Raw genomic sequence first — 50,779 nt, 5'->3', positions numbered from 1 at the left:
GAACCAATTCGCTGTGGTCTACGAGGAGCGATTCACACTGCCGGCGCACGGCAGTCGATAAGCGAGTCGGCCAATAGCCAATTCAGCTCAACCGCCTCGCACACAGAAATCCTGACAGCCCCGTACGTGACGACATGGCGAAGCGTCCCAATCGCACAAAGCCGAAGCCAACGGACAACGGACTGTGGTTCCATCGTTGGCAAACCACTTGGCTCTCTTGCCAGACTGTTCGTTGGAAACCTCTGCGGCAGCGCCATCAAGTCTCTCTAGTTCACCGAGTGCTTCGACAGCCTCTCGGACGCACTGCTGGTCTCTCGGTCTCTGGTACGCTCTCACGTTCTCCCACCCGGCCCGAATTGGACGACGGAAGCTGTATACCTCGCCACCACAGCGCCTGGCATCAGCCTCACGATGACGACCAATCCGACCCTTTTTCCTTCGTCAATCAAGCAGTGGCCGACAACGCTGCTGCTCTTGATTTTGTTGGTGCTGGTGCTTGCGTCACCCACGGCCCAGGCGCGTCGCACCGGTGTCTATGATTCGAATTTCGAGACCGTGCGCTCGATGCTCCAGCAGCCGGAAGCTCAGATGGACTTCGCGGTCATCAAGCTGACCGTCGACAAGATCCTCGACCCATCGATCGACAAGGCCGCCGTCCTCAAACAACTGGGCGACATGGCCGGGGAGGTCCGCGCTGCCTTCCCGCTCGGCGCCAGCAATCTCGCCAAGTTCAAGGTGTTGCGGGACTACCTCTATCAGCCACCACTTCTGAGCGCCAGGCTGCCGTACGTGTACAACCTGGAAGACGATCGCAATCCGAGCGCGAAGCTGCTCTCCGTCTACCTGCGCACCCACAAAGGCAACTGCGTCTCGATGCCCATTTTGTTCGTCATCCTCGGACAGAAGCTGGGGATCCCGGTCACCCTCGTGAAGGCTCCCGCCCACATCTACGTGAAATTCAAGGGCGACAATGGGCAGTGGTATGGCGTCGAGACCACCAGCGGAGGTGGTTGGGCGGATGATGAGTGGCAGAAGAAGCAGTTCCCCAGCCTGACGGCAGATGCGCTCGCGAGCGGCATCTATCTTCAGCCGCTGACGAAGAAGGAAACCGTGGCCGTCATCGCCGAGCCGCTGCTGGACAAATACGAAAGCGACAGGTCCGCCGACGGCGAGGAGGCGCGCGTCAAGCTTGCTCTGCTGCTGGTGGACCACTACCCGAAAGACGTGGTCGCCATGGTCCATGCCTACTTCGGGTATCTCGGGCTCCGGCAACACTTGTTTGTGGAGAAGTACCCGCAGCCGTCCGACATCCCCGTGAACATGCGGCCACGATACGAGCAGATCGAAAGCGGGTGGGCCTATTGGGGCACCAAGGCCAAAGCCCTCGGCTACAGGCCGCCAACACCCGCCATGGAAGCTGCATACCGCGAGAGAATTCGGCTGGCCAGAACGGCCAAGCAATAAATAATCATTCAGGAGGATTGACCCGTGAACAAGTGGCCCAGGAAGCTGTACTTTGGAGCATCGCTCTTTGTCGCTTTGCAAGGCGGCGCTCATGCGACCTATGTAAATGGCAACCCACTCTCCTACATCGATCCCAACGGATTGGATGTGCTCTTGACCAATGCGGACGAAGCTGCCGGACTGCCGTATGGGCGCCCCGGCAATGGCTATGACCCAGTGGTCACGGTGCGGCGGCCGGGTATTTGCGACACGTCTCCTGATTCACTGTGCGCTGAGTCGATGGCAGCGGCCGGCATTCCACCTCCCTACTATGGGAGCGTGAAGCGGTACGACACAATGTGCATACTTGGCATAGGTGTTGTGGGCAAGGGCGGGGGTGCCGTAGCGGGGAATGTTGTCGCAAATCAGGTGCCCGAGATTGCAACGCGACTTGGCGCTGGAACCCGCCTCATGAGCCTAATTGGGAGAGGTGTTTCTGTGTTCACCAACCCTGCAACAGCAGCAGGATCCTTGGGGTATGCAGTGGGCCCGTTGTTGAGTCACTGCGAAATCAAGCCACCGATGTGCGAGGTCAGATGAAAAGCGGAATGAACGCCGCTGGAATTGCGTTGGTAGTTCTGGCCTGTGTACTGTTGATCGGTCAGAGATTGCTATCTGCCTACACACCGCTCTGGGCCGACGCATTGGCAATTTGTGGCGCAGCGCTATGTTTGCTCCTCGCCTTCGTGGCAAGCAACAAGTCTGAATGACGACGGCAATCCTGGGCCGTTAGTTGCGCCGTCAGCATGCCCGAAAGCAGTCTATCGCTAATACCCGCAACTGGCCGGCCTCCGACACTCGAGCACATGGCCCGGGGCGGCAGAAACTGACCCGGGTGGTAGGCAGCACCAACGCTTGCATACGTGGCTGACGAAAGCATCAGATCCCACTTCGGAGGTGCTTTTCCAGGAACGGTAGGACCGTGTTTTGATACGCTTTTGGGCCATGCCTATAAAGGTCTACATGAGCAGCCCCTTCGACTGCCCAGAATTGTTTTGGCTCACGTGCCGCCTCGAATATGCGCTTGCTCTCCGCGAGGGTTGTGTGCTCGTCCGCTGTGCCTGAGGCGATGAGGACGGGCGCATTCAGCGACGGGATGTCCATGATTGGCTGAATCTGTTCAGGATGCAGTCCGAGACGCAGCGGGAGTTGCCACAGCAAGGGCGGGGCCAGATATCGCCCGGCCGGCCCCAACTGCCTTACCAGCCGGTCGGAGACCGCTTCTGCAATGGTGGGGAACATGGACTCCAGAACAACCGCGTCCGGTGACGGCACCGCTTTCGCAAGCACCGCAGATGCCGCACCGAGTGACACTCCGACGATTCCGATTCTTTCGCTTGGGAGTCTGTTCCGGAGATAGTCCAATGCGGCGCTGACGCCTTCGGCTTCACGAACTCCGAACGTGATTCGGTCACCAGTGCTCTCGCCGTGAGCGGGAAGGTCGATCAGGAATGCCGTATACCCCAAACCGCTAAGCAGCCTGGCACGTTCGACCATCTGTCGTCGATCACTCCGTACGCCATGCAGTAGAAGGACCGCACCCGAGCGAGGCCGGCCAAGAACAAGCCAACCAGAAACGGCTCCCCCGGAAGCTGTGCGAACGACGACCGAGGTGGCGTGCAGATCCAGCGGCGCCGGGCCGACAGATCCCGTTGCAGGCCGACTCAGAGCTTCGCCGGCCCCACCAAAGGCCACCGCAACGAGAAGGACGCTGATGAAGAGACTGACGATGAGGCGGCGTATGTTCATTTTGGTCGGCAAGAACGCGTGCGCCAGTTGAACGGATATGACTCAAGAAACCATTGCGCTTCAGCCTACCTCAAAGCGGTCGCCTGCGACCGGCCGGTATTGGCCGACAGTGTATGTTCGTGCATTCGCCTGCAGGCAGTCGGTCGTTGCTTGGTCGGCCGGCACGTGCGACCGCTTTCGGGGCGACGTGCGAAGGCGCACAGTCTGGCACAACGACGGCTAGCGGGTACAGTGGTCTTCGGAGACCTTGAACGCCGTGCTTCACATTGCAATCCTCCTCGCCTGCTTGAGCACACTGGTCGTTCCGGTGACTTCAACCGCATGCGTGCGGTTTCAACGTCAACCCAATGAGCCGGCTCAGCTCGATGGTCCAGGTTCGTTCGGCGCACTTCAAGACACGGTAACTCTCGATTGCTTGAGGTTTGTCGGTTCGGTCACCCAGCGTGGCCGGGAAGTCGTGCTGATTCAGGACGAGCGGGGAACAGTGCATCACCTCAGTCTCGGCGACTATATGGGCGAGAACACCGGGAAGATCGTGAAGATCGACAAGCGGGTCATTGTCCTGAGACAAGTGGTTGAACGAAATGGTGAATGGGTCGAGCAGTTCGTGGAGTTCCCAAGGAACTGAGAACGCCGTTGGTCTGAAGGCGGGAGCCTCTGTGTCCGTCGTGAGGGTGCCGTCCGGTACGCTGGCCAGTGCCGCTCATGTCAAACGTTGAATGACAGCTTTGGAGCGCTCGACCTCGCGCGCTCGGCCAAGTCACTCAGGGTCGCTCAGGACCTGGCGGCTGCAGCGCTCGAAAGGCTGTAGCCGGGCAGAGGCTGCCCTTCAGAAACGACCGCTCTTCCGGTAAGCGATGAGCGGCTACGATGTTGCCGTTAGTCACGCCGGGGCGAGCAGGCGACGCGCGGCAGCTTGGTCCTAACGGGGAGAACGAGATTCAGTGGGCATTCCATGCGCCGATCAACACTAGTCGCTGCCGTTGTTGCCTTCGGAGCGTTGGCATGCTCGATACTCGGTCCCTTGTCCAGCATCGACCACCGTGGATACCGACTTCAGGTGAGCTTAGTAGACATCGCGAATCTTTATCAGGCCGTTGACATCTATCGAGGAGATCACGGCGACCTTCCAACCGAGTCACAGGGGCTTGATGTCCTGGTCCATGGCACGCCACGCTTGCTCGAGCGACTACCGCGCGACGCTTGGGGGAATCTGTACATCTATCGGCGAACACCATCAAAGCTCGGGTTCGAGATTCACTCCGCGGGACGCAATGGTCGTGACGAGGATGGCGCGGGTGACGATGTCACTTCGTCTGAAAAGGCATACCTGTGCGAGGACTATCAAGTCAACTGCGGTATGACTTCGCAGTCGCTGTGGCTTTTGCTTTTCGCCGCGGCATTCTTCATCAGCGTGGGCACGCTGGTGTTCAACACGGCTGTGTTCTTGGTCAAACGTATGCGGGTTTGGACAAGGAGATAGGCGCGGTGGGTTCACCTTCCGACGACCGGCAACAGCCGGCCACGTGCTGTCAGTCGCCAGCGACTGCCTGCAGAGACAATGGCGAGCGAGGCCTGCCAAATCGGAAAGAGCGACGGCTAGATGACGCATCTTCAGGTTCTCATCATCGCAACGCTCACTTGGATCGTCTGGATGCCGGCGTCCTCACTTCAGCGACTGGCCTCTGAGGGACGGAGCAGTATCTCGATCCTGCCAATCTTCGCGGGCGCGCCTCTTGCTGTCTGGGGACTGGCCTACGTACTCCCGCCTCCGGGCGCGACAGTCATCGGCGCCATTCACTTGGGTCTGCTGATCTGGATGATGATCAGCATCGCGAGATCGCGACCTTGAAGTCCAAGGGAATTTGGCCGCCGGGGTCGACAGATACCTCGTGACTGGGCTCCATCGCTGTGCCCCGGGTGACTGCTTTGCGGCGCTGTGATCGAGAATCAGAAGGAGCGCAACGGGGCGACATCGGCAGTTCGCCGCTCGTAAGTGCGGGCGTTCAACAGAACATAGCTGACGGAAGATGCCGCGCTCTGCCAGACAGCGCGGCTCCGCTCGATGTATCTCTGAGCTACAGGCCGCGCTGCCCGTCAAGCTACGCACCTCGATGGGCTTGTGGCGCGAGAGCTGTCTTGCGGCGGCCCGTGAACGGCGGCGGCAGGAGGTTGGACACCGGGCGTTCTTCACACCAAGCCGTCACCTCGCGTACCAGCCACGCGACACGCCTGCCGGAGAGAAGTCGAGGCTTCGGAAAAGCGTCCTCGCGGACGAGCTTTTCCACCGTCGACTCAGACAGCGAGGTGAAGGCGGCAACGTCAGGAAGGTCGAGGTAGATCGGATCGAGTTTGGTCATTTGCTCTTTGTCGGGCTGTTGATATCGGGTCACGTTGTGGGTTGCGTCGGCAGCGTAGGAGTCGAGAGGTAGTGCTCGGCCGCGGCCAGGAGGTAGGAGGGCTGCTCCACAGCATCGCCTTCCCCGACCATCACATTCGTCGCGAGTGCGCAGTCGAGGAGGAAGAGCGCGATCTCGGAGGGCTGCAGCGTATCGATGCGCGCCGCCAGGTTTCCAACGCCGCAGTCGTACAGACCTTCGAGGGTCGCGCGGTGGCGCCATGCGATGGATTCGCAGACGAACTTGGCGACCAGTCGCAGGTCGAATGCGCTGCGTTCGGTGGCAAGGGCGCGCTCGCGAACGCGCTTGAGCAGGTCGAGTCGGTTGCGGCAGGCGAGGGTGGACGGAGTGGCGTCTTCGTCGATCGCCTTTCGCCTTTGCACGCGGACGGGCTTTGCCGGTGGCACCGCAGCCGGTTCCGTCTGATCTGCTTCCATGTCGCTGGGCGCCGAAGCCACATTCGCTGCCGCCGCCTCGTGCGCATCGCGGTCTGATGCGTCGCCGGTTGGGGCGGCTGGCTCGGCATGCTGAGCGGCCGGTTCGTGTTTGATGGGCTGCGGGGTGGCCGCTGCAGCGCCTTCGGCCGCACGCGGCACGACCCGCAGGAGGTGGACTTTCTTCTTCTCCGCGAAGCAGTCCGGATCAGTGCAGACGTCTGCACTGCCCCGCGCCGAATCCGATTTTCGGCTGTCGCCCGTGCTGACGGCTTCAGTCATTTCCGCGAAGTCCGGCGCATTGCCCGAGCGCTTCCAGCAGGCGGTGCAACTGCCGGCGTCAGGCAGCAGGTCCGCATCGGCGATGTCGAAGATGGACGATCAGGCGGCGCTCAGCATCATGGATGTGCGCCGCAAGATCCAGCAGGTGAAGCGTCGGCGCAAGCAGCTCAGCCTCGTGATCATCGACTACCTCCAGCTGATGGAGGGCGACGGTGACAACCGGAATCAGGAGCTGGGGAAGATCGCCAACGGCTTGAAGCGCGCGGCCAAGGAGTTCGGCGTCTGGATCATCCTGTTGTCGCAGTTGAACCGCGACTCGGAGAAGCGTCCGACCGGCATACCGCAGATGAGCGACCTGCGCGACAGCGGTGACATCGAGGGCGCGGCCGACCTGATCGGGCTACGGCAACATGGGGCGAGGGCAGATCGTGCAGATCCTGAGTCAGCTGCAGGCCTTCAACCTCGCGGGCTCGGACGCCAACGCCACGAACAGCAAGCGCTCGAAGGCCAAGCGCAGCAAGGTCGAGTACTTCGTTGCGCACGGCGGCGAGTCGAGGCAAGGCCGCGGATCGTGGAAGCACGGCGACAAGATGCAGCACCTGCGGCGCGGCGTGTGGGCGCGGTATCGCTTCAGTGCGGGCAGTGCGGTGAAACCCGTGCTGCTGTTCGTCAACGGAACGCGGTATGGCAAGCGCTTCGACTTCGTGGGCACGGCACAGCGCGTGATCGATACGCGATTCAAGTCGCACTACGAGCAGCGCATGCACAAGCAGCTCGCGACGCTTGGATTGTCGGCCGGAGGGCAGGGCGCATGACGTTCGCACCTCGGTCGGCGAAGGCCTCGACCCCACCCCCCACCCCCCTCATCGGGTCCTCCCGGGAGAGGTCGGTCAAGGGTAATTCGAACCCCGTTTGCACCGCAGTTGCGGGGCGTTCCTAAGGGGGTTGTACCCATGGAAGCACTCCAACATCCGATGACGCAGGAGCAGTTCGGCGACCTGGTCGGCATCAGCCAGCAGGCGGTGAGCGAACTGCTCGGCCGCGCGATCCTGCAGGCCGGCCAGCCGGCGGCGACCTGGCTGCGCGCGTACACGAAGCACCTGCGTGAGCAGGCCGCGGGCCGCGGCGCCGACGGCGAGCTGGCGCGCGAGCGTGCACGCCTGGCGCGTGAGCAGGCCGACCGCGTTGCGATGGACAACGCGGTGACCCTAGACGCAGGCACTCAGGACTGACACTGCTACCGCCGCATGGCCATCGTCCGGCCGTTGCTGTTGGTTCATGCTAGTTGCGCGGCCGCTCAGATTTGGAAGCCGAACGATAGCTCGGACCGAAACGAGACCTTTGCTGCGCAACTTGTTGGTTCCCGCTGATGTTGCGAGCAGCGGAGCGCGGGTATCGGCTCAGAACTGCCTTTGGTGAGCGAGATCTGGCCTCCCACGGAAGTTCCCGGTCGGGCCCCCCACATTCGCTCGAAGGAGGCCTCACAGCGGAAGGCACACATTGGCCGGGATCAGGGGCAGACCTAGCTGATGACCCAGACCCTGCCGGCGAGAATGCGCGCACCCAGCATTCACTGCGGGCATCACCACACGGCTGCCCTGACGACTTGAAGTCATCAAACTTAATGTTGACTGCGCTTGATTCCCCGCTATAAATCCCCTACTTCAGGGAGATGTACCGATGCGCAACTACAGATTGCTTGCTCTGCTGCTTGTGCTATTGACGATGGCGGGCTGTCTTCCGTCGAGTAAGACTACCAGTCAAGCACTTTCATCTAAAGACAGCGAATATCAGTGCCTTCCCGTACCGAGTAAGTGGAAGGAGGTCGGTAGTGTATTTTCGTTGGACTCCAATGGCATAACTCTCCGACTTGGAAGAGTTGACAAAATTCAAGCGCTTCCCCCAACTGATGCGGGATTTCCGGAGTACACCTCGAAAGTCTCTATAGGGTCAAAAATCTTGCTTAGCAGCCTTTCTGACTTCACGGCATCTACAGGTATAAGCGCCGTGCTAGATACCGGGGCATCTAGTACGCTGACAGTGTCGTCGAAATACAGCAACACGATGCTCCAGATTTCCGAAGGACAGCCAGAATCGAAGGCAATTTTGTGGTTTAGGGAGAGTGGATTTACGGCGACAGACGGAGTTCGATATTTTCTGGTTCGCGAAGCAATACAGAGCCCGGAAGTCGACTATGAGATTCAAAAGGCGGATCTTGTCAAGCTTGGAGTTGAGGCAAAAGTTAAAGAGGTGGCAAAGGCTAATCTGACTGCAGGTGACTTTTCGGATGCCAACACTGTTCGCTTGAAGAAGAAGTTCCCGCAGCCAGTAAATGTCTGTATTAAGCCTGTGGAATTGGCTTTGGTTACCACCGGAGCTACTGGACAGACTCTCGAAGCTCGACCGGTAAAGTCCGCTTTGGTTGTTATGGGCGTTCAATTTTAATGCATGCCGAACTCGTTCCGATGATGCACGCGCCGCCTCGCTTTATAGCCCTAGTAGCCGCAGCGTTGATTGGATGCGGATCGAACGCTCCTGGTGTAAGCGACAGTTCCGGGAGTGAATCTCCTACGACTGCTTCTAGTCTTGCCGCCAATCAAGCGTTGTTGGAGCGACGTGGACCCGATGGAGCGCTCAACGCAATACTATTTCGACGCCTTGCGATCGTTTACTTGACTGGCAATGAAAGTACGGTTTCAGATGAGGAGTTGCCGTCGAAGTGGTTCGACTTGCTCGTCAATCGGAAAGCCAGTCCTGAAAGCCACCTCTTTCATCAGTTCTTGGAGAGGGCTGAATCTTCCAAATGGAGCGGTCCAGATGACAATGAGATCGTATATGAGTATTGGAGCGGCAGAACGATGCCGATTTTACTTGGCTCCTGCGACGGCCAAAGTCCGCCGCCCAGTTCTGCGTTAACGCCGATATGGGAATCGTCGGATACTAGAAGCCAAGTCAAGACCCTAGATGCGAAGTTCCGCCTTGTTGTCGTTCGATGTCGGGATGCCAATTCGAACTACACCGCACTCCGCAGTCGACTGGATGAAGTTGCTGATTTCTATGCGGTTTCCAGTAAATCGACTAACGCATTGACGCTTGCACAAGCTCAACTCTTTATCAAGACGCCTGATAGGGGTATCCCAGTCCCAGAATATCTGAGGCAACGTGCTGAGATCTCATTGAGGCGTGTGTGGGATATAATTTTGCTTAGTCTTCCGAGTGGCGCGAAAAGTACTTCTGTTAATTTGCCTTACCCGGCTTTGACGTTTGATCGTGAAAGGATGGGGCTGCCTGCGATCGGAGTTGATTATGCGCGCGGCATGTTTAATGCATTCGGTAAAGTGCGACCTCTGCAAACACAGTATGAGAGAATGGTCTACATCTCGCCGGCCTTTGTTCGTGCTGCTTTTATCAGATGCATTGCATCGACTCACTACGACGCGTCGTTAACTCCGCGACTAAAAATAGTGCTTAAGGAATATCTGGCCGGGCGAAGATCTGAAGCAGATTTGAGCGATGCTACGTTTGCGGCAAGGGGTGATGTGGCAAAAATGAATCAGTGTATGTCTGAGGGTATAGATTTTACCCTGGGGCACGAGTTGGGGCATTTTGTCGGTGGAATTGAGTCGGAGGAGTCTGCGGACTGCGTCGGCCATTTCATATCTCAAGAGATGCATGGAAATGAGCCTGGGCTTTTTCGGCGATTGATCTTTGATTTGGCTAAGTCCCGGGAATATAAGTTGCTCGCAATTGATGACCTCAGTCGGCGGCAACTCATTTGTAGGAGTGAGTTGCTGTCTCTATTTCCCGGGGATGACGATCGGAAGGTCGAGGCAAAGCTGCCGTTGTGCGCCGCAGTGGCTCCCGAATGCACCAACCCGCGCTTCTTCAAGAAGTGAACACACGGCTGACGCCGAGTCGCGGCCCCGTGACCGAGGCATACGATCATCGGACTCGCGTGGGCCAAGATCCCGTCCGGTCTGATGGACGCGACGTTCTCCCCCTGCTGGTCGCGTCAGCGCCGCTAGCCGGGAAATCAAGCGGCAGCGTGCCGGTGTATTGCGCGCCGATCCCGAATAGTTGTATCGTGCAACCATATGGTCGATGTCATGAATACGGAGCGTTCGCTCGTCGAGGAGATCCGTGCCGCCTCGCGCTCGATGGCGCGCGACTGGGGCTTCATGGGCAGCCGGTTCGCGGGCGTGGAGCTGCCTCCGTCCGCCGTCCATGGGCTGATCGAGATCGATGCCGGCGCCGTCAGTGCCGGCGACCTTGGCACGCGTCTGCGGCTTGAAAAGTCCAGCGTCAGCCGGATGTTGCGCAAGCTGGTGGAAGCGGGCGATGTCGTCGAGGCCGTTGCCGGGCACGACAGCCGGATCAAGCTGCTCTCGCTGACCGCGGCGGGGCGGCGGCGCGTGGCGGCGATCCACGCCCACGCGCGCGCCCAGGTGACGGACGCGCTGGGCCGCCTGCCGCGCGACCGGCACCGCACCGTGCTCGACGGGCTTCGGCTGTACAGCGTGGCGCTCGCGGGCGGGCAAGGGTCGCGTCCCGATCCATACGCGGTCGAGGTGGTGCCAGGCTACCAGCTCGGGCTTCTGGCCAGGATCACCCAATTGCATGCGCTGCACTACGGACGCGAAGCCGGCTTCGGGCAGCGCTTCGAGTCGGCGGTCGCCGCGGGCCTGGCGGACTTCTGCGACCGGCTCGACCGGCCGGGGAACGGCCTCTGGTCGGCCAGGCAAGGCGGCGGGATCCTCGGCTCGGCTGCCATCGATGGCGACGGTGCGGGCGACGGTGTCGCGCACCTGCGCTGGTTCGTCGTGGATGGCGCCGTCGACGGTGGCAGCGTGGCGCATGCGCTGCTCGCCGCTGCGCTGGACTTCGCCGACAGCCGCGGCTTCGCCGAGACAGACCTATGGGCCGTCGACGGCGCGACGGGAGCCTGGCATCCCTGCGAGTTGCATGGCTTCACGCGCATGGAAACGCGGCCCGATGCGCAGTGGGGCAGGGAGGTTCTGCTCCAGCGGTTCACAAGGAGGCGACCATGAATTCGACGCCGACGATCGAGGAACTGGCCGGCGCGGCACCTTGCCTTCCAACGTCGGGCCGGCTGACGGGTCGCGTGTGCTGGGTCAACGGCGGGACCAGCGGGATTGGACGGGCCACCGCGCTGCGCATGGCCGCGGAAGGCGCGGCCGCCGTGGTCGTGACGGGCCGTCGCGAGGCGCTCGGGCAGGCGCTCGCGGACGAGATCCACGAACGCGGTGCCGAGGCCCTGTTTGTTGCAGCCGATGCGACGCGAGAGGATGACGTCGCCGCGGCCCTTCAGCAGGCGCTGGCCCGCTTCGGCAGGCTGGACGCCGTGTTCAACAATGCCGGCTGCCAGGAACGGCGCAGGCCGCTGGCGGAGCAAGGCGACGAGGTGTACGCGCAGGTGTTCGACACCAATGTGCGAGCGCTCTTCCATGCGATGCGGCATGCCATTGCGGCGATGCTGACGAGCGGCGGCGGCACGATCGTCAACAACACCAGCGTCAGCGGCATCCGCAACCCCAATCCAGGGCTGTCGCTCTACAGCGCTTCGAAGGCGGCCGCCAACTCGCTGACGCGCTCTGCGGCGATGGAATATGCGCCGGCGGGGATCCGGATCAACGCGATCGCGCCGGGACGCGTGCTGACCGACATGATGCTGTCGTCCGGCATTGCCGACATGCGCAGCGTCGCGGCCGGCCTGCCGCTGCGCCGGATGGGACACCCCGAGGAAGTGGCCGCCGCAGTCATCTGGCTGATGTCCGATGAGGCGAGCTATGTCGTGGGCCATGTGTTGGCGGCCGACGGCGGATTTCTGGCGGGATAGGTGCAGCGGCAGAGTTCAGCGGAGTCGTCGCGATCTCGTCGATCGTCTTCAAGGACTTGATCAAGTTCGACTGATCGAGTCAGGCGGCCGCGCCCGCAGCGCCTCGCGCCGGGCCTTGGCGCTCCGCCCGGCGGACCGCCGCAACGAACTGCGGCTGGAAGCTTCGCTGCGCACCGTTCGGAAATTCGATCGTGACGCTCAGCGCATCGGCCGCCTTCACCGTGCCGACCCCATGGCGGCGCGTGCGAACCGGCTGCCCGAGCGCGAACGCGGAGCGCTCCACCCGCGGTGGCCGCGCGTCGTCCTGCGCCTCGGCCTGCACCGCTTCATGGCGGGCCAGGCGCACGCAGTTGTCGCAGGTTCCGCAACGCGGATGCCCGGCCGACGGCTCGAAGTGCGCGAGCAGCAATTGCCATCGACAGCGCCCACTCTGCGCGTAGGCGACCATCGCCTCCAGCGCGGCGCTGTCGCTCTCGGCCCTGCCGCCGTAGCGTTCGGCGATCTCGACCAGCGCGGCGGTGTCGACCGTTGCTGCAGCGTCGACCAGGTCGTGCTGGCGCAGCATGTTCAACGCGACGTCGAGCTTGCGGCGCGGGCGCTCGATGGCATCAAGCGCGGCGTCGAGCTCGGCCTCGTCCCACGGCCGCTCGCGGGAACGCAGCAGCCGCAGCACGGCCTCGAAATCCTGCAGCTGCGGGTAGCGGCCCGACAGGAAGAACTGCTGCACCGAGCGGTCGCTGTCGGAGAAGAGCAGCGTGCATTCGGCCGGCAGCCCGTCGCGCCCGGCACGGCCCGACTCCTGGTAGTAGGCGTCCAGGCCGGGCGGGATCTGGTAGTGCAGCACGAAGCGGATGTCGGGCTTGTCGACGCCGAGCCCGAACGCATTGGTGGCGACCATCACGCGCACGCGGCCGGCCATGAACGCATCCTGTTGCTCATGGCGTCGGCCGGCGGCGAGACGGCCGTGGTAGAGGCCGACCGATTCGCCGGTGGCCTGCAGCGCGTCGAACACCTGTTGCGCGGCCTTGACGGTGGCAACGTAGACCAGCCCCGAGCCCTCGGACGAGCGCACCAGCGCGAGCAGGCGCGAGAGCTTGTCTTCGGCGCGGCCGATGGCCTCGGCGCGGTAGTGCAGGTTCGGGCGGTAGACGCCGGTGCCGATGACGCCGGCGCGCGGGATGTCGAAGAGCTCGGCGATGTCGTCGATGACGCCCTGCGTCGCCGTCGCGGTGAGCGCGAGGACGGGCGGGCCGCCCAGCGAGCCGCGCAGGCTGCCGAGCTGCAGGAAGGCGGGACGGAAGTCATGCCCCCATTGCGAGATGCAATGGGCTTCGTCGATCGCGAGCAGCGCGACGCCGCGGGCGACGAGGCGGGCACGGAAGTCGGCGTCCGCCAGGCGCTCGGGCGTCGTGAAGAGGATCAGCGGGTCGTCGGCGACCAGGGCCTGCTCGGCAGCGGCAACTTCGGCGGCGCTGCAGCCGCTGTGGAATTGCACCGCGCTGATGCCCAGCTCGGCCAGGCCGTCGCACTGATCCTTCATCAACGCGATCAGCGGCGAGACCACGACGGTGAGGCCGCCGTTGACGACGGCAGGGAGCTGGTAGCACAGCGACTTGCCGGCGCCGGTAGGCAGCACGGCCAGCGTCGGCAGGCCGCGCATCACGCGATCGATGACGTCCTGCTGGCCATCGCGCAGTCGCTTCAGGTGGAATTTCTGGCGCAGCGCGCGCTGGATGGATGCAATGCCGGGCTTGCTGCGGGGACGGGGCATGGAGGCTCGTGTCGCGAAGATGTCGAGGGCCTCACGGTAGGGTGCGCGCCAGGCTGGGTCTGTAGGTCGGGCGCACCGGCGGCAGGTAGGAAAAACGCTCGCGCGCATGCTGCGAACCTGAGCCCGGTCCATGCGCTTCTCCTGCCTTCCGCGCGCGCGACTCAGCAGCGCTTCAGCATCCCGCTAAGGCAAAGCGTCGCGCGTCGCGAAGATGCCCGCCATCTCCGCCGCGTTCTGGGTTCCCCAGGTGCACAGCGGGACGATCGCCTCGGCCAGGCTGCGACCGAGCGGGGTCAGCGTGTAGTCCACGCGCGGCGGCACCTCCTTGTAGTCGTTGCGCGCCAGCACCCGGTCGGCCTCCAGGTCCTTCAACTGCTGGATCAGCACCTTGTCGCTGACACCCTGGGTCAGGCGCTTGAGTTCGCCGTAGCGCTTCGGGCCGTCGCGCAAAAAAAACAGGATCAGCGGCTTCCACTTGCCCGAGATGACGCGCAGCGTGGCGTTGAGCCCGCAGCCGGTGTCGCAGATGTCTTCAGAGGGCGTCGTCATTCTTTGGTACTTACCAAAAAGTGCATACTTGTCCTTAGGTTATCAGAACTCCATAGTTGTCCTCAGGCAAGCATTTCTCTCGCTTTCCTGCCATCGCAACTACGGATTCATGACATGACCAGACTGAATGGAAAGACCGCCGTGATCACCGGCGGCGCCACCGGCATCGGCCGCGCCGCGGCCCAGCGCTTCATCGACGAAGGCGCCTTTGTCTTCATCTTCGGCCGCCGGCACGAAGCGCTGGCCGCCGCCGTGGCCGACCTGGGGCCCAACGCCCGCGCGGTGACGGGCTCGGTCTCCGACGAGGCCGACCTCGACCGGCTCTATGCGGCGGTGAAGGCCGAGCGCGGAACCCTCGACATCGTCTTCGCCAATGCCGGGACGGGGAGCCCGCTTCCGCTCGGCAAGATCACCGGCGAGCACATCGACGACACCTTCGACACCAACGTGAAAGGCTCGATCTTCACGGTGCAGAAGGCGCTGCCGCTGATGGGCCCGGGCGGCTCGATCATCCTGACCGGATCGAGCGCCGGCACCACCGGCGCGCCGGCTTTCAGCGCCTACAGCGCGAGCAAGGCGGCGGTGCGCAACCTCGCGCGCACCTGGGCAGAGGACCTGAAGGGCACCGGCATCCGGGTCAACGTGCTGTCGCCCGGCGCGACGGCGACCGAACTCGCGAAGCAGGCGCTGGGCGAGGAGGGGCAGAAGGCCTACGGCGCGATGACGCCGCTCCAGCGCATGGCCGATCCAGCGGAGATCGCAGCGGCGGCGGCCTTTCTTGCGTCGCCGGACAGCAGCTTCATGACGGCCAGCGAGCTCGCCGTCGACGGCGGCCTGGCGCAACTCTGACGCGCAGCGCCCGGCGCCCGGCGGGCGGCGATCGAAAAGCAATGGTCAACGTTGCGGATGCTTCCGAAAAACAAGGCAGAGAAACTCTCACCTGGCCTGCAGTGCAACCAGGGGCTTCCTTGTCGAAGGGGCGCGACTTGAAAAGTGCAAGCATGGAGCCGCTGTTGACGGGTGCGAGATTCGATCGCGCCTTGCGAGGGACCGACAAGGTCCGGGCTGCGTTGGCCGGCAAGCGGGTCTGGCCCGCGGCGCAGGGGGCGACCCCGGACCAGGCGCGCGAAGCGCTGTTCGCCGCCATCGCCGAAGGCCGCCCCATCCTGTCGACGACCACCCGGGTCCCTGTCGCCCGGGAGTCCGAGCTCGGGGTGAAGTCGGCCCTGCTGCATGGCCTGTCCCGCGCCTTCAAACCGCGCGAGACCGCCAGTGCCCAGGTCGGGCGACAGGGCAAGCGCGGCAACCTGGCCGTTCGCGAACTCCTGCGCCGCTGGGCGAGCGGGCGGCATGTCGTCAGCATCACCGACTTGCATGCCCGCGGCACGAGTCTCGAGCGCGACATCGACACCACCGAACTGTCGCGATTCAACCTGTTGCCGCTCGGCACGGAAGGCATGCGGCGCCAGGAGATGATGACGCTGGTGGTCAGCTCGCGCGGCAATGTCACCGACTCGCATTCCGATGACCCCGACGGAAGCAATCATTGCTTTGTCGGCCGCAAGCTCTGGCTGGCCTGGGAGACCTTCGAAGGCCGAAGGGCGGGCCTGCAGGATTGCTCGCGCGACGAGATCGACCAGAACGCCCGCTTCGATCTGGCCGCATTCGCCTCGTTGAAGAGCGCCAGGTGGTGGACGGTGTCGCCCGGAGAGACGCTGTTCCTGCCCGGTCGGCTCTCGCATCGGGTCGTGACGCTGGAGTCCTACCTCGGCATCGGCAGCTTCTATTGCACACCGGCGTCGGGTCTTGAAAACCTGAGTCGCTGGTACCACCACGGGGCCTTGTGGTCGCTGGACGACCCTGCGGGCGAGAACCGCGACCTGGTCGACGACATCGCGATCGCAATGACGCGCAAATTGCGGGCATTGCGCCGGCAGACCCGGCAGAGCCAGGAGCGTTGGGGCCTGGACTGCTCCGCTCTCGGGCTGACGCAGTGGCAGCGACGGTGGTCGCCGGCCCGGCGCAGGAAGCTGCTGGCAAGCCATCCTCATTTCGCGGCACTGGTCGAGGAGATTCAATCCGTCGCCGAAGCCCGTGAAATGCCGGCCCGCCTTCAGTCCAGTGGCAACGCGATGCCTCGCAGCGCAAAGACTTCCTTCGCAGCCGCCAGCCCGTTGAGTGCCGCCGGAAAGCCGGCATAGACCGACATCTGCATCAGCACTTCCACCAGCTCCTGCGGCGTGCAGCCCACATGCAGCGCGGCGTGCAGATGCACGCGCAGCTGCGGACCGGCGGTGCCCATCGCGCAGAGCGCCGCCACCGTGGCGATCTCACGTTCGCGCAGGCCGAGGCCGGGGCGCGAGTAGATGTCGCCGAACGGAAACTCCAGCACGTACGTCGCGAAGTCCGGAAACGATTGGGCGAGCCCGTCGACCACCGCCATTCCCGCTTCGCCGTCGACGGCGCCGAGTTGCACCACCCCGCGCTTGTATCGATCCGATGTCGCCTGCATGCCGTTTCCCCGGTTGATGTGAAGGCCTCACTGTAGGAACGCAGCGGCTCGTCGTGAAAGACTTGTTTGGTGATACCTTTTCGATATGAAGAGACGTCTTGATTCGCGCTCGATCGAGCAATTCGTTGCCGTGGCGACCTCGCTCAGCTTCCGGCAGGCTGCCGAGTCGCTGCACATCTCCCAGCCGCCGCTGAGCCGCGCCATCCGCGAGATGGAAGAGCGGCTGGGCGCGCGCCTGTTCCTTCGCGACACGCGCGGCGTCGCACTGACGGAAGCCGGCCAGCGCCTGCTGCCGCTTGCCAGCCGCGTGCTTCGGCTGATGGACGAGGCCGAGGCGGCCGTGGCCCACGCCGATGAACCCTCGCAGCTTCGTGTCGGATTCACGTCGGCCGTCGAGCCCGGCTGGTTCACCGCGCTGGCGTCGCGCCTGGGCACGGCCCGGCCGGGGCTCTCGGTGGTGAGTGTTTCCGACAGTTCGCCCCGGCTGGTGCGCTCGCTTCGCAACCACCGGCTGGATGCCGCCTTCATCGCCTTGCCCACCGAAGCGCAGGGTCTGCACGTGACCCCGCTGGAGCGCCAGCGAATGGTGCTCGGCATCGCCGCATCGCATCCGCTGGCCCGCAGGCGGACGATCGGCCTGGTGGAACTCGGTCGCGAGCCGGTCTTCCTGTTCGAGCGTGCGCGGCAACCGGCGTTCTTCGATCACTGCCAGCGCGTGTTCGCGCGCCACGGCTACACGCCGAACGTCGTGAAAGAACCCACCGACCACCACGTGCTGTTGTCGGGCGTCGCGAGCGGCCGTGCGATGGCGCTGCTGCCCGAATCGTTCATGTCGCTGAAGAGGGCCGGCGTGCGCTACCGGGCATTGAAGGAGGGGGACGAACTGGGCGTGGGCATCGGGCTCGCGGTGCCCGCCGCATCGTCGGTGTTCCATGCGCTGCTGCTGGCGTGTGCCAAGGCGGCGAGGGACGACTGACGGCTCTTGAGCCCCGGCATCAGTCGGCGTCGAAATCCGTGGCCCGGCTGACGGCCTCCCAGTCCTTCATGTCTTTCAGCAATGCCTCGGCATGCGCGCGCACGGCCTCGACAGCGTCGCCGCCGAGTTGCAGCCGCAACGGCGTTCGCTCGGCGGCCAGCGCTTGCTCGATCGCCGCGGCCGCCTTGCGCGGGTCGCCGGCCTGCGTGTTGTGCATGGTGCGGGCGAATTCGCGCGTGGCGCCGACCACCGACTGGTACGCCTGCATCGCCGGCAGGTGGCGCATGCCGGTGCCCGCGAGCTGCGTGCGGAATTGCCCGGGTTCGACGATGAGCACCTTCACGCCGAACGGGGCCATCTCCTGCGCCAGCGCTTCGCTCGCGCCTTCGAGCGCGAACTTCGATGCCGAATAGGCGCTGAAACCGGCGAACGACAACTGGCCGCCGAGGCTCGAGATGTTGACGATCGCACCCGACCCTTGCCGGCGCAGGACCGGCAGGGCGGCGCGCATGACCGCCATCGCACCGAAGAAGTTGGTGTCCATCAGCGCGCGAAGTTCGGCGTCCGACGTTTCCTCGAGTGCGCCGACGGCGCCGTAGCCCGCGTTGTTGACCAACACGTCGATGCGCTCGAACCGTTTCACCGCGGCCTGGATCGCGGCCTCGGCGGCACCGGGCACGTCGACGTCGAGCGCGACCGCCAGGACGCGGTCGGGCGCCATGGCGACGAGGTCGGCGAGACGGTCGGTCCGGCGCGCGGTGGCCACGACCTGATGACCTCTTGCCAGCGCGTGCTCGGCAAACGCGCGGCCGAAGCCGGAGGAGGTGCCGGTGATGAACCAGGTCTGGGGGTGGTGCGTCATGTCGATGCCTTTCGATGCGGGGGTTGATGCGGCCCTGTGGCGCATGCAGCAACTGTCGTCGCACGGCATTGAACGATCAAGGCGAACAGATCGAATGCGTTGTTCGATATGCTGCATGAATGGATCGAACGCTTCTCGCCCATCTGCCCATCGTCCTGGCGGTCCACCGCCGAGGCGGATTCGCCGCGGCGGCCAACGAACTGGGCATGAGCACGTCGGCCGTCAGCCACGCGGTGAAGAGCGTCGAAGAGCGGCTCGGGCAGCCGTTGTTCGCACGCACGACGCGCAGCGTGCGCCTCACCGAAGCCGGGGCCGCCCTGGTCGACGTGCTCGGGCCTGCGCTCGGTGAAATTTCGACGGCCGTCGACGACATCGGTGCGGCGCGTGGCAAGGTCGGCGGGACCTTGCGGATCAATGCGCCGCGCACCGCGCTGCCGATCGCCGTCACGCCGCTGCTGCAGGAGATGGGCCGCCGCCATCCCGGACTGACGGTCGAGATCACGTGCGACGAAGGCCTTGCCGACATCGTCGCCGAGGGATACGACGCCGGCATCCGGCTCGGCCACACCGTGGCGCAGGACATGGTCGCGGTCCGCCTGACACCGCCCTTCGAGGCCATCATGGTGGCGTCGCCCGGCTATCTTTCGGCGCGCGGCGAGCCCGGCGCGCTGGAAGACCTGGCCGACCACAACTGCATCGGCTATCGCTTCGTGACCTCGGGCGCCGTCTACGACTGGGACCTGCGCGGTCGTGGCGGCGACGTGGCCGTCTCGGTGAATGGCACGGTGCGCGTCACCGACGCGCTCTGCGCGAAGGAACTGGCGCTGGCGGATGTCGGGATCGCGTACCTCTTCGAGCCGCTGGTCCGTGCCGAACTGCAGGCGGGGTCGCTGCGGCAGCTTCTGCCACGAACGGCCATCGAAGAGCCCGGCCTGTTCCTGTACTTCCCGCGCCGCGCGGCGCAGGCCCCCAAGCTGCGCGCCTTCATCGATCTGGCGCGCGAGCTGCTGGCATCGCGTCGATAGGCCTCCCGACGGCGGCCTCCCAGGGTTTTCACGATGGACCACGCGCACATCGGCCGGGCCTCCCGGATGTGCCTTTCCGCCATTGAGTCCCCGGGCAGGCCCGCCAAGACTGGAGCGACAAGAAACAGGAGACACCCATGAGACAGCCCCGGTCCGGCCATCGGCTTCTGCCACTGTTCGTCCTGTCCCTGCTGCTGGCGGGATGCGGCGGCGGAGACAGCGGCGGCGGTGGAGACGCGCCCCCGCCTCCGTCGTCCACGCCGCTCAGTTGCGCGCAGCTCGAAGGCACCGCCATCCCCGCCGGCGCGATCGGCCTGCCGACCGCCGGCGCCAGCGTCGTTTCGGCCACCGTCGTCGCCCCCAGCGGCACCGCGCCGAAGGCGATTCCCGAGCACTGCCTCGTCGTCGCGAAGATCTCGCCGGTCGATCCTGCCGCACCCGACATCCGCTTCAACCTCGCGCTGCCCACCACCTGGAACCACAAGGCGGTGATGTTCGGCGGCGGCGGTTTCGACGGCAGCATCCCCCCGGTCACCGGCAACGTGCCGGTCGGCCCCACCGACCAGCCCAACCCGCTGGGCCGCGGGTATGCCACCTTCGCCAGCGACTCCGGCCACCAGGCCAACGCGTTCGGCTCGCAGGACGGCTCGTTCGCGCTCAACGACGAAGCGGCAGCCAACTTCGGCGGCGACGCGATCAAGAAGACCCGCGACGCGGCCACGTTCCTGATCAAGGCGCGCTATGCGGTCGCGTCGATCGGCAAGGCCTACTTCGCCGGCGGCTCCACCGGCGGGCGCGAGGCGCTTGCCGCCATCACCCGCTGGCCCGCCGACTGGGACGGCGCGATCTCGCTGTACCCGGCCTGGAACGACGCCGCCGCGCTGCTGCACGGCCAGCGCGTCAGCCGCGCCCTCTCGAAGCCGGGCGCCTACCCGAGCCCCGCGAAGCGCGCGCTGGTCTACGCCGCGGCGATGCAGGCCTGCGACGGCCTTGACGGCGTGGTCGACGGCCTCATCAGCAACCAGCAGCGCTGCAACGCGGTGTTCGACCCGGCGACCGCCAGCGCGAACGGCAACCCGCTGCGCTGCCCCGATGGCGCGGAGGCCGGCGACAGCTGCCTGTCCGATGCGCAGATCACCGCGCTGAAGGTGATGAACACCGACTCGCACTTCAACTTCGCGGTGGCCAGCGGCGAGACGCACTACCCCGGCTCCAACGTCTGGGGCGCCGACCTCGGCATCACCACCAACCCGTCGCCGCTGCAGCCGACGGTCACCTTCCTGGCGCTGGGCACCGCGGCGCCGGCGATGCCGATGCCGCGCAATTCGCCGTACATCGGCACCTTGCTCGACCAGTGGATCAAGTACTCGGTGACGCGCGATGCCGGCTACGACTCGCTGTCCTTCGACCCGGAAAACCCCGGCCCGTGGGCCGGCCGCGTCAGCCAGCTGAGCACGCTGCTCGACACCCGCGTCGACCTCGACGCGTTCGCGGCCAGGGGCGGCAAGCTGCTGCTGGCGCATGGCGTGGCCGACATCCTGGTCAGCACCCGCGCCACCGAGGAGTACTACCAGCGCCTGCAGGCCCGCATGGGCCCGTCGGAAGTCGACACCTTCGTGCGCTACTACGAGATCCCCGGGCTCGGCCATGCGGTCAGCACGGCCTTCAATGCCGCGTGGGATTCGTTGACCGCGCTCGAGCACTGGGCCGAGGACGGCACGGCCCCGAGCGCCCCGGTGGTGGCCGACACCGCCGGCGTGCCCGGCCGCACCCGGCCGCTGTGCGACTACCCTGCCTGGCCGCGCTACAACGGCACCGGAGACGTCAACATGGCTGCCTCGTTCACCTGTGCCAACCGCGAGGCCGCCTCGCCGACGCAGCGCAGCACATCGCTCGGCGACGTGATCGGCACCGACCACTCCGCCAGCAGCGGCACCTACGCCTGGAAGGGCATCCCGTATGCGAAGGCGCCGGTCGGCGAGCTGCGCTGGAAGGCGCCGGCCGAGCCCGACGCCTGGACGTCGCCGAAAGCCACGCAGCAGTTCGGCAATGCCTGTGCATCGTTCGGCCGCCTGTACGGCCCCGGCTCGAACAACAGGTACGACGCCACCATCGGCACCACCATCGGCCAGCCGGTCGGATCCGAAGACTGCCTCTACCTGAACATCTGGCGCCCGACCACCGGCGCGACGAACCTGCCGGTGATCGTGTTCGTGCACGGCGGCAGCAACGTCACCGGCTACACCGCCGACCCGGTCTACGACGGCGCGGCGCTGGCCCGCACCGCCAACGCGGTGGTCGTCACGGTGAACTACCGGCTCGGCCTGCTCGGCTTCATCAACCTGGCGCAGCTGAAGACCGGCGACGCGCTCGACGATTCCGGCAACTTCGCGCTGCTCGACATCGTGCAGGCGCTGAAGTTCGTCAACCGCAACGTCGCGGCCTTCGGCGGCAACCCGGGCAACGTCACGCTGATGGGCCAGTCGGCGGGCGCGGTCAACGTCTATGCGCTGATGACCTCGCCGCTCGTCGTGCAGGCGAATCCGGCGCTGGTGCATCGCGTGCTGCCGATCAGCGGCGGCATCTCGCGGGCCAGCGAGCTGCCGGCCGGCAGCGTCGCGACGCTGGCGTCGCCGACGGACTTCCGCAACCAGGCCGATTTCCTGGTCGCGAACCTGGTGCTCGCCGACGGGCTGGCCGCCGACCTGACCGCGGCCTACGGCTACGTCGCGTCGCGCACGCCGGAGCAGGTCGCGAGCTACCTTCGCGGCAAGAGCGCCGCAGCCATCATCAACACGGTGACCGGCAAGCTCGCACCGGTGGGCGCCTCCGGCTCCGGGCCGATCGCCGACGGCAACGTGCTGCCGGTCAGCCCGATCGCGGCGATCCAGGCCGGCCAGTACCTGAAGGTGCCGGTGCTCGCCGGCAACACCCGCGACGAAGGCAAGCTGTTCCCGACGCTGCTGCCGCTGGCCGGCGGCACCGGCAGCGGCCGCCTGCTCGACGATCCGTCGGTCTTCGCGATGGCCTTCAACTACCAGCCCAACGGCCCGGCGACGACGACGCTCGCGCAGTGGATCCCGCCGTCGTACCTGCCGATGGATGCGCCGGTCACCGGCTTCACCGCGCGCTCCGACCAGTTGAACAGGATCTTCTTCCTGAACAGCCGCGACAGCGTGCTGGCCGCGCTGCAGTCGCAGCAGAACCCGATCTGGTACTACCGCTTCGACTGGGACGAGATGCCGGCGCCGTTCAACGAGATCTACGGCGCGGCGCATGCGTTCGACCTGCCGTTCGCGTTCGGCAACTTCGGGCCGTCGCTGTATGCCAACTTCGCGAACACCACCGCCAACGCGCCGGGCCGGCTGGCGCTGTCGGACGCGATGATGCGCAGCATCGGCGCGTTCGCGCGCAACGGCGACCCGAACAACACCGCGCTGGGCCTGCCCTGGCCGCAGTGGCCGGCGACGCTGGTGTTCGACGCCTCGCCGGCCGCGAAGCAGATCAGCGTGCAATGACGGGTGGGGGCGCCCTCAGGCCGAGGGCGCGCTCAGGTGCCACAGCCGCAGCGCGATGTGGATCTCCAGCGCGCGCGAGGCCTGGCCCCAGTGCCCGAGCAGCGTCTCGATGGTGGCCAGGCGCTGCCGCACCGTGTTGACGTGGATGCCCAGGCGCTGCGCGGTGGTCTTCGCGTTCTGGTTGTGGTCGAAGTAGCACAGCAGGGTCGGCGCCAGTTCGGCGCTGCGCTTGCGGTCCAGCGAGATCAGCGGGCCGATGGTGGCCTGCAGGAAGCTGTCGAGGCTGCCGTGGTCGTGGGTCTCGAACAGCGTGGAGTACAGCGCCAGTTCGTTCTGGTTGACGATCTGGCCCTGCACGCCGATGCGCCGCAGCACCGGCAGTGCGCGGCCCAGCGTCGCGTACAGCGCCGGGACCTCGGCCGGCCCGCCGATCGGGCGCGACAGCACGCCGCGGTGCGTGGCGCGAAGCTCGCCGCGCGCCCACGCCGAGACGGCCTGTCGCGCGTCGAGCGCGCCGGTGGCGCCGCACAGGATCACCAGCGTGCCGTCGAGGTCGTCGACCAGCGCATTGGCCAGCGGTCGCGTCGTCCTGAAACGCCGCGCGGCATACCCGGCGCTCGGGCCGTCCACCTCCACCAGCATCAGCGCCAGCGGGCGCGACAGGTCCACGCCGTGGTGATCGGCACGGCCCATCAGCTCGGTCAGCTCGCCCTGGCGCGGCCACACCAGCGAACGCAGCAGGTCCGACGCGTCGTGGCTCTTCGACGCTTCGAGGCGCTGGCGCGACAGCAGCACGACGCCGATCACGCTCGCGCTGCGCTCGAAGGTGCGGATCGCGATCTCTTCCAGCGTGCCGCCGTGGAACAGCAGCGCGGCGCCGAGCAGGTCGTCGCCGCCGATCACCGGCATCACGCGGCAGGATTCGTCGTCCTGCTGCCAGGCCAGCACCGAGCGCCCGGTCTCGCGACTCTGGCGCAGCGCGCGCGCCACCTCGGCGCTGCGCGGGCCGTGCGGCGCGTGGGCTGAAGCGCCGGGGCCCGCATACCCCGGTGCCGCTGCCGCGCTGACCGCCTGCGAGGCCTCGTCCAGCACCAGCACGCTGCCGCCCAGCAGGCGCGCGACCGATTCGCACAGCGTCGACAGCGACGCGCCGCGCGCCAGCAGCGAGGTCAGCTGCTCGTGCGCATCGGTCGCGGCCTGGATGCTGCGCACATGCCGTTCCAGCTCGGCACGGGCCTGGTCCGCATCGCGCAGCGCCGCGTTGGCGCGTTCGAAATCGCGGGCGTTCTTCAGCGCCACCGCGCCGTGCGTGGCCAGCGTGCACAGGATCGCGATGCTCTGCGCGGTGTGCAGCCGGTGGTAGCGGTCGGCGACGAACAACAGCCCGGTCACCTCGCCGTCCCAGACCAGCGGCACGCCCACCAGCGCCGCGATGCCTTCGTCCTGGAACGCGGCGTCGAGCGCGGCGTCGTGCTCGAAGCGCGCATCGTGCAGGTAGTCGGGCGTCATGAAGGGCAGGCGCGTCGACATCACGACGCTGGCCACGCCGCGGTCGTGCCGCGCCACCATGCCGGAGGTGGTCTGCTGCATCGCGCCGTCGGCGGCCAGCACGTGGAACTCGCCGCGGTTGGTGTCGTAGATCGACAGCCACGCGATGTCGGAGCCCAGCAGGTTGCGCGCACGCTGCACCAGCGCCGCGAGCAGGCTCTGCAGGTCGAGCCGGCTCGACAGGGCCTGCGCCGAATCGATCACCGCCAGCATGCCGCGCTCGCGCTGCTGCTGCAGTTCGAGCCGGTTGCGGATGGCCATCGCCATGCGCACCGTCTCGGCCAGCATGGACTTGGCCGCGATGTCGTCCGGCAGCGCCTCGACCTCGGCCAGGCGGCGTGCGAAATCGTCGGCCGGCGCGCCCTGGTGGAGCAGGTGGATCAGCTCCGCGACCCGCTGGCCGGTGCCGTCGACGAAGGGCGGGGCAACGCTCCTCATGGCTTGTCTCCTGGGTACTGCATGTGCGCGGTGGTCGGCGTCGGTGTGCGCAGAGGCTACCAGAGGGGCGTGCGCCGAACCGGGGCCGCCGCGGGCCGCGAAAGACACTGAATCCGGCCGCAAGGTGTGCGCGCCGCACATAGGCCGCGGGCCGCATCGCCCGGAGACTGCCGTCATTCACGCACGGAGCGCACAGCGCGCACAGAGGACCTGCATGCCCCTTCTCGATTCGCTTCGACCCGCGCCGAACCTGCGCGTCCTCGTGACGGCCGGTGCGAACGGCATCGGTGCCGCGATCGCGCGGGGCTTCCACGAGGCGGGGGCGCGGGTGCATGTCTGCGACATCGACCGCAGCGCGCTGGACCGCCTGTCGACCGAGCTGCCCGGTGTCACTGGCAGCATGGCCGACGCGTCGGTGCCGGCCGATGTCGACCTGGTGTTCGACGACGTGCAGGGCGCATTCGGCGGGCTCGACGTGCTGGTCAACAACGCCGGCATCGCCGGACCCACCGGCGCCATCGAGGACATCGACGGCCCCGGCTGGGAGCGCACGATCGCCGTCAACCTGAACAGCCAGTACTACTTCGCGCGGCGCGCGGTGCCGATGCTGAAGCGCTCGGCGGCCGGCCCCTGCCTGATCTCGATGGCCTCGGTCGCGGGCCGGCTCGGCTACCCGTACCGCACGCCGTATGCCGCCAGCAAGTGGGCCATCGTCGGCCTGACCAAGTCGCTGGCGGTCGAGCTCGGGCTGCACGACATCCGCGTCAACGCGATCCTGCCCGGCACCGTCGAGGGCGAGCGCATGAACGGCGTGATCGCGGCGCGCGCGGCGTCGACCGGCCTCGGTGTCGACGAGATGCGCCAGCAGTACCTCAACAAGATCTCGCTGCGCCGCATGGTGAGCGCCGACGACGTGGCGGCACTGGCGCTGTTCCTGTGTTCGCCCGCGGCCCGGAACATGACGGGCCAGGCCATCAGCATCGACGGCAACGTCGAGTACCTCTGAAAAACTCCAGGAGACAAAAGATGAACGCCGTTCGAATCGCAAGCCTTCCGATGCTCGCGCTGCTGGCCGTCGCCGCGCACGCCGCCCCGGTCAAGATCGGCGTGCTGGAGACGCTGTCCGGCCCGCAGGCCTCGACCGGCCAGGCCTATCGCGCCGCGGTGCGCTACGCGGTCGACAAGCTGAATGCGGCCGGCGGCTGGAACGGCCAGCCGGTGCAGCTGCTGGAGTACGACAACCAGGGCGGCCCGGCCGGTGCCTCCGACAAGCTGAAGGCCGCGGCCGCCGACGGCGTGCAGATCGTCGTGCAGGGCGGCTCGTCGGCGATCGGCGGCCAGATCACCGAAGACGTGCGCAAGCACAACCTGCGCAACCCGGGCAAGGAGATCGTCTACATCAACGTCGGTGCCGAGGCGCTGGAGCTGACCGGCGAGAAGTGCAACTTCCACCACTTCCGCTTCGCCGGCAACGCGCAGGTGCGCACCAAGGCGCTGGTGCAGGCAATGAAGCAGGGGCAGGCGCTGGGCACCAAGGTCTACGCGATCAACCAGAACTACTCGTGGGGCCAGGACATGGAGCGCGCCATCGTCGACAACGCCGGCGCCGGCGGCTATCAGGTCGTCGAGAAGACGCTGCACGACGTCAACAAGATCCAGGACTTCGCGCCCTACGTCGCGAAGATCGGCGCGTCGGGCGCCGACACGGTGATCACCGGCAACTGGTCGAACGACCTGCTGCTGATGATGAAGGCATCGAAGGCGGCCGGGCTGAAGGTGCGCTTCGGCACGGTGTACCTCGACCAGGTGGGCAACATCGCGAATGCCGGCGAGCAGGCGGTGGGTCATTTCGTCGTGCAGGCCTTCAACGCCGAGGCCGCCGGCGCGGACGGCGACCGCTTCATGGCCGATTACAAGGCGAAGAGCGGCCACTGGCCGGTCGCGACCGAGCCGCAGACGGTGTTCGGGCTGGAGATGGTGGCCGATGCGCTGAAGCGCACGAAGCCGGTGAACGACTCGCTCGACGTCAACGCGCTCGCACGCGCGCTGGAGACCACGCGGCTCAAGACGCCGATGGGCGAGGCCAGCATGCGCGCGAGCGACCACCAGGTGCTGCTGCCGCTGGTGGTGTCGGTGGTGGCCCGCGACGCGAAGTACAAGGCCGACGACACCGAGCTGGGCTTCAAGCCGGTGAAGGTCTTCAGCGCCGAGCAGGCTGCGGTGCCGGCGCAGGCCGCCTGCAAGATGCAGCGCCCCGGCTGAGGCGATGGGACACGCGGTGGACACCCTCGTCTTTTCACTGCTGAACGGCACGGTCTACGGCCTGCTGCTGTTCATGGTCTCGGCCGGGCTGACGCTGGTGTTCGGGATGATGGGCGTGCTGAACTTCGCCCATGCCTCGTTCTACATGCTCGGCGCGTATTTCGCGTACACGCTGCAGGGCCTCGTCGGCTTCGGCCCGGCGGTGGTGGCGGCCACGCTGCTGTCGGGCGCGGTCGGCGTCGTGGTCGAACGCTGGTTCCTGCGGCGCGTGCACCACCACGGCCACGCGCACGAACTGCTGCTGACCTTCGGGCTGTCGTTCATCATCGCCGAGGCGATCAAGCTGTTCTTCGGCAACCACCCGGTGGACTACCGCATTCCGCCGGCGCTCGACGTCGCCGCGTTCACGCTCGGCCGCCAGCAGTACCCGGCCTACCGCGTGCTGATGGCGGTGGTGGCGCTGGCGATGTTCGGCGTGCTGTGGCTGCTGCTGACGCGCACGCGCATCGGCATCGTCGTGCGGGCGGCCATCCACAAGCCGCGCATGGCGCAGGCGCTGGGCCACAACGTGCAGCTGGTGTTCATGGGCGTGTTCGGCGTCGGCGCGGCGCTGGCCGGCCTGGCCGGCGCGATCGCCGGCGCGTTCTACACCACCAACCCGAACATGGCGCTCGAAGTCGGCGTGATGGCCTTCGTCGTCGTGGTCGTCGGTGGGCTGGGCTCGCTCGGCGGCGCGATGCTGGCGTCGCTGCTGATCGGCATCGTCACCTCGCTGGCGGTGGGGGTGGACCGCAGCCTCGCCGACCTGCTGGCCGTCGTCGGCGCCGGCGCGTGGGCCGAAGGCATCGGCGGCTTGCTGACGCTGAAGCTGTCGAGCCTCGCCGCCACGCTGCCGTTCGCGTTGATGCTGCTGATCCTGCTGGTCCGCCCGGGCGGGCTGATGGGCGAGAAGGCCTGACGCGATGCGCACGACCCTTCCACTTCCCGTCGTCCTCCTGATGGCCGGCGTCGCGCTGCTGGTGGCGCTGCCCGCGCTGCTGCCCGCCGGGCTGCTGATCGCGTCGATCCAGATGCTGGTCGCGGCGCTGTTCGCCAGCGCCTACGGCATGCTCAGCGGCCGCGCCGGCATGCTGTCGTTCGGGCATGCGGCCTACTTCGGCATCGGCGCGTTCGCGACGGTGCATGCGATGAATGCGCTCGGCGGCAGCGGGCTGCTGCCGACGCCACTGATGCCGCTGGTCGGCGCCGCGGCCGGCCTGGCCGTCGGCATCGTCGCCGGCTGGTTCGCGACGCAGCGCAGCGGCACCAGCTTCGCGATGATCACGCTGGCCATCGCCGAGCTGCTGCACGCGCTGGCCCCGCAGCTGAAGGGCCTGTTCGGCGGCGAGTCCGGCCTGTCGACGATGCGGGCGCCGGCCTGGGGCCTCGGCTTCGGATCGACGGTGCAGGTCTACTACCTGACCCTCGCGTGGGTGCTGCTGTGCCTCGGGCTGCTGTACTTCCACAGCCGCACGCCGGCCGGCCGCCTGATGCTCGCGCTGCGCGAGAACGGGCACCGGCTGCGCTTCCTCGGCTACGACGTGCACGGCCTCGGCGTGTCGGCCTTCGCGATCTCGGCGATGTTCTCCGGCGTGGCCGGCGCGCTGCAGGCGCTGGGCAACGAGGCCGCGAACTACGCGGTGTTCGATGCCGGCGTGTCGGCCGGCGTGGTGCTGAACAGCACCATCGGCGGGGTCGGCAGCTTCCCCTGCCCGGCACTCGGCGCCGCGCTGATGACCTTCTTCGGCTACGCGGCGTCCGACGCCACGCAGTCGTGGCTGCTGTACCAGGGCGTGCTGTTCGTGCTGGTGATGATGTTCGCGCCGGCGGGCCTGGCCGGGCTGGTCACCGCGGGTGCGCGCCTGGTCGAGCGGCGGGGCTGGCGGACGGCGGCATCGGTCGCGCTGCTGGCGGCCGGCGCGACCGTGCTGCTGGGCGCGGGCGGCGTGTTCATCGTCGAGATGCTGCAGCGGCTGTGCTCGCAGGACTACCGCGCGCTGGCGCAAGCGGCCGCGGAGCTGCCGGCGGTCCGCCTGCTGGAGCGGCCCTGGTCGCCGACGGCGCTGTCGACGTGGATGCTGCCGGCGGGCCTGCTCGCGTGCGGCAGCTGGCTGGCCGTCCTCGCACGGCGCCGCGTCGGGAGCGCGACGTGACGAACGACCGCACCGCCATCCCGATCCTCAGCCTGCGCGGCCTGCGCAAGTCCTTCGGCGCGGCCGAGATCATCCGCGGCGTCGACCTCGACCTGCGCGCCGGTGAACGCCACGCGCTGATCGGGCCGAACGGCGCCGGCAAGTCGACGCTGTTCCACCTGATCTCCGGCAACCTGCGGCCGAGCGCCGGCGAGATCGTGCTCGACGGCCAGCCGATCGGCGGCTGGACGCCGGAGCGCGTCAACCGCCGCGGGCTGGCCCGCTCGTTCCAGATCACCAACATCTTTCCGAAGCTGAGCGTGTTCGAGAACGTGCGCATCGCGGTGATGCAGCGTCACCGGCTGCAGTACAAGCTCTGGCGCCGCATCGAGCGGCTGCCAGCCCTGCGCGAAGAGACCGAGCGGCTGCTGGAGCGGGTGCGACTGCAGCACCAGGCCGCGACGCTCGGCGGCGAGATGACCTACTCGGCGCAGCGCTCGCTCGAACTCGCGATGACGCTGGCCTCGGACCCGCAGGTGGTGCTGCTCGACGAACCGATGGCCGGCATGTCGAGCGAAGAGACGCAGTACACCGCCGAGCTGATCCGCGAGGTCACGGCCGGCCGCACGCTGCTGCTGGTGGAGCACGACATGGACGTGGTGTTCTCGCTCGGCGAGCGCGTCAGCGTGCTGGTCTACGGCCAGGTCATCGCGACCGGCACGCCGGACGAGATCCGCCGGCACGACGGCGTGCGCGAAGCCTACCTGGGCGAGGAGCACGCCGCATGAACGCCGTCGTTCAACCCCTGCTGCGCGTGGACGGCCTGCAGGCGCACTACGGCAAGAGCCATGTGCTGCGCGGCGTGACGCTGCAGGTCGGCCGCGGCGAGGTCGTCAGCCTGCTGGGCCGCAACGGCTCGGGCCGCTCGACGACGCTGAAGGCGATGATGGGCCTGGTGCCGCCGAGCGCCGGCCGGGTCGAACTCGGCGGCCGCGCGTTGGCCGGCGCGCCGCCGCATGCCATCTGCCGCGCCGGGCTGGCCTATGTGCCGGAGGAACGCGAGGTGTTCGCGAACCTCACCGTCGACGAGAACCTGCGCATGGGCCAGCAGCCGCCGGTGGCCGGCGCGGTGCGCTGGAGCATCGCGCAGATGTTCGACTACTTCCCGCGCCTGAAGGAGCGCCGCGGCACCAAGGCCGGCAGCCTGTCGGGCGGCGAGCAGCAGATGCTGACGATGTGCCGCTCGCTGCTCGGCAACCCGCTGGCGATCCTGATCGACGAGCCGACCGAGGGCCTGGCGCCGAAGATCGTCGCGCAGGTCGCCGAGTGCATCGAGGACATGCGGCGGCAGGGCGTCTCGGTGGTGCTGGTGGAGCAGAAGCTCGCGATCGCGCTGAAGGTCTCGACCCGCGTCTGCGTGATGGGCCACGGCCACATCGTCTTCGAAGGCAGCCCGGCGCAACTGCTGGCCGACCGCGAGATGCAGCAGCAGTGGCTCGCGGTCTGACTCAACCCACCTCAGGAGATCCCGTGGCAACCCCCCCAGACAAGGTCATCATCAGCTGCGCCGTGACCGGCTCGGTGCACACGCCGACGATGTCGCCGCACCTGCCGCTGACGCCGGACCAGATCGCCGAGCAGGCCATCGAGGCCGCCGAGGCCGGCGCGGCCATCCTGCACCTGCATGCGCGCGACCCGCGCGATGGCCGGCCGACGCCGGACCCGAAGGTGTTCGACCAGTTCGTGCCGCGCATCCGGGCCGCGACCGATGCGGTGATCAACATCACCACCGGCGGCAGCACGCGCATGACGCTGCAGGAGCGCCTGGCCTACCCGTTGCAGGCCCGGCCGGAGATGTGCTCGCTGAACATGGGCTCGATGAACTTCTCGATCCACCCGATGGCGCGCAAGGTCGGCGCGTGGCGCCACGAGTGGGAGAAGCCGCACGTCGAGGGCATGGAAGACCTGATCTTCCGCAACACCTTCGCCGACATCAAGCACATCCTGAAGGTGCTGGGGGAGGACGCCGGCACTCGCTTCGAGTTCGAGTGCTACGACGTCGGCCACCTCTACACGCTGGCGCACTTCGTCGACGAAGGGCTGGTCGACGGACCGCTGTTCATCCAGAGCATCTTCGGCATCCTCGGTGGCGTGGGGGCCGACCCGGAGAACCTGTTCACGATGCGCGCGACGGCCGACCGGCTGTTCGGCCGCAAGCACTACCGCTTCTCGGTGCTGGGCGCCGGCCGCCACCAGATGCCGCTGCTGACGATGGCCGCGGTGATGGGCGGCAACGTGCGCGTCGGCCTGGAAGACAGCCTGTACCTGGAGCGCGGCCGGCTGGCGCGCTCGTGCGCCGAGCAGGTGCGCAAGATCCGCCGCATCCTGGAGGAGCTGTCGCTCGACGTCGCGACGCCGGCCGAGGTGCGCACGATGCTGGCGCTGAAGGGCAGCGACGCCACGTCGATCTGAATCACCCGCAACCAACCCCGAAGGGACCCATGAAGAAGCGTTTGCAAGACAAGGTGGCCATCGTGACCGGCGCCGGCGGCGGGCTCGGGCGCACGCATGCGCTGGAGCTCGCCCGCCACGGCGCGCGGGTGGTCGTCAACGACCTCGCGGGGCGCGACGACGGCGCCGCGGCGCAGGCGGTGGCCGACGAGATCCGGCGGCGCGGCGGCGAGGCGCTGGTGCAGCTCGGCGACGTGACGGCGCTCGCCGACATGCAGGCGATGGCCGACGCCGCGGTGGCCCGGTGGGGGCGCATCGACATCCTGGTGAACAACGCCGGCATCCTGCGCGACAAGAGCTTCGCGAAGATGTCGCTCGACGACTTCAGGCTGGTGCTGGACGTGCACCTGATGGGCGCCGTCAACGCGACCAAGGCGGTGTGGGCGCAGATGCAGGCGCAGCGCTACGGCCGCATCGTGATGACGACCTCGTCCAGCGGCCTGTACGGCAACTTCGGCCAGTCGAACTACGGCGCGGCGAAGATGGCGCTGGTGGGCTTGATGCAGACGCTGGCGCTGGAAGGCGCGAAGTACGGCGTGCAGGTGAACTGCCTGGCGCCGACGGCCGCGACGGCGATGACCGAAGGCGTGCTGCCGCCGGACGCACTGGCCCGGCTGACCGCGGAGCGCGTCAGCCCGGCGCTGCTCGCGCTGGTGGGCGACGAGGCGCCATCGCGCATGATCCTGCTGGCGGGGGCCGGCAGCTTCGAGAGCGCGAACATCACGATGACGCAGGGCGTCTACCTGGACGATGCGCACGACGTGGCCGAGCGGCTGTGCGAGCGGCTCGGCGAAGTCACCGCGCGCGCCGACGAGATCGTGCCGGCGTCGGGCTGGGAGCAGTACCGGCTGGAGCTGGCGAAGGGGGTGGCCGTCCGGCAGTGATCGCACCGGTCGGCGTTGACGTGGCACGGGCACCACGGGCACCGCGGGCACAATCCCCGCTCCGACGATGGAGCACGCGAACGATGACCGAGCATGCAGTGGTGATCGCCGGCGGGGGCCCGACCGGGCTGATGCTGGCAGGCGAGCTGGCGCTGGCCGGCGTGGACGTCGTGGTCGTCGAGCGCCGGCCCGACCAGCAACTCTCCGGCACGCGTGCGCAGGGCATCTCCGCGCGCACGATCGAGGTCCTCGACCAGCGCGGCATCGCGGACCGGTTCCTGGCGGCGGGGCAGGTCGCGCAGCTCACCGGCTTCGCCGTCACCCGCCTGGACATCAGCGACTTCCCGACCCGCCACCCCTATGGGCTGGCGCTGCGTCAGAAGCACATCGAGCGCCTGCTCGCCGACTGGGTCACCGAGCTTGGGGTGCCGATCCTCTATGGCCACGACATCACCGGCTTCGTGCAGCACGACGCCGCGGTCGACGTCGCGCTGGCGGACGGCCGGTCGCTGCGGGCGCAGTATCTCGTCGGATGCGACGGCGGGCGCAGCCTCGTGCGCAAGATCGCCGGCATCGACTTCCCCGGCTGGGATGCGACCACCAGCAACCTCCTCGCCGAAGTCGAGATGACGGAAACGCCGCCGTACGGGGTGCACCGGTCGCCGGCGGGCACGCATGCCTTCGGCCGCTCGGAGTACGAGCTGAAGGATGGCCAGATCCACTACAAGGAGGTCGGCCCGATCGGGGTCATGGTCACCGAAGCGGATGCCAATGCCCGCACCGAGCCGACGCTGCGCGACCTGAAGGAACGGCTCGTCGCGGCGTGCGGCACCGACTACGGCGTGCACAGCCCGACCTGGATTTCCAGGTTCACCGACATGACGCGGCAGGCCGCGGCCTATCGCAGCGCACGCGTGCTGCTCGCCGGCGATGCCGCGCACATCCACTCGCCGATTGGCGGACTGGGGCTCAACACCGGCCTGCAGGATGCGGTGAACCTCGGCTGGAAGCTGGCGCAGGTGGTCCGGGGCACGTCCCCGGACAGCCTGCTCGACACCTATCACGCCGAGCGCCATCCCGTGGGTGCGCGCGTGCTCAGGGCCACGATGGCGCAGGTGGCGCTGCACCGCGAGGACGCGCGCTCGCTGGCGGCGCGCGCGATCGTCGGCGAGCTCCTCGCGATGGACGAGCCGCGCCGGCGGATCGCCGCCGAGATGTCCGGCCTGGACATCCGCTATGACCTCGGCAACGGCCATCCGCTGCTCGGGCGCCGCATGCCCGACCTCGACCTGGTCACCGCGGCCGGCCCGCGGCGGGTCTTCACGCTGCTGCACGGGGCCCGGCCGGTGTTGCTCAACCTCGGCGAGCCCGGGCGTCTCGACATCGCTGCGTGGGCCAAGCGGGTGCAACGGGTCGACGCGACGCACGCCGGGCCGTGGGAGCTTCCGGTCCTTGGGCGTGTCGCGGCGCCGGGCGCGGTGTTGATCCGGCCCGACGGCCATGTGGCCTGGGTTGGTGACGCCTCCAACGACGCCTCCAACGACACCTCCAGCGACGGCCTCGCCGACGCGCTGACCACCTGGTTCGGGCCGCCTTCGCCGCCGCCGTTGAATTTCTGACATGCCCGCCGGGCGGCGCCGAGGCGCCGCCACGGTAGGTTTTCCCGGGGTGGCCATCAGGGCCACGGCTTGCGCCGCACCGGTCTTTTCGCCTTCAATCGGGCATCGATCCACCACCGGGAGAGGCGATGAAACAGGCGATGAAGACAGCGACGATGTTCGCCCTGCTGCTGTCGGCCGGCATGGCCGCCACGGCACAGGCCCACGAGACCTCCGCCGACTTCCGGCTCGATCCGGTGGTCGGCCTGTCGAGCAGCGGAAGTCCGGTGCCGGGCAGTGTCGGCGAGTGGCTCACGCCCAATGCCTACACCGGCTACACGACCGTCTACTACACCTGGGCCGATGGCAGCAGATCGACCAACCAGGACAGCTACACCGCGGCCGGGCTGCCGCTCGCGACGAGGAACGGCGACCCCTTCGGCCCGCTGCGCGACCAGACCATGCCGGCGCTGGCCGCCGATTCGCCGTCGGCCCACTCGCTGGTCGAACCGGGCCACATGCTGGCCGGTGTGACGAGAGAGCACCCGTGGGACGAGTCCAACGCCAGCGTCACGTGGGAGCGCACGTTCTCGCTGCTGCCCCACACCGCCATCACCTTCTCGGGCACCGCAACCCTCGACGCCGACCAGGCGACGACGAAGGCAACCACCTTCGAGGCTTCGCCCAACCTGAACCCGCAGTACGCGAACCGCGGCGTCCTGTCGTTCCACAGCGTGCTGGACGATGGCCAGAGCTGGACCAACGGCATCGGCTTCATCGCCCGCATCATGAATTTCGACCCGCGGTTGCCGGCCGGGTCGCCGTCGCTCGGGCGCGTCGGTTCGGTCGACGACTTCGCGTACAGCAGCGACGAGCAGGGCCACCTGTCGCTGACCCTCTTCAACCATTCCAATGAGCTGATGTTCACCAGCCTGTCCATCGGGGCGTTCGCGGTGGCGCCGTTCATCTCGCCGATTCCCGAGCCCACCGCCTGGTCGGCGATGCTGCTGGGACTGGGCGTGCTGGGCTGGCGCCGCAGGGCTTCTGCCGCCGCGCACAACGCTCCCACTGCCACCGTCGTCGGAGGTGCCGCATGAAGACCCCCCTCTTGCTCATCGTGCTGGCCGCCGTCGGGCTGGCCGGCGCGGCCCGGGCCCAGAACATCGTTGCCGACTTCCAGCTCGACCCGATCACCGGGCTGTCCACCGACAGCAGTTCGCCGGCCGGCACCGTCGGCCACTGGATCACGCCGAACAGCTTCTCCGGGTCGGCGACCGCCGTCCATTACTGGGCCGACCAGTCGACCTCCTTCCGCGAGAACTCGTTCTCGTCGAGCGCCCTCGTCGCCAGCGCCGTCGGCACCCAGCCGTTCGGCAACTACAGCCGGGGCGTGGATCCGGTGGCCGCCGACGCGCCGTCCGGCCATGTGGCGGTGGAGCCCGGGCACCTGCATGCCGACGTGTCGCGCCAGAAGAATTCGGACAGGGTCGAGACCTCTGTCGATTGGCAACGGGCCTTCACGCTCGACCCGAACAGCTCCGTCACGCTGTCCGGACTGCTGAAGCTCGACTCGTCGGTACCGCTCGCGCCGGTGGTGAACTACAGCACCACGCCGAACCCGCGGGACACCATCGCGAACTCGGCCTGGCTCACGTTTCGCGACAACACGAGCCTGGGCTGGATCAACGGCATCGGCATCATCGCGAACATCCTGAACCAGGACCCGAGGGACTTCCACGCGCCCTTCCTCGGCCGTGTGCCGGGGCCGGACGATTTCGCGTACAGCACCGATCCGGACGGACATCTTTCGCTGACGATCTTCAACCGATCCAACCAGTCGATGTTCGGCAGCTTCGAGGTGTCGCTGCTGGCGTCGGCGACCGACGTGCCCGGCATCCCCGAACCGAGCACCTGGCTGGCGATGCTGGTCGGCCTGGCCGTGCTGGGGTGGCGCCGCCGGTCGACGGTCTCAGGCGTGCAGTGACGGCGCAAAACGCACCAGCGCGTCGACGAACGCCCGCGGCGCTTCGAGCGGCGCGAACTCGCCGCAATCGGGCAGCACCGCGGCCGTGAGTTCGCGCGCGCCGGCCCGGCGCAGGCCGGGCAGGTAGTCGTCGGGCGAGCGGCCGTCGGCGTCGCCACGCAGGTAGAGCAGGGGCGTCTCGATGGCCTTCGGGCGGGCGTTGTGCTTCGCATCGGCGGCGAGCGCGCGGTACCAGTCGAAACCGGCCTTCAACGCCTGCGGTCGCGCGTAGGCCGCGGCAAAGCGCTCGCGGTACGCGTCGGTCACTGCGCTCTTGTGGCCGGCCAGCAGGTCGCAGAAGTAGTCGAAGTAGGGCCGCTGCCGTCCCTGCACCATCGTCTCGGGCAGCTCGGGAATCGCGTGGAAGGCGAAGTGCCAGATGCGCGGATCGGCCAGCAGCTGCTCCCACGGGTCGAGCCCGGGGATGACGGTGTTGGTGACGACCGCGCCGCGGATGCGCCGGCCGTGGTCGCGGGCCGCGGCGAACGCGATCATGCCGCCGACGTCGATGCCGGCGACGACGATGTCGTGCGCACCCGCGCGCTCGGCGGCGGCGAGCAGCACGTCGGCGAGCACCGTCTTCTCGGCCGAGCTCGGCGCACCGCGCGATTCGCCGACCGCGGGCAAGTCGGGCGCGAGCACGAAGAAGCGCTCGGCCAGCGCATCGATCACCGGCTCGTACAGCGCGTGCGAATGGGGCCAGCCGTGCAGCAGCAACAGCGCCGGACGGCTCGCGACGCCGGCCCGTCGCACCGCGATCTCGACGCCGTGGTCCGCGAGTTCGATCTTCTCCATCGTCTTCTCCGCAGGTTGCCCCGGCTCGGGGCAATCCGCATGCCCATGGGCTCAGGGCGGCGCAGTGATCTCCGGCGAGAGCGATGGGGCGACGGCTTCGAGGCTCGCCGCCAGCCCGTCGACCATCAGGTCGACCTCGGCCGGCGTCACGGTGAGCGACGGCATGAAGCGCAGCACCGACGGCCGTGGCGCGTTGAGCAGCAGCCCGGTGTCGGCGGCAGCGCCGCCCAGCATCAGCCGCTCGCGGGCGTGGGCGACGACGGCCGCCGCGACGGGCCGGCCCAGGTCCAGCGCGCGCAGCAGCCCGATGCCGCGGGCCTCGCCCAGCCCATGCCGTGCCGACAGCGCCTGCAGCCGCGCGCCCAGGTGCTCGCCGGTGGCGCGCACCCCCGCCAGGAAGCCGTCGGCCAGCACCGCTTGCAGCACCGACAGGCCGACCGCGCACATCAGCGGGTTGCCATTGAAGGTGCCACCCTGGTCGCCGTGGACGAACACGCAGGCGTGTTGCCGGGCCAGCAGCGCACCGATCGGCACGCCGCCGCCCAGGCCCTTGGCCAGCGTGGCGATGTCCGGCACGACGCCGAAGTGCTGGTAGCCGAACAGCGTGCCGAGGCGGCCGATGCCGGTCTGCACCTCGTCGAAGATCAGCAGCAGCCCGTGCTGGTCGCACAACGCGCGCAGGCCCTGCAGGAAGGCCGGCGTGGCCGCGTTGACGCCGCTTTCGCCCTGCACCGGCTCGAGCAGGATGGCCACGGTGGTGGAGCCGACCAGCGCCTGCACCGACGCCAGGTCGTTGAGCACCGCCTTCGGGAAGCCCGGCACCTGCGGCGCGAAGTGGCGGTCCCAGCCCGGCTTGCCCGACGCCGACATCGTGGCCAGCGTGCGGCCGTGGAAGGCATCGCGGAAGGTGATGATCTCGTGGGCCCCGCCCTTGTGCAGCTGCCCCCACTTGCGTGCCAGCTTGATCGCGCCTTCGTTGGCTTCGGCGCCGCCGTTGGTGAAGAACACCTGGTCGAAGTCGCTGTGCTCGCACAGCAGGCCGGCCAGTGCGCTCGCCGGCTGGTTGTGGAAGGCGGGGCTCGGCGTCAGCAGCAACGCGGACTGCCGCGCCAGCGCGTCGCGGATGCAGGCCGGCGCATGGCCGAGCGTGTTGACGGCCCAGCCCTGCACGAAGTCGAGGTGGCGCCGGCCGCGGTCGTCCCACAGCCAGCTGCCGTCGCCGCGCACGAACGCCGGCGCAGGCCGGGCGGTGATGTCCATCAGGTGCGTCATGCGGCCTCCTCCAGAAGTTCATCGGCATCGATCGTCGGCGCCTCGTCCAGCCCCAGCATCAGCGCCAGGTTCTGCACCGCGGCGCCCGAGGCGCCCTTGCCAAGGTTGTCGAAGACGGCGCCGAGCAGCAGCTGGCCCGTGGCGTCGTTGCCGAACACCGCCAGCTGCAGGTCGTTGCTGCCGTTGAGCGCTTGCGGGTCCAGCCCGGTCATCGCCTGCGTGCGCTCGGCGTCCAGCACCTGCACATGGCGGTGATCGCGGTAGCGCTGCATCAGCAGCTCGCGCACCGCCTGCGCGGTGAGCGGGCGCTGCAGCATCGATGCATGCAGCGGGATGGTCAGCGCAATGCCCTGCCGGAAGGCGCCGTACGACGGCACGAAGAACGGCCGGCCCTGCAAGCCCGCATGCTGCTGGATCTCGGGCACATGCTTGTGCTGCAAGGCCAGGCCGTAGGTCTGGAACGGCAGCGCGCTCGCGGCGCCCGGGCCTTCGTGGGCGTCGATGCCGGCGCGCCCGCGTCCCGAGTAGCCGGAGATCGCATGGATGCTGAGCGGCGCGTCGGCGCGCAGCACGCCGGCCTCGACCAGCGGGCGCAGCAGCGCGACGGCACCGGTCGGGTAGCAGCCCGGGTTGCTGACGAACCGCGCCTCGGCGATGCGGCCGGCCTGTTGCGGCGACATTTCGGGAAAGCCGTAGACCCAGGCCGCATCGGTGCGGTGCGCCGACGACGCGTCGATCACGCGCACGCGCGGATGGCGGATGCCGGCCACCGCCTGGCGCGCCGCCTCGTCGGGCAGGCACAGCACGGCGACGTCGCAATCGTTGATCGCCGCTGCCCGCGCAGCGGGGTCCTTGCGCAGCGCGTCCGGCAGCGTGACGAGCGCGATGTCGCGTCGCCCGGACAGCCGCGCCAGGATCTGCAGGCCGGTGGTGCCTTGGTCGCCGTCGATGAAAACGCTCGCGCGCATGGGGTGCTCCTGGAGTGAGGAGCGGAGCTTGCGGCTGCGCCGAGGATTGGTAAAGTTGAATGTCATGAACCCGAAGTTCATGAAGCCTGAACGACCATGAGAGAACTGAAGCTCGACCAGCTGCGCACGCTGGTGACCATCGCCGAGCTCGGCTCGTTTGCCGCCGCGGCGCGCGCGCTGCACCTGGCCGCGCCGACCGTCAGCCTGCATGTGGCCGAACTCGAGTCGCGCCTCGGCGCGCCGCTGCTGCTGCGCCAGCGCCAGCGCGTGGTGGCCACCGGCATCGGCGAGGGGCTGGTCGAGCGCGCCCGCCGCCTGCTGGTCGATGTGGACGCGGCGCTCGAGGACGTGGCCCACCAGGTCGAAGGCCGTGCCGGCCGCGTGCGGTTGGGTGCGTCCACCGGCGCGCTGGCCTGGCTGCTGCCGCAGGCGCTGGAGACGATGGGCCGGGACCACCCCGGCATCGACGTGCAGGTCGCGGTGCTGACGTCGCAGGAGGCCTTGTCGCGCCTGCAGGGCGGCACGCTCGACATCGGCCTGGTGGCCTTGCCGCAGGCGGCCGTTCCGGGGCTGCAGATCGTGCCGTGGCGCCGCGACCCGGTGATGGCCTTCGTGCCGCGCACCTGGACGCTGCCGCGCGCGATCACGCCGGTCTGGCTCGCGTCCCGCCCGCTGATCCTCAACGATGCCACCACCCGCCTGCACCGCATGACGATGGACTGGTTCGCCGCCGCCGGCGAGCAGCCGCAGGCGCGCATCGAGCTGAACTACAACGACGCGATCAAGAGCCTGGTGGCGGCCGGCTATGGCGCCGCGCTGTTGCCGCGCGAGGAGGGCGCGGCCACGGTGGACAAGCGCATCGCGATCGCGCCGCTCACGCCGCGCCTGTGGCGCCCGCTGGGCCTCGCGCACCGGGCCGGAAAGCCGGAGCCCGCGACGCGGCACATGCTCGACGCGCTGGCAGCGATCCGGCAGCGCTAAGGCCTGTCAACACGGCGGGCAGAAGACCGCACAGTCGCCGGCGAAGCGTCAGGCCGGCAGCGCGCGCTCGGCCGTTCCCAACCGGAACACCGACACCGCACTCACCAGCCGCGCAGCCTGTTGCTTCAGGCTCTCCGCGGCGGCCGCCGATTCCTCGACCAGCGCCGCGTTCTGCTGCGTCACCTGGTCGAGCTGCAACACCGCGTCGTTGACCTGGCCGATGCCGGTCGTCTGCTCCTCGGTGGCGCTGCTGATCTCCGACAGCATGTCGTTGACGCGGCGCACCTGCGACACGATCTCGGTCATCGTGCGGCCGGCATCGCCGACCAGCCGGCCGCCGGTCGCGACCTTGCCCGAGCTGTCGCCGATCAGGGCCTTGATCTCGCGGGCCGCTTGGGCGCTGCGTTGTGCGAGCGTGCGCACTTCGCCGGCCACAACCGCGAAGCCGCGGCCCTGTTCGCCGGCCCGCGCCGCCTCCACCGCGGCGTTGAGCGCGAGGATGTTGGTCTGGAACGCGATGCCGTCGATCACGCCGGTGATGTCGGCGATCTTCCGGCTGGCTTCGGCGATCTCGGCCATCGTGTGCACGACCCGCTCCACCACCTCGCCACCTTCGGCGGCCACGCGGCGCGCCGCATCGGCCACTTCGCTCGCGGTGCGGGCGGTGTCGGCGTTGTTGCGAACGGTGCCGGTCAGCTGTTCCATCGAGGCCGCCGTCTGCTGCAGGTTCGACGCCTGTTCTTCGGTGCGCTGGCTCAGGTCCTGGTTGCCCATCGCGATCTGGCCGGAGCCGGTGGCGATGCCGTCGCTGCTCTGCCGCACCTCGGCGACGATGCGCAGCAGGCTGGCATTCATCTCCTTCAGCGCCTGCAGCAACTGCCCGGTCTCGTCCTTCGTGTCGACCTGGATGTCGGAGCCGAGGTCACCGGAAGCGACGCGCTGCGCCACCTGCACCGCACGGCCGATCGGACGCGTGATCGAGCGCGTGACGATCCAGGCCATCAGCACCGCCAGGCCGATCGCCGCGGCACCGAGCACGAGCATCACGGTCCGGCCGACCTGATACGCGGTGTTCCCCGCTTCGCCCGCGTCCTTGAACTGGCGGCCCAGCTCCGCGAGCAGCGCGTCGAGCGCCGATTGGTAGCTGTGCTGGTCCTTGCGCATCTTGCCGAGCACCAGCTCGACGGCCGCGTCGTTGTTGCCGGCGGCGAGCAGGTCCTTGAAGGCCTGCTGGTCGGCGACGAAAACCGCGCGAGATTCCTTCACGTCGGCGAGGATGCGCCGCGTCTCGGGCGCCTGCAGCGTGCGATCGAGCCCGTCGATGGACTCGGTGATCCGGCCCTGCGCCGCGGCGAGGTCGGCTGCGGTCTTGCGCAGGCTCTGCGCATCCTTGTCGATCAGCATCGCGCGCACGCTGCGCACGATGGCATTGACATCGTTCTTGATGTCGACCGCGAGCAGCACCTTCGGATAGCGGTTGTCCACGACCAGGTTCAGCTGGTCGCGCAGGTCGGTCAGCCGTTGCAGGCCGGCGCCGACGACGGCCGCGAGCAGCACGAGCACGAAGGCGAAGGCCACCGCGAGGCGCACGCCGATCTTGAGATTGAGAAAGCTCTTCATTGACGGCTCCATGGGGCGGCCGATAGCACGGCGCCATGCCGTTCTATCGGTCGCCTCGGAGCTCACTTGAGCACGAATGCACCGCTCAAGTGCATCCGACACCGGCATGGGCAGGCGCCCCGCTGCCGCGCGGCCGGCGGCACGCGACGCCGACCCGGCAGGTGCCTACAGCTTGGTGCCGCCGCTGGCGTCGACCACCTGCCCGGTGGTCCACGCGCCGTCCGGCCCGGCGAGGAAGGCCACCACGCCGGCGATGTGCGCCGGCTGGCCGATGCCCGGCAGGGCCTGCACCTGCGCCAGCGTTTCCTTGCCGCCGGGGCCATGGATCCAGGCGCTCATGCGGGTGTCGATGGCGCCGGGAGCGACCACGTTGACGGTGATGCCCCGCGGCCCCAGTTCGGCCGCCAGTTGAAGGGTCAGCGCATCGACGAAGCCCTTGCTGGCCGAGTAGGCGGTGATGCCCGGAAAGGCGATGCGCGTCGCCGCGGTGCCGATGTTGACGATGCGTCCGCCGTCGGGCATCAGCGGCACCACGCCCTGCGTGATGAAGAACAGGCTGCGCATGTTCACGCCGACGAGCGTCTCGAACGCCTCCGCGCGCGTGTCGGCCAGCCCGGCAAACAGCGCGACGCCGGCGTTGTTGACCAGGATGTCGATGCGCGGCAGCTGCAACGCCGCGAGGCGTTCGACCAGTTGCCGGCCGCCGTCGACCGCGGCCAGGTCGGCCTGCAGCAGGTGCGCGGTGTGACCGGCGTCGCGCAACGACGCGGCCAGCGCCTCGGCTTCGGCCCGGCCGCTGCCGTAGTGCAGCACCAGCTCGGCACCGTCGGCGGCCAGCCGTTGTGCGATGGCGGCACCGATGCCACGCGAGGCCCCGGTGACCAGGGCGATTTTTCCTTCGAGGGATCTGCTCATGATGTTCTCCAAATAGACCAATCGGTCAATAAAAGTGGAAAGAAAGGCCGCGCGAGCGGCCAGCGGGGGGTGGGGCGGGGGCTCACGCCATGTCGAGGACCCCGAACGTGAGCGCGACGAGGCGCTCCATCTGGGCGCGACTGCGCCCGGCGCGCGCGGCGACGCGCAGGCCGCTGACCAGCGCGATCAGCACTTCGGCCAGCTCGGCCGACGCTGCCGTGCTGCGGATCGAGCCGTCGCGCTGCCCGCGCTCCACCGTCGAGCGCAGCATTTCGTGGCTGGCCTGCCAGCGGCTCGTCAATGCCCATGTCAACGGCGCTTCGTCCAGGCCTTCGAGCAGGCCGCCGGTCACGATGCAGGCCCTCTGCGCCGGGTCGTCGCTGGCGCAGCTCTGCACCATGGCATCGAACTGGAGCGCCAGCGCCGTGCGCCCGTCCTTCGCGGCCTGCATCGCCGCGGCGACCTGCGCACCGCGTTGCACTGCGCAGTCGATGGCCTGCAGGTACATGGCCTGCTTGTCGCCGAAGGTGTTGTAGAGACTCTGCTTGCCCAGGCCGGTGGCTTCCTGCAGCAGGGCCAGGCTGGTGCCGGTGTAGCCGTGCGTGCTGAAGACGTCGGTCAGGCGGTCCAGGACTTCGGGTTCGGAGAAGTGGCGTTCGCGGGGCATGGCCGATTCTAGGCCTAATTTGACTGATCGGTCAACGTCGACGCCGAACCCGTCGGCCGGATGGCCGGTGTGTGAGGATCGCGGTCGCCGGGCACAAGGCGTCGACCGGCCTTCCCGTCATGCGGCCGCGCCGGGCACGGCGGGCGGCTGCGCCCGCAGCGCCTCGCGCAGGGCGAGCGCGCCCTTGCCGACGAAGAAGAGCACCAGCACGTGGAAGCCGACCGGCAGCCAGTCGGCCGCGGCCAGGTACAGCAGCGCGTCGAGTGCGTACACGCCGCCGCCGATGTAGAAAGCCCGCAGGCTGCCGCGCTGCGCCACCAGGCCCATCGCGAAGAAGAAGGCCAGCACCAGCGCGTCCAGCACCAGGCCGGCAACCGGCAGCCCGGAGAACACCGCATCGACGACGCCGGTGATGCCCAGGCCGACGACGAAGTGGGTGTCGCTGCCCGAATGCTGCATCCCGACGTTCACCGCCGACAGGCCGGCGATCCACCAGAACCAGCGCGCGCCCGCCTGCACGAGCGGCATCGATTCGGCCAGCGCACGCGGTGTCGGCGCCACGGCAGCGGCGGCGATGGAAGCGGGAGCAGCGGCCACGGCGGGCGTGGCGGTGGGGTCGGTCATCGGGTCCTCCTCGTGTGGCTGTCGATTAGAACAGCGGCCGAACGTCGTGGGAGTGGAGCCTGCGAAGCGCAGAGGCTTCGCCCGTTTTTGACATCACCCAGGAGACCCCCGTGACAAAGATGATCCTCGTGAGCCTGCCGGTCACCGACCTGAGCGCCTCGGTCGCCTTCTACAAGGCGCTGGGATTTGCGCAGAACCCGCAATTCAGCGACGACACCGCCGCCTGCATGGTGTGGAGCGAGACGATCCACGCGATGCTGCTCACCCATGCCAAGTGGCGCAGCTTCACCGATCGACCGATCTCGCCGGCCGGCACCAGCCAGGTGATGCTCGCGCTGTCGCTGGACAGCCGGGAGGCCGTCGACCGGATGAACCAGGCCGCTGCCGGACACGGCGGCCAGGCCGACGTGAACCCGGTGCAGGACCATGGCGCGATGTACGGCCGCGACCTCGCGGATCCCGACGGGCACCTGTGGGGCGCGCTCTGGATGGACCCGGCCGCGATGCCCGCGACGTGACCGCGCCCGGGGCGCGCCGCCGGCGCGCGATGTGCGCAGTGACTCCTGCTTTTGCAACCGGTTTGAATTGGTATCTTTGAGAAACCGAGGTAGGAATACCAATCCAGTACCAGCACACTCCCTCCCTGGTTTTTGTGATGCATCTCAACCGGAGATCAGAGAGATGAAGAAAACACTGGGAATGAGCATGGTTGCCGTCGCGATCGGCAGCCTGTGGGGGCAGGTCCAGGCCGCGTCGGCCCACGACGTGCAAGGTGCGTGGAGCAGCGACGTGCAACTGGCGCAGTCCAGCGCGCCCGCCTGGCGCGAAGGCGTCACCTACACCGTCGGCACGGTGGTGAGCTATGGCGGCCGCGACTATGTCGCGCTCGTCACGCACACCGCATGGGCCGGCACGAACTGGACGCCGGAGGCCACGCCGTCGCTGTGGTCGCCGACGAACGGCAGCGCGCCGGCACCGGCGCCAGCACCCGCCCCGTCGCCCGCACCCGCGCCGGCGCCGAGCCCGGCGCCCGCACCGGCCCCCGCGCCGAACCCCGGCGGCACCTGCTACCTCGCGTGGGTGTCCGGCACCGCCTACACCAGCGGCGCGACCGTCAGCTACAACGGCGTGAACTACAAGGCCAACTACTGGACGCAGAACAACAACCCGGCGTCCAGCAGCGGCCCGGCCGGCAGCGGCCAGCCGTGGACCGCCGTCGGCAACTGCGCCGGTGCACCGGCGCCTGCTCCCGCGCCTGCGCCTGCGCCGTCACCCGCGCCGGCCCCCGCACCGGCTCCCGCGCCGTCGCCGGCCCCGGCGCCCGCACCGGCTCCGGCCCCCGCGCCCGCCCCGGCACCTGCGCCCGGCGGCCGCCAGGTCGGCTCGTACTTCACGCAGTGGGGCGTGTACGGCCGCGGCTATGAAGTCGCCGACATGATCTCGTCGGGCTCGGCCGGCTCGATGACCTTCGTGAACTACGCGTTCGCGAACATCTACCAGAAGAACGGCGGCTACGAGTGCGCGCAAGGCATCGACAAGCTCGAGCCGGGTGCGACGAACCCGAACGATCCGAGCGCCGGCACCGGTGGCGACGCCTGGGCCGACTACGGCCGCACGCCGTTGCGCCTGGTCGGCGCCGCGCCCACGTGGGACTCGAAGCTGGCCGGTTCCTTCAACGAGCTGAAGGGCCTCAAGGCGAAGTACCCGAACCTGAAGGTGCTGATCTCGCTCGGCGGCTGGACGTGGTCGAAGTGGTTCTCCGCCGCCTCGCAGACCGACGCGCTGCGCAAGCAGCTGGTGAGTTCCTGCCTGAACATCTACATCAAGGGCAACCTGCCGGCCTACAGCGGCAAGGGCGGCGACGGCGTGCTGGCGGGCGTGTTCGACGGCATCGACATCGACTGGGAATTCCCGGCCGTGATCGGCCAGCCGTACAACACCGTGAGCGCGGCGGATCGCCACAACTTCACGCTGCTGATGAAGGAGTTCCGCACCCAGCTCGATGCGATCAACGGCAAGCACTACCTGCTGACCGCGGCGCTCGGCTCGGGCAAGGACAAGATCGACGCCACCGAGCCGGGCCAGTACGGGCAGTACATGGACTGGGTCAACCTGATGAGCTACGACTTCCACGGTGGGTTCGAGCCGCAAGGCCCGACCGACTTCCAGTCGAACCTCTATCCGGATCCGTCGGGCCCGAACTACTACGATCCGTTGAAGCCGGGCGTGCGCTCCGTCGCGTCGTACTACAACATCGACGAAGCGGTGGGCATCCTGCTGCAGTCCGGCATGCCGGCGGGCAAGATCAACCTCGGCATTCCGTTCTACGGCCGCGGTTGGACGGGCGTGCCCAACGTCAACAACGGGCTGTACCAGAAGGCCACGTCGCCGGCACGCGGCACCTACGAGGCGGGCATCGAGGACTACAAGGTCCTGAAGAGCGCCCCGGGCACGGTGTATGTGCACCCGGTGACGAAGCAGAGCTACAAGTTCGACGGCACGAACTTCTGGAGCTACGACACGCCGGAAGTGATCCAGACCAAGATCAACTACCTGAAGTCCAAGGGCCTGGGCGGCATCTTCAGCTGGTCGCTGGACGGTGACCTGAACGGCGAGCTGATGAAGGCGACCGCCGCCGCGAAGTAAGCCACGCCGCCATCGCACACCCCACCGGTGTGCGGCCTGCGCGTCAAAGGGCCTGCCCTCACCGGGGCGGGCCTTTTTCGTTTCGGGGCGAAGAGTCGGTTGGAGACAACACCCTGATACACACGAAAGTCCGGACTTACCCTCGGGCGCTCGCCCTCCAGGAATGATCAAATCGCCCACCTGACTGGAATCGGTTCCACTTTTCGAGGTCTCCGGCAGTACGAGTCTTGCAAAGGGACACAGGAATCAATCCGGCGGGCTCATAGATTGGGATGACTTGCCACGGTGCGGCCTCGCCACGAGGTGCGGTGCACGCGCGGAAGCAGACAACACCTTCAAGGAGAAGAGCACATGCAGTGGAGTACCCGACAGGTCGTCGCGATGGCCGCGATGCTGGGCGCCTTTGGCGCCACGGCAGACGCAGCGACCCTTCGCGCCGTCGCCAACAACAACTTCGTCAGCGCCACCGCGACCGGAACCTCGTTCCTGAACGCGACCGCACCCGTCGCCAGCACCTGGGAAGACTTCGACGTCATCCGCAACGGCAACGGCACGGTCTCGTTCCGGGCCACCATCAGCGGCAACATCGTGTCCGCCGACCAGGGCCTCGGCGCGCCGAACACGAACCGCCTGATCTCGAACCGCGGGGCCATCAACGCGTGGGAGCAGTTCACGCTGGAGACGCAGGCCAACGGCACGGTCGCGATCCGCTCGGCGACGACCGGTCTCTACGTCAGCGCCGACCTGAACCGCGGCGGCTTCCTTGTCGCCGACCGCCCCACGGTGCAGGCCTGGGAGCAGTTCGTGCTGTCGGACACCACGACGACCCCGCCGACCAACCCGCCGACCAACCCGCCGACCGGCACGACGCCCGACTTCGGCCCGAACGTGCACGTCTTCAACCCGTCGACGCCGAACCTGCAGGGGCAGATCGACGGCATCTACAACGCGCAGCAGCCGAACCACTTCGGCCCGCGCCGCGATGCGATCCTGCTGACGCCGGGCACCTACAACAACCTGCGCATCCCGGTGGGCTTCTACACCCAGGTGCTGGGCCTGGGCAGCCACCCGGACCAGGTGCACGTCAACGGCGACCTGCGCTCCAACGCCTTCCTCGGCGGCGACAACGCGACCCAGAACTTCTGGCGCGGCGCCGAGAACTTCTCGGTCACGCCCAGCCAGGGCATCGGCAACAACACGATGCAGTGGGCCGTCTCGCAGGCGATTCCGTTCCGCCGCATGCACGTGCGCGGCAACATCAAGCTGAACCAGAACAACGGCTGGTCGAGCGGCGGCTGGTTCTCCGACGTGCTGGTCGACGGCAACGTCAACTCGGCGTCGCAGCAGCAATGGATCTCGCGCAACAGCCAGTGGGGCAGCTGGAGCGGCTCGAACTGGAACATGGTGTTCGTCGGCGTGCCGAACGCACCGGCCGGCAACTTCCCGACGCAGGGCCAGCGCTACACCAAGATCGCGCAGACGCCGGTCATCCGCGAGAAGCCGTACCTGTTCATCGATGCCAACGGCAGCTATGCGGTGCGCGTGCCGGCACTGAGCACCAACAGCGCCGGCATCAGCTGGAGCAACGGCGCCACCACGCCGGGCACCACGCTGCCGATCGGCAGCTTCTTCCTTGCGAAGCCGAGCGACAGTGCGGCCACCCTCAACGCGCAGCTGGCGGCGGGCAAGCACATCCTGTTCACGCCCGGCACCTACGTGCTGACGCAGACGCTGCAGGTGAACAACCCCAACACGGTGATCCTGGGGCTGGGCTTTGCCACGCTGCGGTCCGACAACGGGCAACCGCTGATCAAGACGGCCGACGTGGACGGCCTCACCATCTCGGGCCTGTTCCTCGATGCGGGCCGTGCCGAATCGGGCGTGCTGATGGAGGTCGGCCCGAACGGCGCCAGCGCCAGCCATGCGGCCAACCCGATCGCGCTGCACGACCTGTTCTTCCGCATCGGCGGCGCGGCGGCCGGCCGGGTCGGCATCGCGTTGAGCATCAATGCCAACAACACGATCGTCGACCACACCTGGCTGTGGCGTGCCGACCATGGCGACGGCGTCAGCTGGACCGACAACCCGTCGGCCAACGGCCTGTGGGTGAACGGCAACGACGTGACCATCTACGGCCTGTTCGTCGAGCATTTCCAGCAGCACCAGGTGGTGTGGAACGGCAACGGCGGGCGCGTGTACTTCTACCAGTCGGAGATCCCGTACGACCCGCCGAGCCAGTCGGCCTGGAACAGCACGACGGGCCGCGGCTGGGCGTCGTACAAGGTGTCGAACAACGTGACCAGCCATGAGGCCTGGGGCCTGGGCATCTACAGCGTGTTCACGAATGGCGGCATCCTGCTCGACCGCGCCATCGAGGTGCCGACCACGTCGGGCGTGCGCTTCCACGACATGATCTCGGTGTGCCTGGGGGGCAACGGCGGCATCGTCCACGTCATCAACAACACCGGCTCGCAGACCGGCTGCAATGCGTCGTTCACGCCGACGGTGACCACCTTCCCGTAACCCGACGTTCTTCCCTGAAACGAGCCCCCGGCACGAGCCGGGGGCTTTTGTTTTTGGGCCTTACGTTTGATGACAGACGGGCAGATCTCCGGAATGCCGCGGTCATCACTGACTTGCCGACGTCTCCCAGAATCGCGCCACTTTCGGGTGGACCGAAATCACACAAGGGGATGAGGATGAAGAAGATGAATCGCATGACGATCGTCGCCGCCGCGGCGACGGTGGTGGGCAGCACGTTGGCCGCACCGGCCTTCGCGGCGGACTGGCCGAGCGGCTACACCTTCTGCGCCAGCGAGCGCACCAACTGCGCGGTGGGCTCCAAGCCGCGCCAGGTGTCGTACGGCGCGCAAGGCAAGTGGGTGGTGAAGGCGAAGTCGGGCACGATCGCCTGCACCAACGCGACCTTCGGCGACCCGATCGTCGGCAAGAAGAAGGCCTGCGCGATCGGTCCGCTGGTGGCAGCGCCGGCCCCGGCCCCGGCCCCGGCACCTGCGCCGGCTCCAGCGCCTGCACCAACTCCCGCACCAGCGCCAGCACCGACCCCTGCACCGACCCCTGCACCGGCACCTGCGCCTGCACCGGCTCCCACTCCCGCACCCGCACCCGCACCGGCCCCGTCGGTGGTCGACCCAGGCAGCACGCTGACCACCTGGGCTGCCCCCGGCACCACCCCGAAGCCCACCGTCACGCCGGGCACCTGGCGCGCCGGCGGCCCGAACCCCGACCAGGCCAGCTTCAGGCTCGTCAAGGAGTCGGCCCACTTCGCGTTCTATTCCGACGAAGCGATCTCGGACGCCGACCTGACGCTCGCGGCCAACACGCTGGAGAACACCGTCTGGGAGAACCTGTTCAACTCGAACCTGTTGATGCCCGAGCCGTTCTTCAACAAGACGGAC

Annotated in this window: 45 protein-coding genes and 3 pseudogenes; 33 read left to right on the top strand and 15 right to left on the bottom strand. The window is 67.8% G+C overall.

What is annotated here, in order from left to right:
* Positions 1–411: 411 nt before the first annotated feature.
* Positions 412–1,464, top strand: coding sequence for a transglutaminase family protein (locus ASC98_RS20235; protein ID WP_057480104.1), 1,053 nt, complete (start codon positions 412–414; stop codon positions 1,462–1,464).
* A 24-nt stretch (positions 1,465–1,488) separates the two neighbouring features.
* Entirely contained in the window at positions 1,489–2,043 is a 555-nt protein-coding gene (locus ASC98_RS30670; RefSeq protein WP_157598307.1) for a hypothetical protein, read from the top strand.
* A 339-nt stretch (positions 2,044–2,382) separates the two neighbouring features.
* Here ASC98_RS30670 and ASC98_RS29705 read toward each other — a convergent pair whose 3' ends face one another.
* Complete coding sequence (locus tag ASC98_RS29705; protein WP_082542353.1) at positions 2,383–3,252, bottom strand: alpha/beta hydrolase; 870 nt, start codon at positions 3,250–3,252, stop codon at positions 2,383–2,385.
* A 286-nt stretch (positions 3,253–3,538) separates the two neighbouring features.
* On the opposite strand from ASC98_RS29705, the gene ASC98_RS29700 reads away from it, so the two are divergent.
* Positions 3,539–3,880, top strand: a complete 342-nt coding sequence (locus ASC98_RS29700; protein WP_162252903.1) for a pilus assembly protein PilP — start codon at positions 3,539–3,541, stop codon at positions 3,878–3,880.
* Between the two features lie 396 nt (positions 3,881–4,276).
* The gene (locus ASC98_RS29695; protein WP_162249368.1) at positions 4,277–4,735 is read left to right on the top strand and encodes a type II secretion system protein GspG; all 459 of its coding nucleotides are present in this window, start codon (positions 4,277–4,279) and stop codon (positions 4,733–4,735) included.
* Between the two features lie 619 nt (positions 4,736–5,354).
* Here ASC98_RS29695 and ASC98_RS29690 read toward each other — a convergent pair.
* Positions 5,355–5,612, bottom strand: a complete 258-nt coding sequence (locus ASC98_RS29690; RefSeq protein ID WP_082542350.1) for an AlpA family transcriptional regulator — start codon at positions 5,610–5,612, stop codon at positions 5,355–5,357.
* 29 nt (positions 5,613–5,641) lie between these two features.
* The gene (locus ASC98_RS31145) at positions 5,642–6,367 is read right to left on the bottom strand and encodes a hypothetical protein (RefSeq protein ID WP_056820390.1); all 726 of its coding nucleotides are present in this window, start codon (positions 6,365–6,367) and stop codon (positions 5,642–5,644) included.
* Between ASC98_RS31145 and ASC98_RS32390 the strand changes: the two are divergent.
* The 7 genes and pseudogenes from ASC98_RS32390 to ASC98_RS20200 all read left to right on the top strand — a co-directional run.
* Positions 6,297–6,758: pseudogene (locus ASC98_RS32390) on the top strand (DnaB-like helicase C-terminal domain-containing protein); the annotation flags it as partial. The gene ASC98_RS31145 and the pseudogene ASC98_RS32390 sit on opposite strands and share 71 nt — an antisense overlap.
* Positions 6,759–6,795: 37 nt before the next feature.
* Positions 6,796–7,182, top strand: a complete 387-nt coding sequence (locus ASC98_RS31810; protein WP_235581333.1) for a hypothetical protein — start codon at positions 6,796–6,798, stop codon at positions 7,180–7,182.
* A 138-nt stretch (positions 7,183–7,320) separates the two neighbouring features.
* The gene (locus ASC98_RS20210) at positions 7,321–7,599 is read left to right on the top strand and encodes a hypothetical protein (protein ID WP_157598306.1); all 279 of its coding nucleotides are present in this window, start codon (positions 7,321–7,323) and stop codon (positions 7,597–7,599) included.
* 448 nt (positions 7,600–8,047) lie between these two features.
* Entirely contained in the window at positions 8,048–8,812 is a 765-nt protein-coding gene (locus ASC98_RS30665) for a hypothetical protein (protein WP_157598305.1), read from the top strand.
* A gap of 20 nt (positions 8,813–8,832) precedes the next feature.
* The gene (locus ASC98_RS30660; protein ID WP_162249366.1) at positions 8,833–10,263 is read left to right on the top strand and encodes a hypothetical protein; all 1,431 of its coding nucleotides are present in this window, start codon (positions 8,833–8,835) and stop codon (positions 10,261–10,263) included.
* A gap of 198 nt (positions 10,264–10,461) precedes the next feature.
* Positions 10,462–11,415, top strand: coding sequence for a MarR family winged helix-turn-helix transcriptional regulator (locus ASC98_RS20205; RefSeq protein ID WP_235581332.1), 954 nt, complete (start codon positions 10,462–10,464; stop codon positions 11,413–11,415).
* Positions 11,412–12,224: an SDR family NAD(P)-dependent oxidoreductase gene (locus ASC98_RS20200; protein ID WP_056812394.1), complete on the top strand. Its 813-nt coding sequence runs from the start codon at positions 11,412–11,414 to the stop codon at positions 12,222–12,224. Before ASC98_RS20205 ends, ASC98_RS20200 begins: the two co-directional genes overlap by 4 nt.
* Positions 12,225–12,303: 79 nt before the next feature.
* On the opposite strand, the gene ASC98_RS20195 is transcribed toward ASC98_RS20200, so the two are convergent.
* Together ASC98_RS20195 and ASC98_RS20190 are read right to left on the bottom strand one after the other, a co-directional pair.
* Complete coding sequence (locus ASC98_RS20195) at positions 12,304–13,995, bottom strand: ATP-dependent DNA helicase RecQ (RefSeq protein ID WP_082542347.1); 1,692 nt, start codon at positions 13,993–13,995, stop codon at positions 12,304–12,306.
* A 183-nt stretch (positions 13,996–14,178) separates the two neighbouring features.
* Positions 14,179–14,544 (bottom strand): helix-turn-helix domain-containing protein, encoded by a 366-nt coding sequence (locus tag ASC98_RS20190; RefSeq protein ID WP_056812388.1) that lies wholly within the window; start codon positions 14,542–14,544, stop codon positions 14,179–14,181.
* Positions 14,545–14,658: 114 nt separating this feature from the next.
* Here ASC98_RS20190 and ASC98_RS20185 point away from each other — a divergent pair, with 114 nt between their 5' ends.
* Complete coding sequence (locus ASC98_RS20185) at positions 14,659–15,393, top strand: SDR family NAD(P)-dependent oxidoreductase (protein WP_056812385.1); 735 nt, start codon at positions 14,659–14,661, stop codon at positions 15,391–15,393.
* 152 nt (positions 15,394–15,545) lie between these two features.
* Positions 15,546–16,745, top strand: coding sequence for a hypothetical protein (locus tag ASC98_RS20180; protein ID WP_056812382.1), 1,200 nt, complete (start codon positions 15,546–15,548; stop codon positions 16,743–16,745).
* Here the strand turns inward: ASC98_RS20180 and ASC98_RS20175 are convergent.
* Entirely contained in the window at positions 16,658–17,056 is a 399-nt protein-coding gene (locus ASC98_RS20175) for a carboxymuconolactone decarboxylase family protein (RefSeq protein ID WP_056812378.1), read from the bottom strand. The genes ASC98_RS20180 and ASC98_RS20175 overlap by 88 nt on opposite strands.
* An 85-nt stretch (positions 17,057–17,141) precedes the next feature.
* Here ASC98_RS20175 and ASC98_RS20170 point away from each other — a divergent pair, with 85 nt between their 5' ends.
* Positions 17,142–18,032, top strand: coding sequence for a LysR family transcriptional regulator (locus ASC98_RS20170; RefSeq protein ID WP_056812375.1), 891 nt, complete (start codon positions 17,142–17,144; stop codon positions 18,030–18,032).
* A gap of 19 nt (positions 18,033–18,051) precedes the next feature.
* Here the strand turns inward: ASC98_RS20170 and ASC98_RS20165 are convergent, their stop codons facing one another.
* A complete protein-coding gene (locus ASC98_RS20165) occupies positions 18,052–18,894 on the bottom strand; it encodes an oxidoreductase (protein ID WP_056812372.1) in 843 nt (280 codons plus the stop codon).
* 119 nt (positions 18,895–19,013) lie between these two features.
* Between ASC98_RS20165 and ASC98_RS20160 the strand changes: the two genes are divergently transcribed.
* From ASC98_RS20160 to ASC98_RS31800, 3 genes and pseudogenes are all read left to right on the top strand, one after another.
* Positions 19,014–19,919, top strand: coding sequence for a LysR family transcriptional regulator (locus tag ASC98_RS20160; protein WP_056812369.1), 906 nt, complete (start codon positions 19,014–19,016; stop codon positions 19,917–19,919).
* Positions 19,920–20,056: 137 nt separating this feature from the next.
* Positions 20,057–21,772: pseudogene (locus ASC98_RS31805) on the top strand (tannase/feruloyl esterase family alpha/beta hydrolase); the annotation flags it as partial.
* Positions 21,749–23,437, top strand: a complete 1,689-nt coding sequence (locus ASC98_RS31800; protein WP_235581336.1) for a carboxylesterase/lipase family protein — start codon at positions 21,749–21,751, stop codon at positions 23,435–23,437. The pseudogene ASC98_RS31805 and the gene ASC98_RS31800, both read left to right, overlap by 24 nt.
* Before the next feature lie 15 nt (positions 23,438–23,452).
* Here ASC98_RS31800 and ASC98_RS20150 read toward each other — a convergent pair whose 3' ends face one another.
* Complete coding sequence (locus ASC98_RS20150; RefSeq protein WP_056812366.1) at positions 23,453–25,423, bottom strand: helix-turn-helix domain-containing protein; 1,971 nt, start codon at positions 25,421–25,423, stop codon at positions 23,453–23,455.
* A 214-nt stretch (positions 25,424–25,637) separates the two neighbouring features.
* Between ASC98_RS20150 and ASC98_RS20145 the strand changes: the two genes are divergently transcribed.
* From ASC98_RS20145 to ASC98_RS20095, 11 genes are all read left to right on the top strand, one after another.
* Positions 25,638–26,429 carry an SDR family oxidoreductase gene (locus tag ASC98_RS20145; protein WP_056812363.1) on the top strand — a complete coding sequence of 264 codons (792 nt, stop codon included), beginning with the start codon at positions 25,638–25,640 and terminating at the stop codon, positions 26,427–26,429.
* A 20-nt stretch (positions 26,430–26,449) separates the two neighbouring features.
* Positions 26,450–27,685 carry a branched-chain amino acid ABC transporter substrate-binding protein gene (locus ASC98_RS20140; protein ID WP_056812360.1) on the top strand — a complete coding sequence of 412 codons (1,236 nt, stop codon included), beginning with the start codon at positions 26,450–26,452 and terminating at the stop codon, positions 27,683–27,685.
* A 4-nt stretch (positions 27,686–27,689) separates the two neighbouring features.
* Positions 27,690–28,643 carry a branched-chain amino acid ABC transporter permease gene (locus tag ASC98_RS20135; RefSeq protein ID WP_082542345.1) on the top strand — a complete coding sequence of 318 codons (954 nt, stop codon included), beginning with the start codon at positions 27,690–27,692 and terminating at the stop codon, positions 28,641–28,643.
* Between the two features lie 4 nt (positions 28,644–28,647).
* Positions 28,648–29,877, top strand: a complete 1,230-nt coding sequence (locus tag ASC98_RS20130) for a branched-chain amino acid ABC transporter permease (protein WP_056812357.1) — start codon at positions 28,648–28,650, stop codon at positions 29,875–29,877.
* The gene (locus ASC98_RS20125) at positions 29,874–30,644 is read left to right on the top strand and encodes an ABC transporter ATP-binding protein (protein ID WP_235581331.1); all 771 of its coding nucleotides are present in this window, start codon (positions 29,874–29,876) and stop codon (positions 30,642–30,644) included. Before ASC98_RS20130 ends, ASC98_RS20125 begins: the two co-directional genes overlap by 4 nt.
* Positions 30,641–31,363: an ABC transporter ATP-binding protein gene (locus ASC98_RS20120; RefSeq protein WP_056812355.1), complete on the top strand. Its 723-nt coding sequence runs from the start codon at positions 30,641–30,643 to the stop codon at positions 31,361–31,363. The genes ASC98_RS20125 and ASC98_RS20120 overlap by 4 nt, the downstream gene beginning before the upstream one ends.
* 23 nt (positions 31,364–31,386) lie before the next feature.
* Positions 31,387–32,328 carry a 3-keto-5-aminohexanoate cleavage protein gene (locus tag ASC98_RS20115; RefSeq protein WP_056812351.1) on the top strand — a complete coding sequence of 314 codons (942 nt, stop codon included), beginning with the start codon at positions 31,387–31,389 and terminating at the stop codon, positions 32,326–32,328.
* A 29-nt stretch (positions 32,329–32,357) separates the two neighbouring features.
* Complete coding sequence (locus tag ASC98_RS20110) at positions 32,358–33,251, top strand: SDR family NAD(P)-dependent oxidoreductase (protein ID WP_056812347.1); 894 nt, start codon at positions 32,358–32,360, stop codon at positions 33,249–33,251.
* Positions 33,252–33,334: 83 nt separating this feature from the next.
* Positions 33,335–34,870 carry an FAD-dependent monooxygenase gene (locus ASC98_RS20105; protein ID WP_056812344.1) on the top strand — a complete coding sequence of 512 codons (1,536 nt, stop codon included), beginning with the start codon at positions 33,335–33,337 and terminating at the stop codon, positions 34,868–34,870.
* Between the two features lie 140 nt (positions 34,871–35,010).
* Positions 35,011–35,946, top strand: coding sequence for a PEP-CTERM sorting domain-containing protein (locus tag ASC98_RS20100; protein WP_162249365.1), 936 nt, complete (start codon positions 35,011–35,013; stop codon positions 35,944–35,946).
* Positions 35,943–36,833, top strand: a complete 891-nt coding sequence (locus ASC98_RS20095) for a PEP-CTERM sorting domain-containing protein (RefSeq protein ID WP_082542344.1) — start codon at positions 35,943–35,945, stop codon at positions 36,831–36,833. Before ASC98_RS20100 ends, ASC98_RS20095 begins: the two co-directional genes overlap by 4 nt.
* Here ASC98_RS20095 and ASC98_RS20090 read toward each other — a convergent pair.
* Genes ASC98_RS20090 through argC form a run of 3 tightly spaced genes read right to left on the bottom strand, consistent with a single transcriptional unit; the run spans position 36,819 to position 39,907 of the window.
* Positions 36,819–37,667 carry an alpha/beta fold hydrolase gene (locus ASC98_RS20090; protein ID WP_056812334.1) on the bottom strand — a complete coding sequence of 283 codons (849 nt, stop codon included), beginning with the start codon at positions 37,665–37,667 and terminating at the stop codon, positions 36,819–36,821. The two genes, ASC98_RS20095 and ASC98_RS20090, sit on opposite strands and share 15 nt — an antisense overlap.
* 51 nt (positions 37,668–37,718) lie before the next feature.
* Entirely contained in the window at positions 37,719–38,939 is a 1,221-nt protein-coding gene (locus tag ASC98_RS20085) for an acetylornithine transaminase (protein WP_056812332.1), read from the bottom strand.
* On the bottom strand, positions 38,936–39,907 hold the full coding sequence (gene argC / locus ASC98_RS20080) for an N-acetyl-gamma-glutamyl-phosphate reductase (RefSeq protein ID WP_056812330.1): 972 nt from the start codon (positions 39,905–39,907) through the stop codon (positions 38,936–38,938). Before argC ends, ASC98_RS20085 begins: the two co-directional genes overlap by 4 nt.
* A gap of 96 nt (positions 39,908–40,003) precedes the next feature.
* On the opposite strand from argC, the gene ASC98_RS20075 reads away from it, so the two are divergent.
* Complete coding sequence (locus ASC98_RS20075; protein ID WP_056812327.1) at positions 40,004–40,888, top strand: LysR family transcriptional regulator; 885 nt, start codon at positions 40,004–40,006, stop codon at positions 40,886–40,888.
* Positions 40,889–40,936: 48 nt separating this feature from the next.
* Here ASC98_RS20075 and ASC98_RS32145 read toward each other — a convergent pair whose 3' ends face one another.
* The 4 genes from ASC98_RS32145 to ASC98_RS20055 form a co-directional block, all read right to left on the bottom strand.
* Positions 40,937–42,508 (bottom strand): methyl-accepting chemotaxis protein, encoded by a 1,572-nt coding sequence (locus ASC98_RS32145; RefSeq protein ID WP_056812324.1) that lies wholly within the window; start codon positions 42,506–42,508, stop codon positions 40,937–40,939.
* Between the two features lie 165 nt (positions 42,509–42,673).
* Positions 42,674–43,423, bottom strand: a complete 750-nt coding sequence (locus ASC98_RS20065; protein WP_056820403.1) for an SDR family NAD(P)-dependent oxidoreductase — start codon at positions 43,421–43,423, stop codon at positions 42,674–42,676.
* A gap of 82 nt (positions 43,424–43,505) precedes the next feature.
* Positions 43,506–44,090 (bottom strand): TetR/AcrR family transcriptional regulator, encoded by a 585-nt coding sequence (locus tag ASC98_RS20060; protein WP_056812321.1) that lies wholly within the window; start codon positions 44,088–44,090, stop codon positions 43,506–43,508.
* 117 nt (positions 44,091–44,207) lie between these two features.
* Positions 44,208–44,714 (bottom strand): hypothetical protein, encoded by a 507-nt coding sequence (locus ASC98_RS20055; protein ID WP_056812319.1) that lies wholly within the window; start codon positions 44,712–44,714, stop codon positions 44,208–44,210.
* Positions 44,715–44,824: 110 nt separating this feature from the next.
* Here ASC98_RS20055 and ASC98_RS20050 point away from each other — a divergent pair, with 110 nt between their 5' ends.
* The 4 genes and pseudogenes from ASC98_RS20050 to ASC98_RS31345 all read left to right on the top strand — a co-directional run.
* Positions 44,825–45,232 carry a VOC family protein gene (locus ASC98_RS20050; protein WP_056812313.1) on the top strand — a complete coding sequence of 136 codons (408 nt, stop codon included), beginning with the start codon at positions 44,825–44,827 and terminating at the stop codon, positions 45,230–45,232.
* A gap of 181 nt (positions 45,233–45,413) precedes the next feature.
* A complete protein-coding gene (locus tag ASC98_RS20045; protein WP_235581329.1) occupies positions 45,414–47,360 on the top strand; it encodes a glycosyl hydrolase family 18 protein in 1,947 nt (648 codons plus the stop codon).
* 351 nt (positions 47,361–47,711) lie between these two features.
* A complete protein-coding gene (locus tag ASC98_RS20040) occupies positions 47,712–49,883 on the top strand; it encodes a coagulation factor 5/8 type domain-containing protein (protein WP_082542342.1) in 2,172 nt (723 codons plus the stop codon).
* Positions 49,884–50,059: 176 nt separating this feature from the next.
* A pseudogene (locus tag ASC98_RS31345) lies at positions 50,060–50,779 on the top strand (hypothetical protein); the annotation flags it as partial.

Source organism: Rhizobacter sp. Root1238 (assembly GCF_001425825.1).
In the GTDB taxonomy this organism is placed as follows: Bacteria; Pseudomonadota; Gammaproteobacteria; order Burkholderiales; family Burkholderiaceae_C; genus Rhizobacter.
This window is presented reverse-complemented; position numbering and strand designations above follow the sequence as displayed.

Coding starts and splice junctions, on each gene's coding strand:
- ASC98_RS31800 (WP_235581336.1), top strand. CDS start 21,749: ATGGCTGCCTCGTTCACCTGTGCCAACCGCGAGGCCGCCTCGCCGACG.
- ASC98_RS20105 (WP_056812344.1), top strand. CDS start 33,335: ATGACCGAGCATGCAGTGGTGATCGCCGGCGGGGGCCCGACCGGGCTG.
- ASC98_RS20205 (WP_235581332.1), top strand. CDS start 10,462: ATGGTCGATGTCATGAATACGGAGCGTTCGCTCGTCGAGGAGATCCGT.
- ASC98_RS29705 (WP_082542353.1), bottom strand. CDS start 3,252: ATGAACATACGCCGCCTCATCGTCAGTCTCTTCATCAGCGTCCTTCTC.
- ASC98_RS20210 (WP_157598306.1), top strand. CDS start 7,321: ATGGAAGCACTCCAACATCCGATGACGCAGGAGCAGTTCGGCGACCTG.
- ASC98_RS30665 (WP_157598305.1), top strand. CDS start 8,048: ATGCGCAACTACAGATTGCTTGCTCTGCTGCTTGTGCTATTGACGATG.
- ASC98_RS20065 (WP_056820403.1), bottom strand. CDS start 43,423: ATGAGCAGATCCCTCGAAGGAAAAATCGCCCTGGTCACCGGGGCCTCG.
- ASC98_RS20165 (WP_056812372.1), bottom strand. CDS start 18,894: ATGACGCACCACCCCCAGACCTGGTTCATCACCGGCACCTCCTCCGGC.
- ASC98_RS20135 (WP_082542345.1), top strand. CDS start 27,690: ATGGGACACGCGGTGGACACCCTCGTCTTTTCACTGCTGAACGGCACG.
- ASC98_RS20175 (WP_056812378.1), bottom strand. CDS start 17,056: ATGCAGGCGACATCGGATCGATACAAGCGCGGGGTGGTGCAACTCGGC.
- ASC98_RS20150 (WP_056812366.1), bottom strand. CDS start 25,423: ATGAGGAGCGTTGCCCCGCCCTTCGTCGACGGCACCGGCCAGCGGGTC.
- ASC98_RS20130 (WP_056812357.1), top strand. CDS start 28,648: ATGCGCACGACCCTTCCACTTCCCGTCGTCCTCCTGATGGCCGGCGTC.
- ASC98_RS20160 (WP_056812369.1), top strand. CDS start 19,014: ATGGATCGAACGCTTCTCGCCCATCTGCCCATCGTCCTGGCGGTCCAC.
- ASC98_RS20090 (WP_056812334.1), bottom strand. CDS start 37,667: ATGGAGAAGATCGAACTCGCGGACCACGGCGTCGAGATCGCGGTGCGA.
- ASC98_RS20190 (WP_056812388.1), bottom strand. CDS start 14,544: ATGACGACGCCCTCTGAAGACATCTGCGACACCGGCTGCGGGCTCAAC.
- ASC98_RS20145 (WP_056812363.1), top strand. CDS start 25,638: ATGCCCCTTCTCGATTCGCTTCGACCCGCGCCGAACCTGCGCGTCCTC.
- ASC98_RS20075 (WP_056812327.1), top strand. CDS start 40,004: ATGAGAGAACTGAAGCTCGACCAGCTGCGCACGCTGGTGACCATCGCC.
- argC (WP_056812330.1), bottom strand. CDS start 39,907: ATGCGCGCGAGCGTTTTCATCGACGGCGACCAAGGCACCACCGGCCTG.
- ASC98_RS31145 (WP_056820390.1), bottom strand. CDS start 6,367: ATGACTGAAGCCGTCAGCACGGGCGACAGCCGAAAATCGGATTCGGCG.
- ASC98_RS20060 (WP_056812321.1), bottom strand. CDS start 44,090: ATGCCCCGCGAACGCCACTTCTCCGAACCCGAAGTCCTGGACCGCCTG.
- ASC98_RS20185 (WP_056812385.1), top strand. CDS start 14,659: ATGACCAGACTGAATGGAAAGACCGCCGTGATCACCGGCGGCGCCACC.
- ASC98_RS20045 (WP_235581329.1), top strand. CDS start 45,414: ATGAGCATGGTTGCCGTCGCGATCGGCAGCCTGTGGGGGCAGGTCCAG.
- ASC98_RS20180 (WP_056812382.1), top strand. CDS start 15,546: ATGGAGCCGCTGTTGACGGGTGCGAGATTCGATCGCGCCTTGCGAGGG.
- ASC98_RS20235 (WP_057480104.1), top strand. CDS start 412: ATGACGACCAATCCGACCCTTTTTCCTTCGTCAATCAAGCAGTGGCCG.
- ASC98_RS20085 (WP_056812332.1), bottom strand. CDS start 38,939: ATGACGCACCTGATGGACATCACCGCCCGGCCTGCGCCGGCGTTCGTG.
- ASC98_RS20095 (WP_082542344.1), top strand. CDS start 35,943: ATGAAGACCCCCCTCTTGCTCATCGTGCTGGCCGCCGTCGGGCTGGCC.
- ASC98_RS32145 (WP_056812324.1), bottom strand. CDS start 42,508: ATGAAGAGCTTTCTCAATCTCAAGATCGGCGTGCGCCTCGCGGTGGCC.
- ASC98_RS20040 (WP_082542342.1), top strand. CDS start 47,712: ATGCAGTGGAGTACCCGACAGGTCGTCGCGATGGCCGCGATGCTGGGC.
- ASC98_RS20110 (WP_056812347.1), top strand. CDS start 32,358: ATGAAGAAGCGTTTGCAAGACAAGGTGGCCATCGTGACCGGCGCCGGC.
- ASC98_RS20195 (WP_082542347.1), bottom strand. CDS start 13,995: ATGCCCCGTCCCCGCAGCAAGCCCGGCATTGCATCCATCCAGCGCGCG.
- ASC98_RS20170 (WP_056812375.1), top strand. CDS start 17,142: ATGAAGAGACGTCTTGATTCGCGCTCGATCGAGCAATTCGTTGCCGTG.
- ASC98_RS20140 (WP_056812360.1), top strand. CDS start 26,450: ATGAACGCCGTTCGAATCGCAAGCCTTCCGATGCTCGCGCTGCTGGCC.
- ASC98_RS20100 (WP_162249365.1), top strand. CDS start 35,011: ATGAAGACAGCGACGATGTTCGCCCTGCTGCTGTCGGCCGGCATGGCC.
- ASC98_RS29690 (WP_082542350.1), bottom strand. CDS start 5,612: ATGACCAAACTCGATCCGATCTACCTCGACCTTCCTGACGTTGCCGCC.
- ASC98_RS20200 (WP_056812394.1), top strand. CDS start 11,412: ATGAATTCGACGCCGACGATCGAGGAACTGGCCGGCGCGGCACCTTGC.
- ASC98_RS30660 (WP_162249366.1), top strand. CDS start 8,833: ATGATGCACGCGCCGCCTCGCTTTATAGCCCTAGTAGCCGCAGCGTTG.
- ASC98_RS20120 (WP_056812355.1), top strand. CDS start 30,641: ATGAACGCCGTCGTTCAACCCCTGCTGCGCGTGGACGGCCTGCAGGCG.
- ASC98_RS20055 (WP_056812319.1), bottom strand. CDS start 44,714: ATGACCGACCCCACCGCCACGCCCGCCGTGGCCGCTGCTCCCGCTTCC.